Source organism: Kitasatospora sp. P5_F3 (genome assembly GCF_054049135.1).
Window position 1 is genome coordinate 1 of sequence record NZ_JBFUMY010000057.1, and the last position, 41,408, is coordinate 41,408.

The window sequence follows — 41,408 nt, forward strand, 5'->3', positions numbered from 1 at the left end:
GCCCGGCCGTGCTCGGCGCCGTCCGCCGGGCGCACGCGCGCGGGGCGCGGCTGGTCGGCTTCTGCAGCGGCGCCTTCACGCTGGCCGAGGCCGGGGTCCTGGACGGGCGCCGGGCCACCGCGCACTGGCAGTGGGCGGACTCGTTCCGGGCCCGGTTCCCCGCCGTCCGGCTGGAGTCCGACGTGCTGTTCGTCGACGACGGCGACATCCTCACCTCGGCGGGCAGCGCAGCCGCGCTGGACCTCGGCCTGCACCTGGTCCGGCGCGACCACGGCGCCGAGATCGCCAACTCGGTCAGCCGCCGGCTGGTCTTCGCGGCCCACCGGGACGGCGGGCAACGGCAGTTCGTCGAACGGCCGGTCCGCGATCTGCCGGACGAGTCGCTCGGGCCCGTGCTGGCCTGGGCCCAGGAGCGGCTGGACGAACCGCTGACGGTGGCCGACCTCGCGGCCCGCGCCGCCGTCAGCCCGGCCACCCTGCACCGGCGCTTCCGCGCCGAGCTCGGCACCACCCCGCTGGTCTGGCTCACCGGCGAACGGCTCACGCTGGCCCGCCGGCTGATCGAGCGGGGCGAGTCGGGCTTCGACGCGGTGGCCCACCGCAGCGGCCTCGGCAGCGCCGCCAACCTGCGTGCCCTGCTCCGCCGCGAGACCGGCCTCAACCCCCAGGCCTACCGCCGCCGCTTCGGCCCGGCCCCGGCCTGAGCCCAGCTCCTGACTCGGCGTCAGCCCCGGACCAGCCTGCGCAGCCGGTACAGCACCGTGAACCGCTCCTGGTTGGCCACGGTGGCCCGGTCCAGCTCCTCCATCAGGCGGCGGGACCGGTGTTCGAGATCCAGCTCGTCCAGGATCCGGTCCAGCTCGGCGAGCAGCGAACCGTGCAGCTGCCAGGCGTCCGGATGCTGCTGCACCTGCTCCAGCAGCAGCCGGGCGACGTTCTCCCGGCTGGCCAGGGCGGCGCTGAGCTCGTCGGCCAGCCGCTGCTCGGCCGCCTCCGCGTTGCGGCTGACCTGGGTGGTGACCAGCACCGAGAAGCTGACCAGGGCGCCCCCGACGTGGGCGAGCAGCTCCTCCAGCGCGAGCGCGACATCCGGCGGGAACAGCCCCTGGTCACCGGTGCGACGCTTGGCCAGGTCGGTCAGCGAACGGGCCAGCACCCGGATCACCACGACACAGATCTCCAGGGTGTCCAGACCCGTGCGCAGCACCAGCCGGGAGAGCACGCCCTCGGAGATCCGGGGGTTCAGCCGCAGACTGTCCTCGGCCTGCCGGAGCGCGGCGTCCACCTCGGCGATCGCCTGGTCCAGCTCGCGGGCCTCGTGCAGCCGGGCGGCGGCCAGGTGCACCTCGGTCGGGCCGTGCAGCTGTTCGGCGAGCCGCAGCAGCAGGTGGCGGGCCCGGCGCGCCAGGTCCTCGATCGATTCGCCGGCGGTGTCGAGCCAGACCGGGGGCGCGAACAGCAGGTTGAACAGCAGGCCCACCCCGGCGCCGATCAGGGTCTCCAGCACCCGGTCCCAGGCCTGGCTGGCGAGCCGGGTCACCCCCAGCACCAGCATCGCGCTGATCGCCACCTCGTTGACGAACTCGTCCACCCGGACGAACTGACCGACCGTCAGCGAGGCCAGGATGATCAGCCCCAGGCTCCACCAGCTGAGTCCCATCACGGCACTGAAGCCGATCGCGATCAGCACGCCCACCACCACCGAGTTGACCCGGCGGATGCTGGTGGTCAGCGTCGAGTAGACCGTCACCTGGACCACCAGCAGCGCCGTCAGCGGAGCGGTGAGCGGCGCGGGCTCGGTGCTCAGCTGTACGGCCACGGCATAGGAGAGCGTCGCCGCGAGGGTGGCCCGGACGGTCAGGTGCACCACCGGATCGCGGAGATACTGACGTACGTTGACGGACAGAGTCGCTCGCATCTCGGCCATTCTCCCCGCCTGCCCCCGATTCCCGTTCTCAGACGCGCAGCGAGTGCTGCGTCCGGCCGACCGCCTGCCTAGGGTGAGCAGCAACGGTGGACCCCCAGGGAGGCAACAGTGCCGATCGACGTCGAACAGGCCCGGCGGGACACGGCGGGCTGTACGGCCGTCACCCATCTCAACAACGCCGGCGCCTCCCTGCCGCCGCGTCAGGTGGTGGACGCGGTGGTGCGCCACCTCCGGCTGGAGGAGGAGGGCGGCGGCTACGAGGCCGCGATCGCCGAGACCGACCGGATCGAACACGTCTACGACGCGCTGGCCCGGCTGATCGGCGCCGGACCGCACGAGATCGCCCTGCAGGAGAACGCCACCCGGGCTTGGGACATGGCGTTCTACGGGCTCCGCTGGCAGCCGGGCGACCGGATTCTGACCGGCCGGTCGGAGTACGCCAGCAACGCGATGGCCTATCTGCAGACGGCCCGGCGGTACGGGGTCCGGATCGAGGTGGTGCCGGACGACGAGCACGGGCAGATCTCCGTGCCTGCTCTGCGCGAGCTGCTGGACGAGCGGGTGAAGCTGATTGGCGTCACCCATGTCCCGACCCAGAGCGGGCTGGTCAACCCGGCGGCCGAGATCGGCCGGGTGGCCCGGGCGGCCGGGGTGCTGTACCTGCTGGACGCCTGCCAGTCGGTCGGCCAACTGCCGGTCGACGTCCGGGAGATCGGCTGCGACCTGCTCACCGCCCCCGGCCGCAAGTACCTGCGCGGGCCGCGCGGCACCGGCTTCCTGTACTGCTCGGAGCGGCTGCAGGACCGCCTCGAGCCGCCGTTCCCGGATCTGCAGTCGGCGGTCTGGACCGGTCCGGACTCCTACCGGGTACGGGAGGACGCCCGCCGTTTCGAGAGCTGGGAGAACGGTGTGGCGGGCCGGATCGGGCTCGGGGTGGCGGTCGACTACGCGCTCAAGCTTGGGCTGCCCGCGATCGAACAGCGGATCACCGCACTGGCGGCCGGCCTGCGGGACCGGCTCCGGGCGCTGCCCGGCGTACGGATGCACGACCGGGGCTTGCGGCAGTGCGGGATCGTCAGCCTGACCGTCGACGGCCACGACAGCCTCGAACTCGTCCGGGAGCTGCGGGCCCGCCGGATCAACCTCTCGGTCTCTGCGGTCGGCTCGGCCCGCTGGGACCTGGCCGAACGGGGCCTGGAGTCGGTGCTGCGCGCCTCGGTCCACTACTACAACACCGAGGAGGAACTCGACCTCCTGTGCGCCGCCCTCCCCGCACCACGGCCGACCGGCCGGGGCTGACCCCSCGCGGCCGGGACTGCTCCCGCGCGGCGTCCGCCCGAACGGTGCCGATTCGGTCCTATGCTCACTTTTCGGGCGTCGGCTTCGGCGCAGCACCGCCGGCCGGGTGCGTCCGAAGGCCACCGGCAGGCCAGTCGGAAGGGCACCGGTATGACCACTGACGACCGCTTCACCACCTGCCTGTGGTTCGACGGCCAGGCCGAGGAGGCCGCCGACCACTACCTGTCGATCTTCAAGAACTCCCGCCGCGGCCGGATCAGCCGCTACACGGAGGCCGGTCCTGGGCCGGCCGGTTCGGTGGTGACCGTGGAGTTCGAGCTGAACGGGCAGAAGTTCGTCGGCCTGAACGGCGGACCGGAGTTCACCTTCAGCGAGGCGGTCTCGTTCCAGATCCCGTGCGCCGACCAGGCGGAGATCGACTACTACTGGAGCCGCCTCACCGAGGGCGGCCAGGCCATCCAGTGCGGCTGGCTGCGGGACCGCTTCGGGGTCTCCTGGCAGGTGACGCCGACCGCCCTGATCGACATGGTCAGCGACCCGGACCCGGAGAAGGCCAGCCGCACCACCGCGGCGATGCTCCAGATGGTCAAGTTCGACCTCGCCGCACTGCGGCGGGCCTACGCGGGCGAGTGACTGCGCGCCGGGTGCGGCTCGGCGGCGATGATCGGGGTGCCACCGCCGACCGCCCGGGTCACCGGGGTGCGCTCGGCGATGTCGAGCAGCCGGGCCCGCTGCGCCTCGTCCAGCTCGCCGACCAGGTCGATCCGCCGGGTGATCCGCACCGCCGTACCCGCGCCCTTCTCGTAGGCCAGGTGCACCCGCACGGTCTCCAGCGGCCACTGCTTGCGCTGCGCGTACATCCGCAGCGTGATCGCCGTGCAGGAGCCGAGAGCCGACAGCAGTAGTCCGACCGGCGTGCTCGCGGTGTCCGCGCCGCCCGCCGACTCCGGCTCGTCGGCGGCGAGTCGGTGCCGTCCGGCCCGGATCTCCACCCGGTAGTCGTCGCCGGTGCTGGTCGCCACGGCCGCCGCCGACCTGACGTACTCGATGCTCTCGGTCATCTCTCCCCCTGCTGCCGGCGCCTTGGTCATGCCGCCGACCCTACTCGGGTGACCCGCTGACGCAGGATCACCCCTCCGCCTCCCAGAGCCCGGCGAAGAGCTGGTCCAACTGCTCCTCGCCGACCGGCGGTTCGGTCAGCGGACCGGTGGCCCGGGTGTGGAACCCGGCCAGCAGCAGGGCCAGGTGGCGCCGCCACAGGCCGGGGCGCAGGTCGTCGGCGGCCGGGACGGCCCGGCAGAGCGGGCCGAGCAGGAAGAGCAGGTCCATCGGGACCACGTCCAGCCGCATGGCACCCTGCTTCTGCGCCTTGACCATCAGGGCGGTGACGGTGGCGGCGTTCCGGTGGCTCATCTCGGCCAGCGCCGGGACGCTCGGGATGGCCATCGTCACCAGGTCGTTGAACCCCCGGTTGGCCGCGACCAGTTCGAAGATCCGGCCGAAGTACCGTTCGATCTCGGCCCAGGCGTCCTCGCCCGCGAGCGCCTGCTCCCCGGCCTCGGCCAGCACCGAGCCCGCCGTCGCGAACACCTCGCCGATCAGGTCCTCCCGAGTCGGGAAGTGCCGGTAGAGGGTGGCGTTTCCGACGCCCGCGCGGCGGGCGATCACGTCCAGCGGAGTGTTCAGCCCCTGCTGGGCGAAGAGCTCGGCGGCCGCCTCGACCAGCGCCTCGCGGTTGCGCCGGGCGTCCCGCCGCCGGGGCGTGGCCTGCTGATCCGTCATGTGCTCACCCTAACCAATCCCTGAAACGGGGACAGCTCCCCACTACTGCTAGGGTAGCGCCAAGAAACGGGGGGCAGTCCCCGTTTCAATCTGGCTGCACGGATCGCGCACAAGGGGAGTGCCATGACCACCCGTCAGAACTCGGGGCGCCGCACGGCGGACTGGCTGGACGGCAGGCTGGGCATCCACACGATCGCCCGGACCAACCTGCGCAAGATCTTTCCGGACCACTGGTCCTTCATGCTCGGCGAGATCTGCCTCTACAGCTTCGTCGTCATCGTCCTGACCGGCGTCTACCTGACGATGTTCTTCAAGCCGAGCATGGCCGAGGTGGTCTACCACGGCCCGTACCTCCCGCTGAGCGGCATCCGGATGTCGGAGGCCTACGCCAGTACGATGCACATCAGCTTCGAGGTGCGCGGCGGGCTGCTGATCCGTCAGATCCACCACTGGGCCGCGCTGGTGTTCGTCGCGGCGATGTTCGTGCACATGATGCGGGTGTTCTTCACCGGCGCGTTCCGCAAGCCGCGCGAGATCAACTGGCTGTTCGGCTTCCTGATGCTGTTCCTCGGACTGCTGGACGGCTTCTTCGGCTACTCGCTGCCCGACGACCTGCTCTCGGGCACCGGCATCCGCTTCGTCGAGGGCGTCACCCTCGCGGTGCCGCTGATCGGGACCTACGCGCAGATGTTCCTGTTCGGCGGCGAGTTCCCGGGCACCGACATCGTGCCGAGGTTCTTCACCATCCACGTGCTGCTGATCCCGGGCATCATCGTGGGCCTGCTGGTGACGCACCTGATCCTGGTCTTCTACCACAAGCACACCCAGTGGGCCGGTCCCGGCCGCACCGAGCAGAACGTGGTCGGCTCACCGCTGATGCCGGTCTACACGGCCAAGGCCGGCGGCTTCTTCTTCCTGGTCTTCGGCATCATCGCGGTGATCTCCGCTGTCGCCACCGTCAACCCGATCTGGGCGTACGGTCCGTACCGCCCCGACCAGGTCTCCACCGACGCCCAGCCCGACTGGTACATGGGCTTCGCCGAGGGCCTGATCAGGGTGATGCCGGGCTGGGAGGTCGGCCTCTGGGGCCACACCCTCAACCTCGGCATCCTGATCCCCTTCCTGGCCTTCCCGTTGGTGCTGGCCGCGATCGCGGTCCACCCGTTCGCGGAGAGCTGGATCACCCAGGACAAGCGGGAGCACCACCTGCTCGACCGCCCGCGCAACGCGCCCGTGCGCACCGCGTTCGGCGCGGCCTGGATCAGCCTGTACCTGGTGCTGCTGGCCGGCGGCGGCAACGACCTGTTCGCCACCCACCTGCACCTGTCGCTGAACAGCATCACCTACGCGGTCCGGATAGGGGCGTTCGTAGTGCCGGTCGCAGTGTTCCTGATCACCAAGCGCTGGTGCCTCGGCCTCCAACGACGGGACCGGGACAAGGTGTTGCACGGCCGGGAGACGGGCATCATCAAGCGGCTGCCGCACGGTGAGTTCGTCGAGCTCCACGAGCCGCTGCCACAGGCCGAGTTGCACCGACTGACCGCACACGAGCAGTACGCACCCGCCGAACTCCCGGTCCGGGCCGGGCTGCTGACCACGGTTCGGGTCCGCGCCTCGCGCGCCTGGTACGGCCCCGGCAGCCAGCTCAGCCGGCCGACCGCCGAGCAGTACCGCGAGATCACCCACACCGACGAGCACTGACGGAGCGTGAGATGCGCCTGCCCAGCGCCCAACTCGCCGAGAAGCAGTACCTGTTGCTCACCACCTTCGAGCCCGACGGCACCGCCGCCACCGCCACCACCTGGGTGGTGGCGGACGGCCCGGCGCTCGGCGTCTGGGCCCGGACCGACTCGGCGGTGGTGCGCCACGTCCGGAGCCACCCGGGCGTCCTGGTCGAGCCCTGCGACCAGCACGGCCGCCCGCTCGGCGGGCGGCAGCAGGCCCGCGCCGCACTCTGCGACCCGGACACCACCGCCTGCTACCGGACTTCACTGCTCAACAAGTACGGCCTGACGGGGATGCTCGCCCTGGTCCGCAGCCGCCTCCGGCTCGGCCTGGCGGGGACGGTCGGCATCCGGATCACCCTGACCGACCCGGACGCCGCTCTGCCGTTCGGCGCGGCCTGGACCCCGTCCCCCTGGTACAGCCTCAACTGACCGCAGGGGCCGGGGCGAGGGCTGTCGGAGCCGTACGGTTGGATGATCATCATGACCGCCAACGATGTCGCCCCGCTACTGCCCACCCCGGACGTCCTGCGGGACCACTGCCGGGCGCTGGCCGTGCTGGACGCGATCCTCTGCCCCGAGTGGCCGGACCGCTACTTCTCCTTCGATGCCGACTGGGCGCCCGGGGAGCAGCTGGCCTCGATGAAGAACGGCTCCGGCGACGAGTACACGGTCACCTTCACCCCCGCCGGCGTCTACCTGCGCGGCTTCGACCACGAGTCCCCGATGAGCCCGTACGCGGAGGACCGGGTCTGGCCCGGCGTGCTGGACGAGGTGCCCGAGCCGCTGCGCGCCTGCGCCGAGGAGCCCGCCTTCACCGACGACGGCCTCCCGGCCGTCACCGCCGCACTCTGGCGGCTGAGCAGCGACGAGCAGTGGCACACCGGCACCGTCGACCTCCCGCCCGGCCACCCCGACCCGGACGGCGCCGACTGGCTGTTCCAGTCCCTCACCGACCGTTCGGCGGAGGCGTACGGCGAGTTCGCCACCGACTACTACGAGGTCCCGGTCGACCTGACCGCCGTCCGCCACGTGCTGGCGCTGCGGCCGCTGACCACCGAGGTGGTCCGCGCCCTCAACCCCGAGCTGACCCTGGCGGATCTGGCCGACGACCTGGAAGAGACCGGCTACCCCACGAGGTGACCCGCGGCCGCGGCACCAGTTCCAACTGCGCGATCCGGGCCGCGATCCCGTCCGTCTCGCGCGGCCGTCCGTCCTCCGTCAGATGCTCCCGCAGCCGCAGACTCTGCCAGGTGACCGGCTCGCGGGTCCGCAGCACGTGCCGACCGCCGCAGGCGCAGGAGCGCCGCACCGTCCCACACCCCTGGCAGAGTTCGACGAACCCGTGTCCGGTGGAGCGCGCCACCGTCGGCCGTTCGTCGCCGCACTGCCGGCACCCCGGCAGCATCACCCCCTCGGCCAGCAGCACCTGGCGGTGGACGTACTCCGGCAGGCCGAGGGCGGGGTGGCACAGGACGTCCACCACGTAGCACTCCTGCGCCGGCCCGCGCCGCAACCAGGGCCCTGGCCGCTGCGGCGTCCGCAGCCCCAACTCCCGCTTCTCGAACCGGCGCCGCTCCGCGTACCGGGCCTCCGCCGCCTGCCAGAGCACCCGAGCCCGGTCGAGCTCGGTCACCGCGCGGACCAGCGAGTCGGGGTCGGTCTCCAGGTCACGAGGCATCCGGGCACTGATCGTCAGATGGTGGTACGTGCCGTGGAATCCGTACGGCGCGAAGACATGGAGGCAGACCCAGAGCTCCCGGTGCCGTTGCAGCAGCGGCAGGGCCGGATCGAGCACCCGCTCCCGGTGGGTGACGAAGCTGGTCACCGGGTGGCCGCCGCAGCATGCGGAACAGGCCCGGCCGGAGGGCGAAGAACAGTCATCCGGCGAGTATCGCCGGGTCACTCCGAATGCGCCTCCGATTTGCGACTGGTTCCTTCGTGTGCATTCCACCGTGCGGCGGGTGGTTCGATCGGTGGCTGGGAACGGTACCGCCGGAGCCGGCCCGGCTCCGGGCCCGCGGCGGGTGTCCCCCCGCCGGGCGGGTCCTCGTCGATCGAGGGGAACGTCCCGTCCGTGGCCACCCTGTGCCGTCCCGCTGTTGCCGTGCCCGAGTACGTGATCACCATGGAGGAGACCCTCGACCTGGTCCGGTCGGTCCACGCCGACCACCCCCAACTGCCGCTCGCGCTGAGGCTGATCGAGAACACCGGGGTCCGCAAGCGGCATCTGGTCCAGACGGTCGAGGAGACCTTGGCGCACCCCGGCTTCGAGGCGCGGAACCTGCGCTACGAGGCGGAGGCCAAGCGCCGGGTGCCCCAGGTGGTGCGGGAGGCGCTGGAGCACGCGCGCCTGACGCCCCAGGAGATCGACCTGATCGTCTACGTCTCCTGCACCGGCTTCATGATGCCCTCGATGACCGCCTGGCTGATCAACTCGATGGGGTTCCGCCCCGAGACCCGCCAGCTCCCGATCGCCCAGCTGGGCTGTGCGGCCGGCGGCGCCGCGATCAACCGGGCGCACGACTTCTGCACCGCCTACCCGCAGGCCAATGTGCTCATCGTGGCCTGCGAGTTCTGCTCGCTCTGCTACCAGCCGACCGACCTGGAGATCGGCACGCTGCTCTCCAACGGCCTGTTCGGCGACGCGGTGGCCGCCGCCGTGGTGCGCGGCCACGGCGGCACCGGTGTCCACCTGGAGCGCAACGGCTCGCACCTGGTGCCGGACACCGAGGACTGGATCGCCTACAGCGTCCGGTCCACCGGCTTCCACTTCCTGCTCGACAAGCGGGTGCCCGGCACCATGGAGCCGCTCGCCCCGGTGCTGGTCCAACTCGCCGACCGGCACGGCTGGAACGCCTCCGACCTCGACTTCTACATCGTGCACGCGGGCGGGCCACGGATCCTGGACGACCTCTGCGCGCACCTGGGGGTCGCCCCGGAGTGCTTCCGGTTCAGCCGGGCCACCCTGACCGAGTACGGGAACATCGCCAGCGCCGTGGTGCTCGACGCACTGGCCCGCTACTTCGACGAGGGCACCGCCACCGACCGGGCCACCGGGCTGATCGCCGGCTTCGGCCCGGGAATCACCGCCGAGGTCTCGCTCGGCCGCTGGACCGTGCCGATCAAGCCCCAGTCGTTCGCCAAGACGCTGATCAGGAGCTCGAATTGACCACCACCGCCGCCGCTCCGGTGCATTTCTGGAACCCGCCCGACCTGGCCGGCCTGGACTTCGACCCGCTGCTGCACCGGCTGCTGCACGAGGACCCGGTGGCCAGGGTCCGGCTGCCGCACGGCGACGGCCACGCCTGGCTGGTGACCCGGTACGAAGAGGTCAAATTCGTCTCGGTGGACCCGAGGTTCAGCCGCCAGGCGGTGTACGGGCGCTCGGTCACCCGGCTGGCCCCGCACTTCATCCCGATGGACGGCGCCGTCGGCTTCGCCGACCCGCCCGACCACACCCGGATGCGCCGGGTGGTGGCCAAGGCGTTCACCCCCGCCAGCATGCGCCGACTGCGCGAGCACGCCCAGCAGGTGATGGACCGGCTGCTCGACGCGATGGCCGAGCACGGCGGCCCGCTCGACCTGATGGCGCACCTCAACCGTCCGTTCCCGCTCGCCATGATGTGCGAACTGATGGGCGTACCGGCCACCGACCACGACCGGATCGCGCACTGGTCCGACACCGTCATCTCGGCCTCGGCCGGCCGCGAGGCCAGCGAGCTGGCCAAGCAGGAGTTCGCCGAGTACTTCGCCGAACTGCTCGACCGGCGCCGGGTGGAGCCGCGCGAGGACCTGGCCGGGGTACTCGCCGAAGCGGTCCAGGACGGCACCCTGACCCAGCACGAGGCGGTCGGGCTGGCCGTCCTGGTCCAGATCGGCGGCGGCCACGCCGTCCGCAACAACAGCGCCAACATGGTCTTCGCCCTGCTCACCCACCCCGGCCAACTGGCCCGGCTGCGGGCCGAACCCGCGCTGCTCCCGCAGGCGGTCGACGAGCTGCTGCGCTACATCCCGCACCGCAACGCGGTCGGGCTGTCCCGGATCGCCCTGGAGGACGTCGAGGTCGGCGGTGTGCTGATCCCGGCCGGGGATCCGGTCTACGTCTCCTACCTGACCGCCAACCGCGACCCCGCGGTCTTCGCCGACCCCGGCGTGCTCGACTTCGACCGCTGCCCCAACCCGCACGTCTCCTTCGGCCACGGTCCGCACTACTGCCCGGGCGCCTCGCTGGCCCGGCTGGAGTCCGAACTGATCGTCGGCTCGCTCTGGGACCGCTTCCCCGACCTGCGCCTCGCCGTGCCCGAGGACCAACTGGTCTGGCAGCGCGGCGCGTTGATCCGGGGTCCGGAGACCCTGCCGGTGACCTGGTGAGGAGCCTCCGATGACCTACCTCAACCCGAAGGACGGCCTGGTGGTGCCGCCGGGCGGCGGCCGGACGGTGCAGGCCGCCGCCCAGCAGGTCACCTTCAAGGTGACCGGCGCGCACTCGCTGATCGCCTCCAGCTTCGAGGTGGTGGTGCCCCCCGGCTTCGATGTCGGCGCCCACGCACACGGCCGGAGCGAGGAGCTGTTCCTGCTGCTGGACGGCGAGTTGGACGTGCTGGCCTTCGAACCCAAGGTCCGCACCCCGGACTGGCGGGACTGGGAGTCCCGGCAGGGGCAGCACTTCCTGCGGGCCACGCCCGGCACGCTGATCCTGGTCCCGCCCGGCTGCCCGCACGCCTTCGCCAACCCGACCGGCCGGCCCGCCCGGATGTTCTTCCAGGCCGCACCGCCACCCGAACACGAGCACTACTTCGAGGAGTTGCTGGACTTGCTGAACGCGGACGGCGGCATCGACCACCAGGCGGTGGCAGCGCTGCGACTGCGCTACGACATCGAGCAGCTCACCCCGCTGCGGCACCTCCCCGTACCGGCGGAGGCAGCCTCGTGACCGACCTCTGCCCGGTCCGGAGCACCGCCCGGGACACCGCCCGGGACACCGTGCACTTCTGGCCGGTCGTCCACCTGCCCGAGCTGGAGTTCGACCCGCTGCTGCACCGGCTGCTCCGCGAGGAGCCGATCGCCCGGGTCAGGCTCCGGTTCGGCGAGGGCGACGCCTGGCTGGCCACCCGGTACGAGGACGTGAAGGAGCTCACCTCCGACCCCCGGTTCAGCCGCGAGCTCACCGTCGACCGCCCGGTCACCAGCATGACCCCGCACGTGGTCGCCCCGGTCGGCGGCATCGGCCGGACCGACCCGCCCGACCACACCCGGCTGCGACGCCTGGTCGCGCAGACCTTCAACCGCCGCCGAGTGGCCGAACTCCGGCTGGAGACCCAGCAGATCGCCACCCGACTGGTGACCGCCATGTGCGAGCGGGGGCCGGCCGCCGACCTCACCGAGGCCCTCACCGGGCCACTGCCCGAGCAGGTGATCGGCAGCCTGCTCGGTGTCCCCGCCGCCGACCTCGGCCGACTGCAGAGCTGGCGCGCCGTCATCCTCTCCAGCGACCACTCGCTCGCCGAGGGCAACGCGGTCAAGTCCGAGATCGCGGGCTACTTCCGCGCCCTCGCCGAGCACCGGGCCGCCCACCCGGGCGACGACCTGTTCAGCGAACTGGTCGCCGCCCACCAGGCCGGTTCACTCAGCCGGCCGGAGCTGATCTCCCTCTCGGTGATGATCGTCCTGAACGCCCTGGACCAGATCCGCAACCAGGCGTCCACCATGGTCTACACCCTGCTCACCCACCCCGAGCAGCTGGCCTGGCTGCGCGCCGACCTCGGCCGACTCCCCGACGCGGTCGAGGAGTTGCTCCGCTTCATCCCGCAGCGCAACGGGGTCGGCATGCCGCGGATCGCCACCGAGGACGTCACCGTCGGCGGTGTCACGATCCGCGCAGGCGAGGCCGTGTACGTCTCCTACCTCGCCGCGAACCGCGACCCGTCGGTCTACCCCGACCCGGACCGGCTGGACCTCGCCCGCACCGGCCAGGCCCCCAACCTGGCCTTCGGCCACGGCGCCCACTACTGCGTCGGCGCCGCCCTCACCCGGATGCAGTGCGCGGTCATCCTCGAGACCCTGCTCACCCGGCTCCCGGCGCTGCGGCTGGCGGTGCCCCCGGCCGAGATCCGCTGGCGCCGGGGCACCGTCAACCGGGGACCGGAGGCGCTGCCGGTCACCTGGTGACGACTCGTCGGACCACCGACACGGCGCTGCGCAGCAGGCTGCGCAGCACCGTAAGCCATCAGCCCGCCAGGTGGACCAACTGCCCACCCACGTAGGTGCGTTCGACCCGGGCGGCGGCAATCTCGTCCGCCGGGTAGGCGAACAGGTCGCGGTCCAGCACCACCAGGTCGGCCAGCAGGCCGGGCCGCAGGCTGCCGGCCTGGTCGGTGCCGTTCACGTGGGCCGAGCCCGCCGTGTAGGCGGCGAGTGCGGTGGCGAGGTCGAGGCGCTGCTCGGAGAAGAAGACCCGGCCGTCGGTGGCGCCGGGCTCGGCCCGGTTGACCGCGACGTGCAGGCCCGCCAGCGGGTCGGGGCTGCTGACCGGCCAGTCACTGCCCGCCGCCAGGGTGGCGCCGGTACGCAGCAGGTCGCCGAACGGGTACTGCCAGGCAGCACGTTCGGGGCCGAGGAACGGGATGGTGAGCTCGTCCATCTGCGGCTCGTGGGCGGCCCAGAGCGGCTGGATGTTGGCGATCGCGCCGAGCCGGGCGAACCGGCCGAGGTCCTCGGGGTGCACCACCTGGAGGTGCGCCAGGTGGTGCCGGTTGCCGCGCTGGCCGTTGGCGGCGAGGGCGGCCTCGACCGCGTCCAGCGCCTCCCGGACGGCCCGGTCGCCGAGGGCGTGGAAGTGCACCTGGAAGTCGAGCGCGTCGAGTTCGGTGACGTAGTCGCCGAGCAGCTTCGGATCGACGAAGCTGAGCCCGGAGTTGGCGGTGGCGCAGCCGCAGCCGTCCAGGTAGGGGGTGGTCATCGCGGCGGTGAAGTTCTCCGCGATGCCGTCCTGCATGATCTTCACCGAGCCGGCCCGGAACCGCCCGTGCACCAACTCCGCACGCCTGGCGACCAGTTCGGCGATCTGCTCACCGCCACGCTCCCGGTCCCACCAGAGCGCACCGTTCACCCGGGCGGTCAGCAGGCCGGCCCGGGCGGCGGCCAGGTAGGCGTCCGAGGGGTCCGGCTGGCCGTTGAAGACGCCGAGCAGGGCGTCCTGCCAGCCGGTGATGCCGAGCGAGTGCAGCAGCTCCTGCGCGCGCAGCAGCCCGGCCAGCCGGTCGGCCGCCGTGGTCGGCGGCACCAGCCGGGCGACCAGCCCGGTGGCACCCTCCTGGAGCACGCCGCTCGGCGTGCCGTCCGGCTCCCGCTCGATCCGGCCGTCGGCCGGGTCCGGGGAGTCCTTGGTCAGCCCGGCCAGCTCCAGCGCCCGGGTGTTCGCCCAGGCGCCGTGGTGGTCGCGGCTCACCAGGTAGACCGGACGGTCGGCGACCACCGAGTCGAGCAACTGCCGGGTGGGGAGCCCGCCTTCGAAGCTCTCCAGCGACCAGCCGCTGCCGGTGAGCCACTCCCGGTCCGGGTGGGCGTCGGCAAAGGCCCGGACCCGGTCCAGGTACTCGGTCACGCCGACCGTGTCGCTCAGGTCGCACTCGCCCAGCTCGGTGCCGCCGTACACCGCGTGGATGTGCGAGTCCTGGAACCCGGGAACCAGCAACCTGCCCTTCAGGTCCACCACTTCGGTCCCGGGGCCGATCAGGTCCCGGATCTCGTGGTGGCCGACGGCGGTGATCCGCTCGCCGGTGACGGCCAGGGCGGTGGCCCGGGTCCGGGCGGCGTCGGCGGTGAACACCGGTCCACCGGTGAAGACCAGGTCTGCGTGGTTCATGGGTGTGTCTCCAGGAGGTTTCGGGTCGTCAGACCGAGGGTGCGAGTTCGATCGAGTCGGCGTCGGTGCCGCGACCGGTGACGAAATACGGGGACTTGCGGACCCAGCGGGCCCAGGCTGCTGCCACCAGTCCGGTGCCGATCATCAGACCGGGGACCAGCAGTTGGAACCAGCCGTTGTCGGCGCTGACCTCGAAGTGGTCGGCCGAGGTGTAGAAGGTCCAGGCCAGGTAGCCGCCGACCGCGAGCAGTGCGGCCGCGCTCACCAGCGGGGCGATCACCACCCGCAGCCCGGCCATCGGCTCGTCCCGCAGCAGGTGACGGAACCGCACGGCGGCGGCGACGGCGGTCAGCGCGTAGTAGAGCACCACCACGATGCCGATCGCGTTCACGGCCGCGCTGATCAGGTCGGTGACGGTCGGGATGACCAGGGCGGCCACCGAGATCACGGAGGCGATCACCACCAGCAACACCGTACCGAGCGCAGGGGTCCCGTACTTGGGGTGGATCCGCGTCCAGACCTGGCCGAGCGTCCGGTCCCGGCCCATCGCGAAGGTGCCGCGGGCGGTCGGGATCACCGAGGCCTGCAGGGACGCCACGGCGGAGAAGGTCAGGGCGATCAACGGCAGGGCGGCGAGCGGCTGGTCGGCGAGCTTCTCACCGAAGTAGGCCAGGCCCTGGGCACCGTTGTCGGCGAGTTCGTCCAGCGGCAGCACGCGCTGGAAGGCCGTACCGGCGAGCAGGAAGAGCAGCATCATCAGCACCAGCGCGAAGATGCCGCCGCGCGAGGCGTCCTTGGGGTCGTGCACCTCCTCGGCGACGGTGAACACCGACTCGAAGCCCCAGTAGCAGAACACCGCCAGCACCATGCCCTGGGCCAGCGCGTCCATGCTCGGGATCGCGAACGGGTTGAACCACTCCAGCGAGAACGGCTGGTCGCCGACCACCAGGCCGTAGCCGCAGAAGACCAGCAGCACCGCGTACTCGAAGATCAGCAGGTACTTCTGCAGCCGGGCGGCCAGCGCCAGGCCGCGGATCGCGACCACGGTGGCGGCGGCCAGCACGACCAGCCCGAGCACCGTGGTCTGCAGGGTGGAGTCCGGGTCGAGGGCGAGGCCCCCGACGCTGTGCAGCCCGGCCTGGCCGACGAGTTGGAGCACCGCCGAACCGGTCACGGCGACGGTGTACGCCATGAAGACGATGGTGCCGACGATGTTCACCCAGCCGGTCAGGAAGCCCAGCCAGGGGCTGAGGATCCGGCCGACCCAGGTGTAGGCGTTGCCCGCGTTGGGCTCCACCCGGTTCAGCCGGCCGTACGCGACCGCGATGCCGAGCACCGGCAGGAAGGCCAGCAGCATGATGGCCGGCAGGTGCAGGCCGACCACACCTGCGGTCAGGCCGAGCCCGATGCCGATACTCGAGGTCGCCGCCGTACTGGAGGCGGCGATCACCACCCCGTCCACCATGCCGATCGACTTCCGCATGGTGACGCTCTGGGGCGAGGTTCTCGCCCCGTCCTTCGCTGTCGCAGTCAACAGACCACCGCCTTGACCAGGGGGCCTATCGGTCGGCCCCGGGTCCGGCAAATGAAACTCCGGTGGCCTTCACACGTCAATGCCGTTGTCGTAAGACCCTCCGCCGGTTGGGGGGTGGGTGAAGGAGCGGCGTTGGGGTGCGTGCCTCGGCGGTGCCGAGGAGGGAGTCCATGCGGAGCATCGGCGACCGACGAGAAGCCGGCGAGGTGCGTGCCCCGGCGACGCGACGCCGCCCCCCAACCGGCGGAGGGTCTAGGGTGACGGCCATGACCGAACGGGTGGTGGACGAGCCGGAGCGACGACGGCGTCGGCCGACCAAGCAGGGCACCGTACTCTCCGCGCACGGCATCGTGGAGACGGCGCTGCGGCTGCTCGGTCAGCACGGCGCGGAGGCGCTCACGGTCCGGCGCCTCGGCGCGGCGCTGGGTGCCGACCCGAGCGCGATCTACCGGTACTTCCACAGCACCGACGACCTGCTGCTGGCCATCACCGACGAGCTGATCGGCCGCTCCCAGCAGGGCTGGCAGGCCACCGGCGACTGGCAGGCCGACCTGCGCGCGATCGGCCTGCGGATCCACCGGGTCTACCATGCCCACCCGAAGGCCGCCCTGCTCGCCGCCTACCGGACCACCGGGCGGGCGTACGAGATCCAGGCGGTCGAGTCGATCGTCGGCGTGCTGCGCAACGCGGGCTTCCCCGACCCGGAGGCCGTCCAGCTCTACCACGCCTTCGTCGACCAGGGCCTGGCCTTCGCCGCCCTGGACGCCGCCGTGAACGCCCTCCCCGACCCCGCCAGGGCCGCCGACCACGGCGTCTGGCAGAGCAGCTACGCCCACCTCCCCGCCGAGACCCACCCGCACATCGCGGCCACCGCCTCGCTGCTCACCGCCGAGATGAACCGCAGCGCCTACCCGCTCGCGCTCGACCTGCTGATCTCCGCCTTCGCCGCCCGGCTGGGAGCCTGAGCCTTACCGATTCCTGACGGACCGGCAGTTCACGGGCCGGGGCCGGTCGTTCGGGCCTACCGTCGGCGGCATGGAGATTCTGCTCACCGGCGGCGCCGGTTTCATCGGCTCGGCCGTCGCCGGACTGCTGCTGCGCTCGGGCCACCAGGTCCGGGTGCTGGACGCGCTGCTGCCCTCGGTGCACCGCGAACCGCCCGAGCTGCCCGCCGGGGTCGAGTTCCGGCACGGCGACGTCCGCGACCGGGACGCCGTGGCGGCGGCACTGGCCGGGGTGGACGTGGTCTGCCACCAGGCGGCGATGGTCGGTCTCGGCGTCGACCTGGACGACGCACCCGAGTACGCGAGCTGCAACGACCTCGGCACCGCGGTGCTGCTGGCCGGGATGGCCAGGGCCGGGGTACGCCAACTGGTGCTGGCCGGTTCGATGGTGGTCTACGGCGAGGGGCGGCACAGCTGCCCCCGGCACGGTGACGTCGCCCCCGGGCCCCGGCTGGTGGCGGACCTGGACGCCGGACGGTTCGAGCCGCCCTGCCCGCAGTGCGGCGCCCCGCTCTCCCCCGGGCTGGTGACGGAGGACGCCCCGACCGACCCGCGCAACGTGTACGCCGCCACCAAGCTGGCCCAGGAGCACCTGGCCTCCTCCTGGGCGCGGGCCTGCGGCGGACGGGTCCTGACGCTGCGTTACCACAACGTGTACGGGCCGGGGATGCCGCGCGACACCCCGTACGCGGGGGTGGCCTCACTGTTCCGCTCGGCGCTGGCGCGCGGCGAGGCGCCCCGGGTCTTCGAGGACGGCGGCCAGCGCCGGGACTTCGTGCACGTGGACGACGTCGCCGGGGCCAACCTGGCCGCCCTGACCGCCGTCGCCGAACGGCCGCCCGGCACCGCCCGGGTCTACAACGTCGGCAGCGGCGAGCCGCACACCGTAGGCGAGTTGGCCACCGCACTGGCCGCCGCCCACCACGGCCCGGCCCCCGTCACCACCGGCGATTACCGCCTCGGCGACGTCCGCCACATCACCGCCGACTCGAGCCGCCTGCGGCGCGAACTGGGCTGGCGCCCGGAGGTCTCGTTCGCCGCCGGGATGGCCTCCTTCGCGACAGCCACAGCCTAGGACCTAGACCAGCGCGGCCGCCGCCGGCAGCGTGATCTCGAAGCAGCAGCCGCCCTCGACGTTACGGACCGTAGCCATGCCCGCGTGCGCCTCGGCGATGCCGCGGACGATGGCCAGCCCCAGCCCGGCGCCTCCGACCGGCTGCGGCGTACGGGCACTCACGCCCCGCCAGCCGGTCTCGAAGACCCGGGGCAGGTCACCCTCGGGGATGCCCCCGCAGCCGTCGGTGACCGAGAGCACCACCCGGTCCTGCTCGCGGCGGGCCCCGACCGCCACCACGCCGTCGGCGGGGGTCGCCCGGATCGCGTTGACCAGCAGGTTGCCCAGCGCCCGGGAGATCTCCCGGCCGTCCACCTCGACCGGCGCCGGTTCGACCTGGCCGCCTTGCAGCCGGATGCCGCGCTCACGGGCCAGCGGGTCGGCCCCGGCCAGGGCGTCACCGATCAGGTCGTAGACCGAGATCCGGCTCGGGCTCAGGTGCAGCGAGCCGGCCTGGATCCGGGAGAGCTCGAAGAGGTCGTCCACCATGCCGGTCAGCCGGTCGACCTCGGTCCTGATCCGGCCGTGGTAGCGGGCCGGGTCCTCGGCGACGCCGTCCTCCAGTGCCTCGGCCATCGCCCGCAGCCCGGCCAGCGGGGTCCGCAGGTCGTGCGAGATCCAGGCGATCAGCTCCCGGCGGGAGGACTCCAGGTTCTGTTCACGCTGCCTGGACTCGGCCAGCCGGGCACTGGTCGCGGCCAACTCGGCGCTCAGCTCTGCCAGTTCCGAACTGAGCGGCTGCGCGGGCGCGGTGAAGCCGGTGTCGCTGCCGACAGTCCTGGCGGCCAGCGTGAGTGCCCGGCTGCCCGCCACCGCCTGTCGGCCGAGCAGCGCGGCGGTGCCGAGCGAGACCACGGCCCCCATCGCCAGCACGGTGATCACCACCCCCAGGTCGTGCTCGGAGAGGAACATCGCCTGGGCAACGGCGGTGGTACCGGCGGCCATCGCCAGCACCGTCACCACCGCGACGGCGAACAGCGAGAGAGCGACCGACCGGCGGCGCAGTATCCGGACGGCGGGCCAGCCCAGCAGCCCGGCCAGCCCGGCCCCGACAGCCGCGAACAGCGCGATCAGCAACAGGTCATTCATGGACGTACGTCAACTCCCCTGCTGGGACGGCACGGGGTCGAAGCGGTAGCCGACCCCCCACACCGTGCTGATCAGAACCGGCGCCGCAGGGTCGTGTTCGACCTTCTCGCGCAGCCGCCGGACGTGCACCGTGACGGTGGACAGATCGCCGAACTCCCAGCCCCAGACCTGCCGCATCAGCTCCTCCCGGGAGAACACCGTCCCCGGGTGCCGCAGCAGGTGCGCCAGCAGGTCGAACTCCCGCAGCGTCAGGGCGATTTCGGCACCCGAACGGAACGCCCGGCGGGCCTTCGGATCGAGCGTCAGCTCCCCCACCACCAGCACCGAGGAGACCGGCGGCGGCGCCGCGCTGCGCCGCAGCACCGACTGCACCCGCAGGGTCAGCTCGCGCGGGCTGAACGGCTTGGTCACGTAGTCGTCGGCGCCGAGCTCGAGACCGAGCACCCGGTCGGCCTCCTCGCCCTTGGCCGTCAGCATCACGATCGGCAGCGCGGCACCCGCCTCGGTGGCGCGCAGCCGGCGGCAGACCTCCAGGCCGTCCAGGCCGGGCAGCATCAGGTCGAGCACCAGCAGGTCCGGCGGGTCGGCCGCGACCAGCTCCAGGGCATGCCGGCCGTCCGAGGTCTGGTCGACCAGGTACCCGGCGCGCAGCAGGTAGCCGGTGACGACCTCGGCGACCGTCGGGTCGTCGTCGACCACCAGGACGCGGGTGGTGGGGGGTGTCGCTGTCACCCCATGAGCCTAGAAGGCCGGGCACCCGACCGGGCGCCGGGCTCGCCTCCGTTGGACTTCCGTAAGGAGTCGAACCCGGGCCGGGCCGGGTGCCCGACCGTAGCGTGGAGAGCGTGACCCCTCCCTTCTCCTCCCCCGGCACCGACTCCCCTGGCACCGTCGACGTGGTGCTGCCCTGTCTGGACGAGGCCCGGGCGCTGCCCTGGGTGCTGGGCCGGATCCCGGCGGGCTGGCGGCCCATCGTGGTGGACAACGGTTCCACCGACGGCTCCGCCGAGCTGGCCCACTCGCTCGGCGCCACCGTGGTCCACGAGGACCGCCGGGGCTTCGGCGCGGCCTGCCACGCCGGACTGCTCGCCGCCACCGCCGAGTTGGTCTGCTTCCTGGACTGCGACGGCTCGCTGGACCCGGCCCAGCTGCACCGGGTGACCGGTCCGGTGCTGGCCGGCTCGGCCGACCTGGTGCTCGGCCGCCGCCGGCCGACCACCGCGGGCGCCTGGCCGCTGCACGCCCGGCTGGCCAACGCCGAACTGGCCCGCCGGCTGCGGGCCAGGACCGGCGCGCCGCTGCACGACCTGGGCCCGATGCGGGCCGCCCGGCGGGAGCACCTGCTCGCGCTCGGCCTGGGCGACCGGCGCTCCGGCTACCCGCTGGAGATGGTGCTGTCCGCCTCGGCGGCCGGCCTGCGGATCACCGAGACCGAGGTGGACTACCTGCCCCGGAGCGGCCGTTCGAAGGTCACCGGCACGCTGCGCGGCACCCGGCAGGCGATCCGTGACATGCAGGCGGTGCTCGCCGCCCCACCGCCGACCCTGCTGGTGCTGGCCAAGGCCCCGGTGCCGGGCCGGGTGAAGACCAGGCTGACCCCGCCGTACACCCCGGAGCAGGCTGCCGTACTGGCCGAGGCGGCGCTCGCCGACACGCTGGCCGAGCTGGGCCGGGTGCCCGCCGGGCGGCGGCTGCTGGTGCTGGACGGCGAGCCGGGCGACTGGCTGCCGCCGGGCTGGCAGGTCGCTCCGCAGGGCCCGGGCGGGCTGGACGAGCGCCTCGCGGCGGCATTCGCGCTGGCCCCGTCGGACGCGCCCGCGCTGCTGGTCGGCATGGACACCCCGCAGCTGCGCGCCGAGACGCTGGCCGCCCCGCTCGCAGCGGCCGCCCGGGGTGGGGTGGACGCCTGGTACGGCCCGGCCACCGACGGCGGCTTCTGGGCGCTCGGACTGGCCCGGCCGACCGCCGCACTGGCGCAGCGGCTGCTGCTCGGCGTGCCGATGTCCACCGACCGCACCGGCGCCGTCCTGCTGGAACGGCTCTCCGGGCTGACGGTCCGCCACCTTCCCACTCTGACCGACGTGGACACCGCCGCGAGCGCGGCCGAGGTGGCCGAGCTGGCCCCGCACGGCCGCTTCGCCGAGCAGTGGCGCAGCCTCAAGGTGACCGGCGGGGTGGCGAGTTGACCGCCCTGGCCTGGATCGACGACCCGTTCAGCCTGGCCATCACCGCCGAGCGCGGACCGCTCTGGCTGCGCGGCACGGACGGCCGCCGCATCCCGCTGGACGTGGAACGCTGGTGCGCACCGCCGGACGCGGCCGACCACTCACTGCTGCGCCGCTGCCTGCGCCCGCGCCGGACCGTGCTGGACGTGGGCTGCGGCCCCGGCCGGCTGGTGACCGAACTGCTCGCGCTCGGGATCCCGGCCCTCGGGGTGGACGTGACCCCGGCGGCGGTCACCCGGACCACCGGCATCGGCGGGGCGGCCCTGCGGCGCTCGGTGTTCGACCGCCTGCCGGGCGAGGGCCGCTGGGGCGCGGTGCTGCTCGCCGACGGCAACATCGGGATCGGCGGCGACCCGGCGGCCCTGCTCCGGCGGATCGCCCAACTCCTCGCCCCGGGCGGCCTGTTGTTCGCCGAGGTCGAGCTCGGAAACAACGGCCTGGACGAGCGGCTGACGGTCCGGATCGAGGGCGCCGACCACCGACTCGGCCCGCCCTTCGGCTGGGCCAGGGTGGACGCCGCGAGCGCCGCCCGGCACGCCGCCGGGGCCGGGCTGACCGAGACCGAACGCTGGGTCAGCCACGGCCGCCACTTCATCGCCCTGCGGCGACCCGCCTCCTGACCAGCGCCCGCCGTCTGACCAGCGCACCGGCCAGCACCGCGCCGAGCGCGAGCCCGTACGCCGGCTGCTGGACCGCGCCGCCCCCGAGGTAGAGCACCTGACCGGCCGCCGGGACGGCCAGCCACTCCCAGCGGCCGTCCAGCGGGATCAGCGCCACCAGCAGCAGCCCGTACCAGGGGTAGGCCGGCGTGGCGACCAGCAGGGCGCTGCCGAGCAGCAGCACCGCACCCCGCCACGGCCGGTCCGGGTCGCCGTACCGCAGCACGTACCAGCAGACCACGCCGAGCGCCAAGATGCCGGCCGCCGGGGCGAGTTGACCGGGCAGCAGCAGCCGGAGCAGCCCGAACCGGTCGATGCCGCTGCCCTGGTCGTAGCCCTCCTCGCGCAGGTAGCCGGGCAGGTAGCCGAGCACCGCGCTGCCGGAGCCCAGCAGATACGGCAGGTAGCTCAGCGCGAAGGCCGCCAGGGCGGTGAGCGGCAGCAGGAGCAACCCGGTGCGCGGACGGCGGGCCAGCACGCCGGAGAGCGCGGCGGGCAGGGCGATCCCCGGCACCAGCTTGGCGGCGGCCGCCAGCCCCAGCAGTGCTCCGGCCAGGGCCGTACCCCCCCGGGCCGGTGCACCCCGGGCCGCCAGCAGGCCGCCGAGCAGCAGCAGTGCGCCCAGGGTGTCCACGTGCGCGTCGTTGACTGCCCAGACCACCACCCCTGGGCACCAACTCCACAGCGCGACCCGCCAACGCTGCTCCCGCAGCACCGCCCACAGCACCCCGCCGACCGCCAACACCAGGACGAAGCCGCCCAGTTGGGCCGCCAGGACGCCGTACCGGCCACCGGCCGTGTACAGCACCGCGAACCAGCCCTCGGCCACCGGCGGGTAGATGGTCGGCACCCCGGGCCGGTTGACGTGGCTGCAGAACCCGGGCCCGGCCCGGCGCTCGTCCCAGCCCGCGCAGTCGCCCGTGGGCGGGAAGAGCTCGGGCGCGCGGGCCCGGAGCGCGGCCAGCTCGGGGGCGTCCGGCGGGTGGGCGTACGGGGAGATCCCGGCCGCCTGCACCCGGCCGTCCCAGAGGTAGCGATAGGCGTCGTCGCTGGTCCGGGGCGGCGCCAGCAGCCCGACGGCCGCCAGCAGTACGCCACCCACCGGGACCAGCAGGCGCACCACAGAAGGCGGCGCCAGCCGCAGCAGCGCCACGGCGAGCGCGAACAGCGCCGCGTCCAGCGCGTACCAGCCGTACAGCGGACCGGAGTTGCCCAGCGTGCCGCCGCCGAGCAGCGTCCCGGCCAGCGCGGCGGTGAGGGCGAGCAGGGACAGCACGGCCGCCGGGAGGACCCAGGGGCGGCGGACTGACGGTTCATCGGACACCCCGTCAGCGTGCCAGCCGGCCCCGGCCGTCGGAGGCGGCGCGCGCACGCCGTACGACTTCCGTAAGCATGTCGCCGCCCCCGCCCGGGGCCGGATCGCGGTGTGATGACGGGGTGGACCAAGACACCCCCGGCGCCCGCCGCCGGTTCGACCTCCCATTGCCGCCACCGCCCGCCGTGCTGCGCCAAGGACCGCTCCGCGAAGGGACGTTCAGCTCTCCGCTGCACGAGCCCAGAACAGCGGTGGTACTCGGGCGCTGGCTCGGCGCCGCACTGCTGCTGTGCTTCCTGAGCGGCCTGCTCAGCCACCTGCTCCAGGAGCCGCCGACCTGGCTCGAAGGACACCTGCCGAGCCGCCCGGCGAACGGCTACCGGATCACCCAGGGCCTGCACGTGATCGCCGGCATCGCGGCGATCCCGCTGCTCGGCGCCAAGCTCTGGACGGTCTACCCGAAGCTGTTCGAGTGGCCTCCGATCCGCAGCGTGGCGCACGCGCTGGAGCGGCTCGGTATCGCCGTCCTGGTGGCCGCGACGTTGCTGGAGCTGTTCACCGGGCTGCTCAACACTCTCCAGTGGTACCCGTGGCCGTTCCCGTTCCGGCAGACCCACTTCTGGCTCGGCTGGTCGGCGGTCGGCGGCCTGCTGCTGCACATCGCGGTCAAGGCCCCGCAGATCGGCGCGAACTGGTGGCGCACCCGGGCCGTCGTCCCCGGGCGGCGAGCCTTCCTGACCTCGGTCACGGTCGCGACGGCCGCCGTCACGGTGACCACGGCCGGCCAGAGCGTGCCCTGGCTGCGCTGGTCGGACCTGCTGGCCCCGCGCCGGCCTGACATCGGCTCGCTCGGGCTGCCGGTCAACCGGACGGCCGCCGCGGCCGGCACCACCGTCGTCCCCGCCGACTGGCGGCTGACCGTGGCCGGGCCCCGGCCGTACCGGCTGAGCCTGGCCGAACTACAGGCGTTGCCGCAGCACACCGCCCGACTGCCGATCGCCTGCGTGGAGGGCTGGAGCGCCTCGGCCGAGTGGACCGGCGTCCGGATCCGCGACCTGCTGGACCTGGCCGGGGCACCCTCCGACGCCCTGGTGCGGGTCGTCTCCCTGGAGGCTGAGGGCCCGTACGCGGTCACCGAACTGCCCGCCCCGTACGCCCGGGACGGGCTCACCCTGCTGGCCCTGATGGTGAACGGGCAGCCGCTGAACGCGGACCACGGTTACCCGGCGCGGCTGATCGCGCCGAACCGGCCCGGGGTGCTGCAGACCAAGTGGGTCAGCCGACTGGAGGTGCTGTGATGCTGCGGGTACTGACCGGAACGGCCGGAGCCGCCCTGATCGGCTTCGGGATCTTCGGACTGCTGACGGACCCGCAGATCAGCGATCCGCTCGGCGTGCTGTGGTGGGCGATCGGCGGGCTGCTGATCCACGACGGGCTCTGGCTCCCGCTGGTCCTGCTGGCCGGCGCCGTCCTGGCCCACAGCCGGACGCACAGCTGGGCCCTGCGCGGCGGCCTGCTGGKGGCCGCCGCGCTGACCGCCGTCGGACTGCCCGCCGTCCTGCGGGCCAGCCAGGACCACGGCAACCCCTCGGTGCTGGCGCTGCCCTACCTGCGCAACTGGCTGCTACTGCTCGCCGGGACGGCGGCGGTCACCCTGCTGGTGTGGCTACTGGGGCGGCGTCGCCGCCCCAGCTGAGCCCGGTGTCGAGCCCGTCCAGGGCGTGCGCGCAGTCGCACGCCCTGGCGGCGGGCAGGCCCTCCAGCGCCCGGAACAGCACCGAGCGCAGCCGACCGACGTTACGTCCGAACACCTCGAGCACCTCCGGATGGGTGACCCCCTCCCCCGCCTCCACCCCGGCGTCCAGGTCGGTCACCAGGGCCAAGGAGGTGTAGCAGAGCTCGAGTTCGCGGGCCAGCACCGCCTCCGGATGACCCGTCATACCGACCACCGACCAGCCGTTGGCGGCATGCCAGCGGGACTCGGCCCGGGTGGAGAAGCGCGGACCGCCGATCACCACCAGGGTGCCGCCGTCCACCGGCGGCCAGCCCTCGGCCCGCGCGGCGGCCAGCGCGACACCCCGCCCGGCCGGGCAGTAGGGGTCGGCCATCGACACGTGCACCACGTTCGACACGGTGCCGTCCGGCAGCGGCTCGCCGTCGAAGAAGGTCTGCACCCGGCCGCCGGTCCGGTCCACGAACTGATCGGGCACCAGCAGCGTGCCGGGCCCGTACTCCTCCCGCAGCCCGCCCACCGCACACGGCGCAAGCACCTGCCGCACCCCCAGCGAGTGCAACGCCCACAGGTTGGCCCGGTAGTTGATCCGGTGCGGCGGCAGGCTGTGCCCCCGCCCGTGCCGGGGCAGGAACGCCACCCGCCGCCCGGCCACCTCCCCGAGGAACACCGAGTCGCTCGGCGCACCGTACGGGGTGTCCACCCGCACCTCGGCGACCTCGTCCAGCAGGGCGTACAGCCCCGAGCCGCCGATCACCCCGATCTCCGCCCCGTCCAACAGTTCTGACCGCGCGTCAGTCGTCATCTCCAGCCTCCGTTCACGACCTTCCCACCCTAGGAGCAGGCGCGGTCCGCCGGGCCGCGCAGACCTTACGGTTCCCGGACGGCGGGTACCCGGGCCGCTCCGCGCGCGCGGGTCGGTGACCCTGCTTAGGGTGGCGAAGGACCGCATCCAAGGCAGAGAAGGGTCATGATCATGACTGCGTACGCTGAAGGATCACCGTGCTGGGCCGACGCGATGTTCGCTGACGTCGAGGGCGCCAAGTCCTTCTACGGCGAGGTGCTGGGCTGGACGTTCGGCGAGGCCTCGTCCGAGTTCGGCAACTACACCCAGGCCTACTCCGACGGCAAGGCGGTGGCCGCCGTGGTCCCCCCGATGCCGGGTTCGGAGAGCCCCTCCGCCTGGTGTCTGTATCTCGCCTCACCGGACGTGAACGCCACCGCTGCGAAGATCAAGGCAGCCGGCGGCACCGTGCTGATGGACCCGATGCAGGTCGGTGACTTCGGCTCGATGCTGATCGCCACCGACCCGGGCGGCGCGGTCTTCGGCGTCTGGCAGGGCGACCAGCACGAGGGCTTCGAGAAGCGCAACGCGCCCGGCGCGTTCAGCTGGGCCGAGGTCTTCACCCGCAAGCCCGCCGAGGTGGACGCCTTCTACCCCGCCGTCTTCCCCTACAAGGTGCAGGCGATGGCGGACCCACAGATCGACTTCCGCACCTACAACCTGGCAGACGGCCCCGCCCTCGGCCGGATGGAGATGGACGACAGCTTCCCGGCCGGTGTGCCGTCCTGGCTCAACGTCTACTTCGCGGTGCCGGACTGCGACCAGGCGGTGGCCAAGGCCACCGAGCTCGGCGGCAAGCTCCAGTTCGGTCCGATGGACAGCCCGTTCGGCCGGTTCGCCGCGCTGACGGACCCGCAGGGCGCCAACTTCTCGGTGATCGACCTGGCCCGCACCGAGGGCCCGATGCCGACGCTCACGGACGTCTGACGGTACGACGAAGGCGGCCACCCCGCACGGGGTGGCTCACCGCGGAAGAAGGCCGGGCTGCGCCGCATCATCACGGCCATCACCACCAGGCCGAGGGCCAGCACACCGACGCCGATCACGAAGACCGAGCCGATCCCGAGGACCGAACTGCCCTGGCCGTAGTCGGGGCTGACCATGTCACGCAGGCTCTGCGCGAAGATGCCCGCCAGGGTCAGCCCGCCGAGCAGCGGGAAGACCACCTTGAGCAGCGCGTCCCGGACCGACCGGCCGAAGTCCCGGCGGAAGTACCAGGCGCAGGCGAACGCGGTCAGCGAGTAGTAGAAGCAGATCATCAGGGTCAGCGCGGCGATGGTGTCCGAGAGGACGTTCTCGCTGATCAGCGTCATCACGGTGTAGAAGACGCCGGTCCCGACACCCGCCGTGACGATCGCCCGGCCCGGGGTCCGGTACTTCGCGTTGACCTCGGTGAAGGACGGCGGCAGCGCCTCGTAGACGCTCATCGCCAGCACCGTCCGGCTGACCGGGATGAAGGTGGTCTGCAGACTCGCGGCCGCCGAGGCGAGCACCGCGACGAACAGCAGGATGCCCAGCGTCGGGCCCATCACCGGGCCGGCCAGCGCGGCGAAGACGTTCGAGGAGGTCTCCGGGTTGCCAAGACCCGTGCCGGTGCTGCCGACGCCCGCGTACATCTGCACGGCGACGGCGGTGAACAGGTACGAGCCGACCAGCACGACCATCGCCAGCAGCGCGGCGCGGCCCGGGGTCTTCTCGCTGCCCCCGGTCTCCTCGTTCGCACTCAGGCAGGCGTCCCAGCCCCAGTACATGAAGAGCGAGAGCGAGAGCCCGGCCACGAAGGACGAGAACGAGCTGGACTGGAACGGGTCGAGCCAGCTCCAGGAGAAGTCCAGCGAGCCCGGCGCGTCACCGGCGACCGCCTTGCCGATCGCCATCACCGCGAAGATGCCGAGCACCGTGAGCTGGAGCCCGACCAGGGCGTACTGCACACCCTTGGTGGCGGTCATGCCCCGGTAGCTGATCGCGGTGGCGACCGCGATCAGCGCCAGACAGGTCAGGACGTGCACCAGCTTGTCGTCGTTCAGCCCGGTGATCCACTCGCTGCCGGTGGCCTCACCGAGCAGCAGGTAGAAGTACTCCGTGGCCACCCCGGCGAGGTTGGACAGCACGATGATGGTGGCCACCACCAGACCCCAGCCGCACATCCAGCCGACGTGCGGGCCGAAGGCCTTGACCGTCCAGGTGAAGGAGGTGCCGCTGTCCGGGACGGCCTTGTTGAGCTCTCGGTAGGCGAACGCCACGAGCATCATCGGCAGGAAGCCGGCCAGGAAGAGCGCGGGCATCTGCAGCCCGACCGCCGCCACCGTGGTGCCGAGCGTGGTGGTCAGGCAGTAGACCGGGGCCACCGTCGAGACGCCGATGACGGAGTTCCCGAGCAGGCCGACCGAGTTGCTGTTGAGGCCCTTGGAGCGGACGCCGTCCTTGGCGTCCGCTCCGGCCGCCGGACCGGCGACCTTCGGGCGGGAGTCGAGCTGAACCATGCTCGAACCGTACGTTGAACTGTTTCCGCAGCTCAGGGGCTTAGTGGTGACGAACCGTGACATGGATCAAGTGGGTAAATCCGAGGATTCACCAACGATTACTTGCCGCTATTGCAGTATCGCCTTGATATTCAAGGTGCATGTCATGATCACCGGCGCAACGAAACCCGCACCGTTACCGAAATTGCCCCGGTTTCACCAGGTGTGTGATCTGCCTCACGAGGCCGGCGGCTGGAAGCATGCGGCACTGACCCGGAAGATGATCCGATTCATCGGACGGAACGACTGCGCCCACACCGCGACGGTCTGCTCCGGATTCTTGCCCCAGACCTCGTGGTCCACCTTCTTCGCGTCCCACTGGTCGCCGAGACCGCCCCAGCCCTGATCCTCGAGCCACTTCTGCAGGCGCTCGACCGCCGGATTCAGCTCGGCCGGGTCAAGATCGTCCACCTGCCAGAAGTGGATGGCATCCCGGGCGTCCTTGGGGCCACCGTGGTCCTCGCAGCCGGAGAAGTTGACCGTCTCGCTCTGCCCGAGCCGGCCCTTCACCCCCAGCGCCTGGTACGCCCGGTCGGAAGCCTGCTTGAGCTCGGCCCGGATCTGGTCCTCGGTGGCGATGCGCAACGACTTGTCCTTCGTGGAGTCCGCGGCGAGCCCGCAGGAGGTCAGCAGGGTCAGTACGAGGACGGCGGTGGCCACCGTCCGGAGTCTCGTCGGGATGCTCAATTCTCCAGGCCGACCTTGTCGTAGTTGCCGGTGATGATCGCGGCCTGGTTGCCCAACGCACTGTGCGGCTTGCCGTTGTTGTTCCAGTACTCGCTGTGGCCGTGGTTCCCGTCGGTGGTGATCCGGTTGGCACCGAAGTCGTCCGAGGTCGGCGTGTTGGGGAAGTCGAACCAGCCACCCCGGCCGTGCTTGAGCACCCCGAGATTCGGGACCGGGTCGCCGTCCGCCTCGGCCGCCCAGACGTGCTTCGGGTCGATGTTCAGGTCCTTGGCATGCTGGACGTGCATGCCCGGACTGCCCGCGACGATGATCTCGTCCGCCGCCAGACCGTTCCCGTTCTTCGCCGCTTCTCCGACCACGACCGAACCATAGCTGTGGCCGATCACCGAGGTGTGGCGCGGCCCGCCGTCGTGCGTGACGCCGAGGCTGTCCACGTAGCGGTCCAGCTTGGGAGCGCCGTCCTCCGCGTAGTTGTCGAACGGGGCGTCCTTCACCACCGAGTCGGGCGCGTCGTAGCCCAGCCACATGACCGTGGCGGTGTCCCCGGGCTTGCCGTACTGGTCCGACGCCGCCTGCAGGTCCTTCATCCGGTTCAGGTCTCCGCCGATCCCGTCCAACTCGGCCGTGGTGCCCGGGATGTAGACGGCGGTGTTCTTCGCGGTGTCCGGGTTGCCGAAGGCCACGATGGCCTGGCCGTCGTCCTTCGGGTCCAGCCCGAGCAGCAGCACCTCGGGGCCCTTGGGGTCGCGGTCCTCCGACTCCAGCCGGTCGCGGAGCTTCTGCAGTGCCCCGAGCCGCTTTCGGCCGTCCTCGGACGTGTCGTTCCGGGCCAGGTCCAACTGCTGTTCCAGCTGGGCCCGGTTGGCCACGTCTCGGACGTGGCTCGGGATGCCGTTGCGGTTGCCGACCTCCGCCGGGTAGAGCGCGAGGTACTCGCGCTGCTGCTGCTGGGTCAGCGAGTTCCACCACTTGGCGTTGTCCGCCGGGTTGTCGTTGTTCGGCACCACCGAGGCCAGCCCGAGCGAGGACCGCATCCCCGCCACGTCGTTGGCGACCTCCGCCTGGGCCTTCGCACTGTCGGCGTTGACCACGTCACCGTTCAACTGGCCCAGCGAGGCGGCTCCGTCGGCACTGGCCTGCTCGGCCTTGTGCACCGCGTCGCCGATCCGCTGCCTGAACTCGCCCAGCCGGGCGTTCTGCTGACGGTTGATCTCCTGGGCGTCCGGGTCGTGCCGCTCCACCGGGTCCAGCTGCGGCCCGGTGACCCAACCCTCGTCGTCCACCCGGTAGTTGTTGCTCTCCGCCTCCGACACCGCGGCCCGCAGCTCCTGCTGGGCGGCGGACATCCGCTGGTGCACGGCGTCGATGGTGACCGCGATCGCCATCGCCTCAGCGTTCACGATCCCGAGCTGCTCCTCGGCCCGCTCCAGCTTCACGTACGCCGCATTGGCGTCGTCGCCGGCCCAGCCCGACCGGCGCAGCGCACCGGACACCTGGCCCCGGTGGCGTGCCTGGGCCTCACCACTGCCCTCGCCGAGCTTGCGCCAGGAGGCCGCGGCGGCCTCCAGGTCGCCGAAGTTCTGCTTCATCAGAAGCGCGAAGCTGTTGGCCATCGCTAGCCCACCTGACTCATCGAGGCGGCCACCAACTGCTCGTTGCTGCGGTGCTGTCCGGCCGTGCTGCGCAGCGCGTCCGCGTTGCCGTCCATCGACCGGTGCAGACCGGTCAGCGCGCCACGCCAGCTGTCCGCGATCTGTCCCAACTGACCGGAGACCGACCAGCCGGCGGTGGACGAGGACGCCTCGTCGGCGTCCTTGACCGCCCGGTCCGAGAGCGGCCTGAGTTCCCCGTTGAGATCGGTGAGTACCGTGGCCGCGCTGTCCAGCTCCGCTGGACTCACGTTCAGTTGCGATGACAAGGTTTCGCCCCCACGAATCGGCCGCACTCGGTCAACTGTCGGCGACACCCTAGTGAATGAGACCCTCCGCTCGCGATCCCCGCTGGTGAACCGTCACCGACCCGCTACTGAACCAAGCCGGACTGACGGATCGTGATATTCAGCCGGCCGACCAGACCGAGCGCGGGATCGGCCGTCCCCGGGTGGGTGCGCGGCACGCCGTGGTAGGCGAAGCGCATCGGGCCGCCGAAGACCAGCAGGTCGCCGCTGCGCAGTTCGAGATCGGTCCACGGCCTGGTCCTGGTCTCGGTGTTGCCGAGCCGGAAGACGCAGCTGTCACCGATCGAGAGCGAGACCACCGGGGCGTCGATCCGCTCGTCCTTGTCCTGGTGCAGGCCCATCTGCGCGCCGTGCGCGTAGTGGTTCACCACCCCGATGTCGGGCCGGTAGCCGGCCGTGCCCGCGATCCCGGTCGGCTCGGAGCCGTACGCGTCGGCCAGCGCCCGCCGGGCCAGCTCCCCCAGGACCGGCGGGAACGGCTTGACCGGCGAACCGTCACCGTCCTCCACCGTCCGGACATAGCGGTACGGGTACCAGTGCCAGCCCAGCGACAGCGAGCGGACCGACATCTCGCCACCGTTCGGCATCCGGACCGTCCGCATCCCGGCCGGCGGGCGGGCCCACTCCCGGCACGCCGCGACCAGCTCGCGCTGCTCTGCGAGGCTCAGCCAGTCCGGCAGATGCACCACCCCGGGCTCCGGGTCGGCCCGCTCGCGCGGGAAGAGTTCCATGCACCCATCCTGGCAGCCGACGGGTCAGCGGATCAGGCCGATCTCCCGGGCGCAGTGTCCCCACGCTCCCCAGCCCTGCTGCCGGCGGATCTCCTCGGCCACGGTGATCTGGTGCCGCCTCGGGGCCCGGTCCGGCCGGTCGGCGTACCGGAGCCCGCCCGCCTCCCGCCAGCTCGGCGGCCAGATCTGCAGACCGCCGTAGAAGCCGTTGCCGGTGTCGGCGTGCCAGTCGCCGTCGCTCTCGCAGCGGGCCAGCCGCTCCCAGGTGGCGTCCGGCACGGAGTTCGCCGCGGCGGCGGGCACCGCGGCCGGGACCAGCACGGCGGCGGTCAGCAGGGCGGTGGCGAGGGTCGGCAGCAGTATCGGTCGCATGGCCTCATGAAGGCACGGCCCCGGCCACCCGGCACCGCGGCCGGTCCGTCCGGACGACTACGACGGCCACGACCACGACCACGACCACGACGCGCAACGGCCGCCCCCYCCMCAAGGGAGGGGGCGGCCGTGGTGATGCGCAGTCAGCTCAGCGAGCGTCAGGCGGCGATCAGAGCGAGATGACCTGGCCCGGGAAGATCAGGTTCGGGTTGCCACCGAGGACGGAGGCGTTGTTGCTGTAGACCGTCTTCCAGTCCAGGCCCTTGTCGGCGGCGATCTTGCTCAGGGTGTCGCCGCTCTTGATGGTGTAGTTGCCACCGTTGGACTTGACCGGAGCCGAGGGGGCCTTGGTCTCGGCCTTGGGGGTGGCGGCCTTCGGGGCGGCAGCCTTGGTCTCGACCTTCGGCGCAGCGGCAGCCTTCGGGGCGGCGGCGGCCTTGGTCTCGACCTTCGGGGCGGCCGTGGCGGTGCTCTTCGGCGCCGTGGCACGGGTCTCGGAGCGCGAGGCCTTGGTGTCGGACGTGCTGGTGCTCGTCGAGGTGTCGACGTCGGCGGCGGCGCCGCCCGCGGTCAGACCGGCCTTGACGGAGCAGACCGGCCAGGCGCCGGGGCCCTGGGAGGCGAGCACCTTCTCGGCGACGGCGATCTGCTGCGCCTTGCTGGCCAGGTTGGCCTGCGGGGCGTACGAGGTGCCACCGAAGGCGGCCCAGGTGCTGGAGGTGAACTGCAGGCCACCGTAGAAGCCATTGCCGTTGGCAATGCTCCAGTCACCGGTGGACTCGCACTGCGCGACCTTGTCCCAGGTGGAGACAGAGGCGGCGGAGGCCGAGTTGGCCGTGACGAGGCCGGCCACGGGCAGGACGGCAATGGCGCCGCCCATGACAGCCAGCCGAACGCGGTTGCGCTTGACGGCGGTGGTGGCAGCGGCGGTCTCGTTACGGAAGGTCATGAGTATCCTCTCGACAATCCCGGGCAGGCATGCGGAACCAAGCCCTGGAAGAGCGTGATTTCGTCTGCCGCGTCCGCAAGACGGCCGTGCACGTCTCTGAATCAACGTGCGCGCCGCCCCGGCAACCTCCCGCACACCTGCGCCGCCCTTACGAGCCAGTCACGCTGGTGGGCACCTGCCGCACCGATGGGAACCGGCGGGCCGTGCACCGGGAGGTGAACCCGGGTAGTGCTCGTTGCACTGGTTACGAAGCTACGAGCCGGACAGGCAGGTTCCAAACGTTTTCGGGTTTACCCAGCTCAGACGCCTGTTACCGACAGTAAAGATCAAGTAAATGTGGGTCTTATGTCCGCTTTTGACTCTCATTCCATGATCAAACCTCCCGGACGAGTGGCCTCGGTCACATTCGGAGCCCTGTGAGCTCGCGCACAATGTCGACAGATTGCGACCTCTGCTCTACGCGGCGCAGTCGAATTCGGGGCAAATCCCGTCACGATCACTCGGACCCGTGACCGCAGCCACAACGGCCCGTTGGTAATGCCGATCGGGTGTGCCCGCGCCACCCCCACGACCAACCGAGGAGTCCCCCGTGCCGCGCATGCTCGAAGTCAGCGACGAGGTCCGCGCCGAGATCGGCGACGACGAGGCAGACAGTCTGCTCGCCGGTGCCCACGCGCCCGACAGCTACGACTGCACCTCCTGCCGAACCCCCGGCGACTCCAGCCGGGAGGCCACCAGCACGGTGCTCTTCGTCGCCGACGAGACAGCGGTGCTCGCCTTCGCCCACTCCCGCTGCATCCCCTCCCAGGTGGTCCCGGTCTCCGAGGAGCAGCTGGCCGGCGCCGTCCGCAGCATCAGCCAGTCCCAGTCGCCTGCTCCGGCACCGACCCCGACCCCGGCCGCCGCCGTACCGGCCCCCGCCCCGGCCGCTCCCGCCGCCGGGCAGGCCTCGGTCTCCAGCACCGGACAGCCCGCCGTCCTCGGCATCACCTGCGGCCTGGTGCTCTGCGGCGACACCGGGCACGCCGCCCTGGTGATCGAACCGACCGGCCCGGKCGGCCGCCCGGGCAACACCACCGGCCAGGACGAGTTCCTCGACCTGCTCACCGAGCAGGGCTTCCAGTTCGTCGAGGACGTCAACAAGGCCCCCGCCCAGCTCCCCGGCTGGTCGGTCCTGATGGCGATGGGCCAGCTGCACGCGATCCTGCACCCCACCCCCACCGGCACCAACGCCGCCTGGTGGCAGGCCCACCAGCCCCTCCAGGTCACCGAAGCCTGGCGCTCCGCCGCCCGCCAGCTCTCCGCCGTCACCATGTACGCCGCCCCGGCCGGCACCATCGGCCGCCAGCCCCGCGAGGACCTGCTCCGCCAGGCCCTCGACCGCGCCACCGCCCGCGGCATCCTGGTCGCCGCCTCCCTCCCCCTCGCCGGCACCTGAGCCGCCCCTGTCTGCGCTCCGGGCATCAGCCACCAGGGGCTCGGGGAACTGCGACGCCGACCCTTGCAAGGTGATCCGTACGTAAATGGTCAGGCACTTTCGTACGTGACCCCGGCGCCAGACCTCCTCGCAGTTCCCCGAGCCCCTGGACCGTAACCGGCTGAGCTCCCAGCAAACGCCCAACCGCACGGAGTGCCCCCGCATCTCATGCCGCTCTCACTCGTTGGGTCCTACGTGTACAGCTACGAGGTCGCCGCCGCCCACCGCCAGCCCACGAGCCGTCCCATCCCGGGTATGCGCCCGTCGTACGACGCGGAGAACCCCACCTCGCCGACCCCGATCTACGACGCGCTGTACTCGGAGTACCGCCGTCTCTTCCGCGCCCTGCCCGGCGACCGGACCGGCGAGGAGGACCTCCGCTTCACCGGTTTCGCCACCCGTGACCCGCACGCCGCCGGGCGGACCGAGCCGTACCCGCCCCAGCAGCAGACCTTCCACACCTACCCGGGTCACGCCCAGGGCACCCCGCAGTTCATGCCGGCCCAGTCCAACACCCCTGCCACCGGCCAGGGTTGGGTGGCCACCGGCTATCTCTCCCCGGCGGTCGGCGGGCGCCACCGCAGCATGCTCTCGCTGCCCCCGGCCCAGCACTGAGACATGCGGAAGGGGCCAGGCAATTGCCTGGCCCCGAGATCGGCGTCCCGACGAACCCGAACTCCTCCCGCAGGCGGCGCTCGACGAAGCGGCGGTAACCCGCCTCCAGGAAGCCGGAGGCGAACAGCACGAACCGCGGCGGCTTGACGCCCGCCTGGGTGCCGAACAGGATGCGCGGCTGCTTGCCACCCCGGACCGGGTGCGGGTGGCCTGCCACCAGCTCGCCGAGGAAGGCGTTCAGCCGGGCGGTGGAGATCCGGGTCTCCCAGCCGGCCAGCGCGGTCTCGATCGCCGGGACGAGCTTCTCCATGTGGCGGCCGGTCTTCGCCGAGACGTTGACCCGAGGTGCCCACTGGACCTGGACGAGATCCTTCTCGATCTCGCGCTCCAGGTAATAGCGGCGCTCCTCGTCGATCTGGTCCCACTTGTTGTACGCGATCACGACGGCCCGGCCGGCCTCGACGGCCATCGTGATGATCCGGGTGTCCTGCTCGGCGAGGGTCTCGCTGGCGTCCACCAGGACCACCGCGACCTCGGCCTTCTCCAGCGCGGCGGAGGTGCGCAGCGAGGCGTAGAAGTCCGCGCCCGCGGTCAGGTGCACCCGGCGGCGGATACCGGCGGTGTCGACGAACTTCCAGGTCTTGCCGCCGAGTTCGATCATCTCGTCGACCGGGTCACGGGTGGTGCCGGCCAGCTCGTTGACGACCACCCGCTCCTCGCCCGCGACCTTGTTCAGCAGGCTGGACTTGCCGACGTTCGGCCGGCCGATCAGCGCCACCCGGCGGGGGCCGCCGGTCGGGACGCCGAAGGTCTGCGGCGGGGCGTCGGGCAGCGCGGCCATCACGGCGTCCAGCAGGTCGCCGGAGCCACGGCCGTGCAGGGCCGAGACGGGGTACGGCTCGCCCAGGCCGAGCGACCAGAGGTAGGTGGCCTCGACCTCGGTGGACTGGCCGTCCACCTTGTTGGCGCACAGCACGGTGGGCTTGCCGGCCCTCCGGATGATCTTGATCAGGGCCTCGTCGGTGTCGGTGGCGCCGACGTTGGCGTCCACCACGAAGAGCACCGCGTCGGCGGTCTCGATGCCGAGCTCGGCCTGCGCGGCGACCATCGCGTCCAGGCCCAGGACGTCGATCTCCCAGCCACCGGTGTCCAGCACCTTGAACCGGCGGCCGTTCCAGGTCGCCTCGTAGCTGACCCGGTCCCGGGTGACGCCGGGCTTGTCCTCGACGACCGCCTCGCGGCGGCCGATGATGCGGTTCACCAGGGTCGACTTGCCCACGTTGGGGCGGCCGACCACGGCCAGCACCGGCATCGGGCCCTCGTTCAGGCCGTCGAGGTCCTCGCCCTCGAAGCCCTCCTCGGCGGCCAGCGCCAGGAACTCGGCGTAGTCGGCGTCGTCCAGCGCGCCGTTGGTGTCGTTCGTCATGCTTCCGTACTTCCTTTTCCCGGCACGTCCCTTCCCAGGGATGCGCCGTGCGTACCTGCCCCGAAGGGGCAGCGCGGTGCGAGCCGCCGGTTCGTTCCGGCGGACGCGAGAATGTGAGCGGTCGTCAGACCGCGGAGAGCCCGGCCTTCTGCTCGACCAGGCCGGAGATGGTGTCGATCACCTGCTCCAGCGTCAGCTCGCTGGTGTCCACCCGTACCGCGTCGGCGGCCTGGGTGAGCGGGGCGGTCTCCCGGGAGGAGTCGGCCGCGTCCCGGCGGGCCAGGTCGGCGGCCATCGCGGTGATGGTCGCCTCGTCCAGGCCCTTGGCCCGCAGCTCGGTGGCGCGGCGCTCGGCGCGCGCGGCCTCCGAGGCGGTCAGGAAGACCTTGAGGGTGGCGTCCGGGAACACCACCGAGCCCATGTCCCGGCCCTCGGCGACGATGCCGCGTTCGGCCACCTCGGCGCAGCCGCGCTGCAGCTCGACCAGCCGGGCCCGCACCTGCGGGACCGCAGCGACCGCGCTGACCTGCGAGGTGACCTGCTGGCCGCGGATCGGTCCGGAGACGTCCTGGCCGTCCACCGTGATGGTCGGCCCGACGGCGTCCGTACCGGAGACGATCACCGGCTTGCCACAGGCGAGGGCCACCGCGTCGGCGTCGTTGACGTCGACCTCGTTGGCCAGCATCCACCAGGTCATCGCGCGGTACATCGCGCCGGTGTCCAGGAAGCTCAGCCCGAGCCGGGCGGCGACCGCCCGGGAGACGGTCGACTTGCCGGAGCCGGAAGGTCCGTCGATGGCGACGACGACCGGGGTGTTCGCTCGGTCGGCAGTGTCCACGGCACGAACCTCTCTACTGAATCTGGGCAGGAACTACACCAAGGTTAGTCGACCCGCGCCGTGGTCCCGGCCGAGTGACCACCGGGCCCCGCTCTCGTTGGACCGGCCATGAACCGAATGCTCACCGGTGCCGCCCTCGCCCTCGCCGCCCTGACCTGCGCCGCCACCCCCGGCCAGGCCGCGAGCAACAACACCGTCGGGGACATCGCCCAGGCTCCCGGCGGCTGGAGTCTGACCGCCAGCGCCGTCTGCTCGCCGGAGGTGGCGGCCGTCCCGGTGGTCGGCGAGGTGGTGGCCGACCACTCCACGACCTGCGCCGAGGCCCATCCGGCCGGCTGACCCCACCCCCGCCCCTCCGGCTGGCCCCCGCCCTGTTCCTCCGGCCAACCCCCGAGAATCAATACGTTTGTATTAGACGGAGGTCTTGTACAAGAGTCTTGGACAAACGTATGTATCTCCCTTAGAGTTGAAGTCGTCCGAGGCCGATCGAGGAGGAGCCACACCATGCCCATGACCGTGATCGAGACCACCGCCCCCGCCCGCACCGAGCTGGACCTCGCGGGCCGCCGCCTGTCCTACCTGGACTTCGGCGGGCCGGGCCGGCCGCTGCTCGCCCTGCACGGGCACGTCTCCGAGGGCCACAACTTCGCCGCCGTGGCGCAGGCACTCGGGCCGGAGTGGCGGGTGATCGCGCCGGACCAGCGCGGTCACGGCGACTCCGACCGGACCGCCGACTACAGCCGGGAGGGTTACCTGGAGGACCTGGTGGCGCTGCTGCACCACCTCGACCTCGGGCCGATCCCGGTGATCGGGCACTCCGGCGGCGCCATCACGGCGTACCAGCTGGCAGCCAGGCACCCCGAGCTGGTCAGCGCCATGGTCAACGAGGAGGGGGCGGCTGAGCTGCCGGTCGGGCCGAGCCCGCTGTCCTTCGTCCTGAAGATGCCGTGGACGGCCCCGACCCGGGAGGAGCTGGTCACCGCGCTCGGGCCGCTGGCCCCGATGGTCGGCCACCGGCTCCGTGAACTCCCGTACGGCGGCTGGCGGCTGCCGTTCCACCCGGCGGACACCGTGAGCTCCGAGGAGCAGGTGCGCGGCGACCACTGGGCCGACTGGCTGGGCAGCAGCTGCCCGGCGCTGCTGGTGCGCGGCAACAAGTTCACGGGCATGTCCGAGGAACTGGCCACCGCGATGGTCGAGCGCCGCCCCGGCACCCGGCTGGTCACGCTGGAGACCGACCACTTCGTCCACGACGCCGACCCGGCCGGCTTCGCGGCGGCGGTCCGGGAGTTCCTCCGCTCGCTCTGAGACAGGCCGGGCCCCTGACGGCGGGTCAGTCCCGGACGCTCCAGCCCTGGGACCGCAGCGCGACGGTGAGCCGCTTGACCGCCGACGGCGCCACCGCGAGCTGGACGAAGCCGACCTGCTGCCCGGAGGAGTGCTCGATGACCACGTCCTCGATGTTCACCCCGAGCTGGCCGACCTCGCCGAACAGGCGCCCCAGCTCGCCCGGCTGGTCGCCCAGCACCACGGCGACCGTCTCGTACCGGGTGGGCGGGGCGCCGTGCTTGCCCGGGATCCGGGCCTGGCCGGTGTTGCCCCGTCGCATCACGGCCTCGATCCCGGCCGCCCCGGCCCGTCGCTCGCCCTCGTCGGTGGCCTGCATGGCCCGGAGCGCGGTGACCGTGTCGGTCAGGTCGCCCGCCAGCTCCTCCAGGATCTCGGCCACCACGCCGGCGTTGGCCGACAGGATGTCCACCCACATCGCGGGGTTGGAGGCGGCGATCCGGGTGACATCACGGACGCCCTGGCCGGACAGCCTTATGGCGGTCTCGTCCGCGTGCTCCAGCCGGGCCGCGACCAGCGAGGAGAACAGCTGCGGCGCGTGCGAGACCAGCGCAACGGCGCGGTCGTGGGCGGCGGCGTCCATCACGATCGGCATCGCGCCGCAGAGTGCGACCAGTTCCAGCGCCGCGTTCAGCGTCTCGGTGTCGGTGTCCGCCGTCGGCGTGAGCACCCATGGGCGTCCCTCGAACAGGTCGGCCCGGGCCGCCAGCGGCCCCGAACGCTCCCGGCCGGCCATCGGGTGGCTGCCGATGTAGTTCACGGTGTCGCACCCGAGCGCGGCCACCTCGACCCCGGGCCCGGACTTCACACTCGCCACGTCGGTGTACCAGCGCGCCAGGCCCCGGCGCTGACAGTCCGCCAGCACCTTCCCCACCAACGCGGGCGGCACCGCGATGATCGCCAGATCCACCGGTCCGTCCGGCACCTCGGTGCTGCCCGCCCCGAGCGACTCCGCCGTCCTGGCGGCGTCCGGGTCGGCGTCCTCCAGGTACACGTGCAGCCCACGGCCCGTCAGGGCGAGCGCGGCGGAGGTGCCGATCAGTCCGGTGCCGACTACGGCGACTGTGCGCATGACGGGTGCGTCTCCTGAAGGCGGTAGGGCCAGGGTCGGCCCAATCTTCTCGCACCAAAGGCTCCGACGGCGGCCACCATCCGGATGTTGTCAGGTCCGATCCGTCGCCCGGCCCAGCTAAGACCGGGTCCGGGCGACGCGCGGACCGCAAAACCGCTGACACCGTCAGTCGGGCCCGGCAGACTGAGCCACGCTCACCAGGCACGCGGAAGGGGTTCGAGTGGAGTCGGTACTGGACGAGGTGGTGGTGTACGCCACCGGGGCGCTCTGCCGACGGCGGGCGCGCGGGGCGGTACCGGCCGACGGGCAGGTCCGGCTGACCGGGCTGCCGGCGGCGCTTGATCCATCGTCGGTCCGGGCCACCGTACGGGGGGCGGGCTGGCGGGTGACCGAGGCCCGGGTCGAGTACACGGCCGTACTCCGGGCCCCCGCTCAGACCCCGGAGCTGCGCCGCGCCTGCGAGCTGGCCCGGCAGGAGTACGACGCCGCCCGGGCCCGCGAGCGCCGCGGCGAGGAGCGGATCGCCGAACTGACCGCGCTGCGCGCCGTCCCGCCGCCGCGCCGCCGGGACGAGCCGCACCGCCGCACCCCGGCCGACGCCTGGCTGGAGCTGGCCGACTTCGTGGCCGCCCGGCTGACCGTCCTGCAGGCCGACGTGGCCCGGCTGGCCGAACAGAGCCGGCTCGCCGAGCACGCCCTGCAGATCGCCCAGGACCGGCTGGAGTCGGCCCCCGACACCGAGCACGCCGCCCCGACCACGAGCGCCGCGACCGTCCTGCTCACGCTGACCGCCGAAGGACCGGCCGCCGACACGGTGGACCTGGAACTGGAGTACGGCGTCCCCGGCGCTCGCTGGGTGCCCACCTATCGGCTGAGCCACCGTCAGGGCGACCCCGGCGGGCAGCTGGTGCTGCGGGCCTCGGTGGCGCAGCGGACCGGCGAGGACTGGACCGGCGTCCGGCTCGGCCTCTCCACCGCCGACCTGCAGCGCCGCACCGACCTGCCCCGGCTGCAGTCGGTCCGGATCGGCCGCCGCCAGGCCGCCCCGGCGCCGTCCGGCTGGCGGGAGGCCCCGCCCGGTCTGGGCGAACTGTTCGCGGCGTACGACGCGGCGGGGCCGCGCCCGCTGCGCCGGGGCCCGGTCGGCCCCGGGAGCCCGGCCGCGATCAGGTACGGGGGCGTGGTCGGGGCTGTCGCCGCCGCGAGCGACGACGAGAACGAGGTGGAGCACCGCAAGAGCGTCTCGCCGATGCGGACCCGGGGCGCGATGCCCAGGGACGGCTTCCGCGGGGCCCCGGGC

Annotated in this window: 40 protein-coding genes and 2 pseudogenes; 22 read left to right on the forward strand and 20 right to left on the reverse strand. The window is 72.3% G+C overall.

Features of this window, described 5'->3' with window-relative positions; genetic code table 11:
• Positions 1-704 (forward strand): GlxA family transcriptional regulator (locus ACXJMZ_RS27390; RefSeq protein WP_457032716.1); only part of this gene is annotated, 704 nt, incomplete at its 5' end.
• A 20-nt stretch (positions 705-724) separates the two neighbouring features.
• On the opposite strand, the gene ACXJMZ_RS27395 is transcribed toward ACXJMZ_RS27390, so the two are convergent.
• Positions 725-1,927 (reverse strand): FUSC family protein, encoded by a 1,203-nt coding sequence (locus ACXJMZ_RS27395; protein ID WP_457032717.1) that lies wholly within the window; start codon positions 1,925-1,927, stop codon positions 725-727.
• A 108-nt stretch (positions 1,928-2,035) separates the two neighbouring features.
• On the opposite strand from ACXJMZ_RS27395, the gene ACXJMZ_RS27400 reads away from it, so the two are divergent.
• Together ACXJMZ_RS27400 and ACXJMZ_RS27405 are read left to right on the forward strand one after the other, a co-directional pair.
• Positions 2,036-3,226: an aminotransferase class V-fold PLP-dependent enzyme gene (locus ACXJMZ_RS27400; protein WP_457032718.1), complete on the forward strand. Its 1,191-nt coding sequence runs from the start codon at positions 2,036-2,038 to the stop codon at positions 3,224-3,226.
• Positions 3,227-3,376: 150 nt separating this feature from the next.
• Positions 3,377-3,859 carry a VOC family protein gene (locus ACXJMZ_RS27405; protein ID WP_457032719.1) on the forward strand — a complete coding sequence of 161 codons (483 nt, stop codon included), beginning with the start codon at positions 3,377-3,379 and terminating at the stop codon, positions 3,857-3,859.
• On the opposite strand, the gene ACXJMZ_RS27410 is transcribed toward ACXJMZ_RS27405, so the two are convergent.
• Both ACXJMZ_RS27410 and ACXJMZ_RS27415 read right to left on the reverse strand, forming a co-directional pair.
• Positions 3,844-4,317, reverse strand: a complete 474-nt coding sequence (locus tag ACXJMZ_RS27410; protein WP_457032720.1) for an OsmC family protein — start codon at positions 4,315-4,317, stop codon at positions 3,844-3,846. The genes ACXJMZ_RS27405 and ACXJMZ_RS27410 overlap by 16 nt on opposite strands.
• A gap of 37 nt (positions 4,318-4,354) precedes the next feature.
• The gene (locus ACXJMZ_RS27415) at positions 4,355-5,008 is read right to left on the reverse strand and encodes a TetR/AcrR family transcriptional regulator (RefSeq protein ID WP_457032721.1); all 654 of its coding nucleotides are present in this window, start codon (positions 5,006-5,008) and stop codon (positions 4,355-4,357) included.
• Between the two features lie 123 nt (positions 5,009-5,131).
• Here ACXJMZ_RS27415 and qcrB point away from each other — a divergent pair, with 123 nt between their 5' ends.
• From qcrB to ACXJMZ_RS27430, 3 genes are read left to right on the forward strand one after another with little or no spacing between them, the layout of a single operon-like run.
• Positions 5,132-6,709 (forward strand): cytochrome bc1 complex cytochrome b subunit, encoded by a 1,578-nt coding sequence (qcrB, locus tag ACXJMZ_RS27420; RefSeq protein WP_457032722.1) that lies wholly within the window; start codon positions 5,132-5,134, stop codon positions 6,707-6,709.
• Between the two features lie 11 nt (positions 6,710-6,720).
• Positions 6,721-7,164 (forward strand): PPOX class F420-dependent oxidoreductase, encoded by a 444-nt coding sequence (locus ACXJMZ_RS27425; protein WP_457032723.1) that lies wholly within the window; start codon positions 6,721-6,723, stop codon positions 7,162-7,164.
• 51 nt (positions 7,165-7,215) lie between these two features.
• The gene (locus ACXJMZ_RS27430; RefSeq protein WP_457032724.1) at positions 7,216-7,875 is read left to right on the forward strand and encodes a hypothetical protein; all 660 of its coding nucleotides are present in this window, start codon (positions 7,216-7,218) and stop codon (positions 7,873-7,875) included.
• Here the strand turns inward: ACXJMZ_RS27430 and ACXJMZ_RS27435 are convergent.
• Positions 7,808-8,560, reverse strand: a complete 753-nt coding sequence (locus ACXJMZ_RS27435) for a hypothetical protein (RefSeq protein ID WP_457032725.1) — start codon at positions 8,558-8,560, stop codon at positions 7,808-7,810. The genes ACXJMZ_RS27430 and ACXJMZ_RS27435 overlap by 68 nt on opposite strands.
• A gap of 249 nt (positions 8,561-8,809) precedes the next feature.
• Between ACXJMZ_RS27435 and ACXJMZ_RS27440 the strand changes: the two genes are divergently transcribed.
• The 4 genes from ACXJMZ_RS27440 to ACXJMZ_RS27455 are packed head-to-tail and all read left to right on the forward strand — an operon-like array spanning position 8,810 to position 12,903.
• Complete coding sequence (locus ACXJMZ_RS27440) at positions 8,810-9,904, forward strand: type III polyketide synthase (RefSeq protein ID WP_457032726.1); 1,095 nt, start codon at positions 8,810-8,812, stop codon at positions 9,902-9,904.
• Positions 9,901-11,106, forward strand: a complete 1,206-nt coding sequence (locus ACXJMZ_RS27445) for a cytochrome P450 (protein WP_457032727.1) — start codon at positions 9,901-9,903, stop codon at positions 11,104-11,106. The genes ACXJMZ_RS27440 and ACXJMZ_RS27445 overlap by 4 nt, the downstream gene beginning before the upstream one ends.
• A 10-nt stretch (positions 11,107-11,116) precedes the next feature.
• Positions 11,117-11,668 (forward strand): cupin domain-containing protein, encoded by a 552-nt coding sequence (locus tag ACXJMZ_RS27450; protein WP_457032728.1) that lies wholly within the window; start codon positions 11,117-11,119, stop codon positions 11,666-11,668.
• The gene (locus ACXJMZ_RS27455; RefSeq protein WP_457032729.1) at positions 11,665-12,903 is read left to right on the forward strand and encodes a cytochrome P450; all 1,239 of its coding nucleotides are present in this window, start codon (positions 11,665-11,667) and stop codon (positions 12,901-12,903) included. The genes ACXJMZ_RS27450 and ACXJMZ_RS27455 overlap by 4 nt, the downstream gene beginning before the upstream one ends.
• Before the next feature lie 58 nt (positions 12,904-12,961).
• Here ACXJMZ_RS27455 and ACXJMZ_RS27460 read toward each other — a convergent pair whose 3' ends face one another.
• Both ACXJMZ_RS27460 and ACXJMZ_RS27465 read right to left on the reverse strand, forming a co-directional pair.
• Positions 12,962-14,599: an amidohydrolase gene (locus ACXJMZ_RS27460; protein WP_457032730.1), complete on the reverse strand. Its 1,638-nt coding sequence runs from the start codon at positions 14,597-14,599 to the stop codon at positions 12,962-12,964.
• A 28-nt stretch (positions 14,600-14,627) separates the two neighbouring features.
• On the reverse strand, positions 14,628-16,082 hold the full coding sequence (locus tag ACXJMZ_RS27465) for an APC family permease (protein WP_457032731.1): 1,455 nt from the start codon (positions 16,080-16,082) through the stop codon (positions 14,628-14,630).
• A 317-nt stretch (positions 16,083-16,399) separates the two neighbouring features.
• On the opposite strand from ACXJMZ_RS27465, the gene ACXJMZ_RS27470 reads away from it, so the two are divergent.
• Positions 16,400-17,098, forward strand: coding sequence for a TetR/AcrR family transcriptional regulator (locus ACXJMZ_RS27470; RefSeq protein ID WP_457032732.1), 699 nt, complete (start codon positions 16,400-16,402; stop codon positions 17,096-17,098).
• 70 nt (positions 17,099-17,168) lie between these two features.
• Positions 17,169-18,212 (forward strand): NAD-dependent epimerase/dehydratase family protein, encoded by a 1,044-nt coding sequence (locus ACXJMZ_RS27475; RefSeq protein WP_457032733.1) that lies wholly within the window; start codon positions 17,169-17,171, stop codon positions 18,210-18,212.
• 3 nt (positions 18,213-18,215) lie between these two features.
• On the opposite strand, the gene ACXJMZ_RS27480 is transcribed toward ACXJMZ_RS27475, so the two are convergent.
• Entirely contained in the window at positions 18,216-19,340 is a 1,125-nt protein-coding gene (locus tag ACXJMZ_RS27480) for a sensor histidine kinase (protein ID WP_457032734.1), read from the reverse strand.
• Positions 19,341-19,349: 9 nt separating this feature from the next.
• On the reverse strand, positions 19,350-20,072 hold the full coding sequence (locus ACXJMZ_RS27485; RefSeq protein WP_057230081.1) for a response regulator transcription factor: 723 nt from the start codon (positions 20,070-20,072) through the stop codon (positions 19,350-19,352).
• 113 nt (positions 20,073-20,185) lie between these two features.
• Between ACXJMZ_RS27485 and ACXJMZ_RS27490 the strand changes: the two are divergent.
• From ACXJMZ_RS27490 to ACXJMZ_RS27500, 3 genes and pseudogenes are all read left to right on the forward strand, one after another.
• Positions 20,186-20,911 (forward strand): annotated as a pseudogene (locus tag ACXJMZ_RS27490) (glycosyltransferase family 2 protein); the annotation flags it as partial.
• A 126-nt stretch (positions 20,912-21,037) separates the two neighbouring features.
• The gene (locus tag ACXJMZ_RS27495) at positions 21,038-21,526 is read left to right on the forward strand and encodes a TIGR04282 family arsenosugar biosynthesis glycosyltransferase (RefSeq protein ID WP_457032753.1); all 489 of its coding nucleotides are present in this window, start codon (positions 21,038-21,040) and stop codon (positions 21,524-21,526) included.
• Positions 21,523-22,185: a methyltransferase domain-containing protein gene (locus ACXJMZ_RS27500; RefSeq protein ID WP_457032735.1), complete on the forward strand. Its 663-nt coding sequence runs from the start codon at positions 21,523-21,525 to the stop codon at positions 22,183-22,185. The genes ACXJMZ_RS27495 and ACXJMZ_RS27500 overlap by 4 nt, the downstream gene beginning before the upstream one ends.
• Here the strand turns inward: ACXJMZ_RS27500 and ACXJMZ_RS27505 are convergent.
• Positions 22,157-23,548: a glycosyltransferase 87 family protein gene (locus ACXJMZ_RS27505; protein ID WP_457032736.1), complete on the reverse strand. Its 1,392-nt coding sequence runs from the start codon at positions 23,546-23,548 to the stop codon at positions 22,157-22,159. The two genes, ACXJMZ_RS27500 and ACXJMZ_RS27505, sit on opposite strands and share 29 nt — an antisense overlap.
• A gap of 158 nt (positions 23,549-23,706) precedes the next feature.
• Here ACXJMZ_RS27505 and ACXJMZ_RS27510 point away from each other — a divergent pair, with 158 nt between their 5' ends.
• Both ACXJMZ_RS27510 and ACXJMZ_RS27515 read left to right on the forward strand, forming a co-directional pair.
• On the forward strand, positions 23,707-24,837 hold the full coding sequence (locus ACXJMZ_RS27510; RefSeq protein WP_457032754.1) for a molybdopterin-dependent oxidoreductase: 1,131 nt from the start codon (positions 23,707-23,709) through the stop codon (positions 24,835-24,837).
• The gene (locus tag ACXJMZ_RS27515) at positions 24,837-25,235 is read left to right on the forward strand and encodes a hypothetical protein (protein WP_457032737.1); all 399 of its coding nucleotides are present in this window, start codon (positions 24,837-24,839) and stop codon (positions 25,233-25,235) included. The genes ACXJMZ_RS27510 and ACXJMZ_RS27515 overlap by 1 nt, the downstream gene beginning before the upstream one ends.
• Here ACXJMZ_RS27515 and ACXJMZ_RS27520 read toward each other — a convergent pair.
• Positions 25,189-26,076 (reverse strand): S-methyl-5'-thioadenosine phosphorylase, encoded by an 888-nt coding sequence (locus ACXJMZ_RS27520; RefSeq protein WP_457032738.1) that lies wholly within the window; start codon positions 26,074-26,076, stop codon positions 25,189-25,191. The two genes, ACXJMZ_RS27515 and ACXJMZ_RS27520, sit on opposite strands and share 47 nt — an antisense overlap.
• Before the next feature lie 171 nt (positions 26,077-26,247).
• Here ACXJMZ_RS27520 and ACXJMZ_RS27525 point away from each other — a divergent pair, with 171 nt between their 5' ends.
• Positions 26,248-27,042, forward strand: coding sequence for a VOC family protein (locus ACXJMZ_RS27525; protein WP_457032739.1), 795 nt, complete (start codon positions 26,248-26,250; stop codon positions 27,040-27,042).
• A gap of 35 nt (positions 27,043-27,077) precedes the next feature.
• On the opposite strand, the pseudogene ACXJMZ_RS27530 reads toward ACXJMZ_RS27525, so the two are convergent.
• The 7 genes and pseudogenes from ACXJMZ_RS27530 to ACXJMZ_RS27560 form a co-directional block, all read right to left on the reverse strand.
• A pseudogene (locus tag ACXJMZ_RS27530) lies at positions 27,078-28,598 on the reverse strand (APC family permease); the annotation flags it as partial.
• Positions 28,599-28,814: 216 nt separating this feature from the next.
• The gene (locus ACXJMZ_RS27535) at positions 28,815-29,297 is read right to left on the reverse strand and encodes a hypothetical protein (RefSeq protein WP_457032740.1); all 483 of its coding nucleotides are present in this window, start codon (positions 29,295-29,297) and stop codon (positions 28,815-28,817) included.
• 23 nt (positions 29,298-29,320) lie between these two features.
• Positions 29,321-30,937 (reverse strand): alpha/beta hydrolase, encoded by a 1,617-nt coding sequence (locus tag ACXJMZ_RS27540; RefSeq protein WP_457032741.1) that lies wholly within the window; start codon positions 30,935-30,937, stop codon positions 29,321-29,323.
• Positions 30,938-30,939: 2 nt separating this feature from the next.
• The gene (locus ACXJMZ_RS27545; RefSeq protein WP_457032742.1) at positions 30,940-31,224 is read right to left on the reverse strand and encodes a hypothetical protein; all 285 of its coding nucleotides are present in this window, start codon (positions 31,222-31,224) and stop codon (positions 30,940-30,942) included.
• Between the two features lie 122 nt (positions 31,225-31,346).
• Positions 31,347-32,012 (reverse strand): alpha-ketoglutarate-dependent dioxygenase AlkB family protein, encoded by a 666-nt coding sequence (locus ACXJMZ_RS27550; RefSeq protein WP_457032743.1) that lies wholly within the window; start codon positions 32,010-32,012, stop codon positions 31,347-31,349.
• A 24-nt stretch (positions 32,013-32,036) separates the two neighbouring features.
• Complete coding sequence (locus ACXJMZ_RS27555) at positions 32,037-32,384, reverse strand: transglycosylase family protein (protein ID WP_457032744.1); 348 nt, start codon at positions 32,382-32,384, stop codon at positions 32,037-32,039.
• Between the two features lie 169 nt (positions 32,385-32,553).
• On the reverse strand, positions 32,554-33,333 hold the full coding sequence (locus ACXJMZ_RS27560; RefSeq protein ID WP_457032745.1) for a transglycosylase family protein: 780 nt from the start codon (positions 33,331-33,333) through the stop codon (positions 32,554-32,556).
• A gap of 589 nt (positions 33,334-33,922) precedes the next feature.
• On the opposite strand from ACXJMZ_RS27560, the gene ACXJMZ_RS27565 reads away from it, so the two are divergent.
• On the forward strand, positions 33,923-34,771 hold the full coding sequence (locus ACXJMZ_RS27565) for a hypothetical protein (protein WP_457032746.1): 849 nt from the start codon (positions 33,923-33,925) through the stop codon (positions 34,769-34,771).
• A gap of 532 nt (positions 34,772-35,303) precedes the next feature.
• Here the strand turns inward: ACXJMZ_RS27565 and der are convergent.
• Together der and cmk are read right to left on the reverse strand one after the other, a co-directional pair.
• Positions 35,304-36,851 (reverse strand): ribosome biogenesis GTPase Der, encoded by a 1,548-nt coding sequence (gene der / locus ACXJMZ_RS27570; RefSeq protein WP_457032747.1) that lies wholly within the window; start codon positions 36,849-36,851, stop codon positions 35,304-35,306.
• A gap of 124 nt (positions 36,852-36,975) precedes the next feature.
• Positions 36,976-37,689 carry a (d)CMP kinase gene (gene cmk / locus ACXJMZ_RS27575; protein ID WP_457032748.1) on the reverse strand — a complete coding sequence of 238 codons (714 nt, stop codon included), beginning with the start codon at positions 37,687-37,689 and terminating at the stop codon, positions 36,976-36,978.
• 108 nt (positions 37,690-37,797) lie between these two features.
• On the opposite strand from cmk, the gene ACXJMZ_RS27580 reads away from it, so the two are divergent.
• A complete protein-coding gene (locus ACXJMZ_RS27580) occupies positions 37,798-38,028 on the forward strand; it encodes a hypothetical protein (protein WP_457032749.1) in 231 nt (76 codons plus the stop codon).
• 165 nt (positions 38,029-38,193) lie between these two features.
• Entirely contained in the window at positions 38,194-38,997 is an 804-nt protein-coding gene (locus tag ACXJMZ_RS27585; protein WP_457032750.1) for an alpha/beta fold hydrolase, read from the forward strand.
• Positions 38,998-39,022: 25 nt separating this feature from the next.
• On the opposite strand, the gene ACXJMZ_RS27590 is transcribed toward ACXJMZ_RS27585, so the two are convergent.
• Positions 39,023-40,108: a prephenate dehydrogenase gene (locus ACXJMZ_RS27590; protein ID WP_457032751.1), complete on the reverse strand. Its 1,086-nt coding sequence runs from the start codon at positions 40,106-40,108 to the stop codon at positions 39,023-39,025.
• Positions 40,109-40,328: 220 nt separating this feature from the next.
• On the opposite strand from ACXJMZ_RS27590, the gene ACXJMZ_RS27595 reads away from it, so the two are divergent.
• The coding region (locus ACXJMZ_RS27595; protein ID WP_457032752.1) for a DUF4139 domain-containing protein at positions 40,329-41,408 on the forward strand (1,080 nt) is incomplete at its 3' end.

Coding starts and splice junctions, on each gene's coding strand:
- ACXJMZ_RS27395 (WP_457032717.1), bottom strand. CDS start 1,927: ATGGCCGAGATGCGAGCGACTCTGTCCGTCAACGTACGTCAGTATCTC.
- ACXJMZ_RS27405 (WP_457032719.1), top strand. CDS start 3,377: ATGACCACTGACGACCGCTTCACCACCTGCCTGTGGTTCGACGGCCAG.
- ACXJMZ_RS27410 (WP_457032720.1), bottom strand. CDS start 4,317: ATGACCAAGGCGCCGGCAGCAGGGGGAGAGATGACCGAGAGCATCGAG.
- ACXJMZ_RS27415 (WP_457032721.1), bottom strand. CDS start 5,008: ATGACGGATCAGCAGGCCACGCCCCGGCGGCGGGACGCCCGGCGCAAC.
- qcrB (WP_457032722.1), top strand. CDS start 5,132: ATGACCACCCGTCAGAACTCGGGGCGCCGCACGGCGGACTGGCTGGAC.
- ACXJMZ_RS27425 (WP_457032723.1), top strand. CDS start 6,721: ATGCGCCTGCCCAGCGCCCAACTCGCCGAGAAGCAGTACCTGTTGCTC.
- ACXJMZ_RS27430 (WP_457032724.1), top strand. CDS start 7,216: ATGACCGCCAACGATGTCGCCCCGCTACTGCCCACCCCGGACGTCCTG.
- ACXJMZ_RS27450 (WP_457032728.1), top strand. CDS start 11,117: ATGACCTACCTCAACCCGAAGGACGGCCTGGTGGTGCCGCCGGGCGGC.
- ACXJMZ_RS27460 (WP_457032730.1), bottom strand. CDS start 14,599: ATGAACCACGCAGACCTGGTCTTCACCGGTGGACCGGTGTTCACCGCC.
- ACXJMZ_RS27465 (WP_457032731.1), bottom strand. CDS start 16,082: ATGCGGAAGTCGATCGGCATGGTGGACGGGGTGGTGATCGCCGCCTCC.
- ACXJMZ_RS27470 (WP_457032732.1), top strand. CDS start 16,400: ATGACCGAACGGGTGGTGGACGAGCCGGAGCGACGACGGCGTCGGCCG.
- ACXJMZ_RS27475 (WP_457032733.1), top strand. CDS start 17,169: ATGGAGATTCTGCTCACCGGCGGCGCCGGTTTCATCGGCTCGGCCGTC.
- ACXJMZ_RS27480 (WP_457032734.1), bottom strand. CDS start 19,340: ATGAATGACCTGTTGCTGATCGCGCTGTTCGCGGCTGTCGGGGCCGGG.
- ACXJMZ_RS27520 (WP_457032738.1), bottom strand. CDS start 26,076: ATGACGACTGACGCGCGGTCAGAACTGTTGGACGGGGCGGAGATCGGG.
- ACXJMZ_RS27525 (WP_457032739.1), top strand. CDS start 26,248: ATGACTGCGTACGCTGAAGGATCACCGTGCTGGGCCGACGCGATGTTC.
- ACXJMZ_RS27540 (WP_457032741.1), bottom strand. CDS start 30,937: ATGGCCAACAGCTTCGCGCTTCTGATGAAGCAGAACTTCGGCGACCTG.
- ACXJMZ_RS27550 (WP_457032743.1), bottom strand. CDS start 32,012: ATGGAACTCTTCCCGCGCGAGCGGGCCGACCCGGAGCCCGGGGTGGTG.
- ACXJMZ_RS27555 (WP_457032744.1), bottom strand. CDS start 32,384: ATGCGACCGATACTGCTGCCGACCCTCGCCACCGCCCTGCTGACCGCC.
- ACXJMZ_RS27560 (WP_457032745.1), bottom strand. CDS start 33,333: ATGACCTTCCGTAACGAGACCGCCGCTGCCACCACCGCCGTCAAGCGC.
- der (WP_457032747.1), bottom strand. CDS start 36,851: ATGACGAACGACACCAACGGCGCGCTGGACGACGCCGACTACGCCGAG.
- ACXJMZ_RS27580 (WP_457032749.1), top strand. CDS start 37,798: ATGAACCGAATGCTCACCGGTGCCGCCCTCGCCCTCGCCGCCCTGACC.
- ACXJMZ_RS27585 (WP_457032750.1), top strand. CDS start 38,194: ATGCCCATGACCGTGATCGAGACCACCGCCCCCGCCCGCACCGAGCTG.
- ACXJMZ_RS27590 (WP_457032751.1), bottom strand. CDS start 40,108: ATGCGCACAGTCGCCGTAGTCGGCACCGGACTGATCGGCACCTCCGCC.